General features: G+C 40.9%; 53 protein-coding genes and 1 tRNA gene (2 of these 54 running past the window's edge). 6 read left to right on the top strand and 48 right to left on the bottom strand.

The window, feature by feature from the left end; all coding sequences use genetic code 11:
• A protein-coding gene (gene polA, locus RsY01_RS09595) for a DNA polymerase I (protein ID WP_094785318.1) crosses the window boundary here: on the bottom strand, window positions 1-2,535 show its 5' portion. Its footprint begins 81 nt before the window's first position; 2,535 of the gene's 2,616 nt are visible here — the first part of the coding sequence; it begins with the start codon at window positions 2,533-2,535; its stop codon lies off the left edge, out of view.
• A gap of 171 nt (window positions 2,536-2,706) precedes the next feature.
• Here polA and RsY01_RS09590 point away from each other — a divergent pair, with 171 nt between their 5' ends.
• On the top strand, window positions 2,707-3,516 hold the full coding sequence (locus RsY01_RS09590; RefSeq protein WP_094785317.1) for a hypothetical protein: 810 nt from the start codon (window positions 2,707-2,709) through the stop codon (window positions 3,514-3,516).
• A gap of 119 nt (window positions 3,517-3,635) precedes the next feature.
• Here RsY01_RS09590 and phnX read toward each other — a convergent pair whose 3' ends face one another.
• The 19 genes from phnX to RsY01_RS09495 form a co-directional block, all read right to left on the bottom strand.
• Window positions 3,636-4,430: a phosphonoacetaldehyde hydrolase gene (phnX, locus tag RsY01_RS09585; RefSeq protein WP_094785316.1), complete on the bottom strand. Its 795-nt coding sequence runs from the start codon at window positions 4,428-4,430 to the stop codon at window positions 3,636-3,638.
• On the bottom strand, window positions 4,431-5,537 hold the full coding sequence (phnW, locus tag RsY01_RS09580; protein ID WP_094785315.1) for a 2-aminoethylphosphonate--pyruvate transaminase: 1,107 nt from the start codon (window positions 5,535-5,537) through the stop codon (window positions 4,431-4,433).
• Between the two features lie 2 nt (window positions 5,538-5,539).
• Window positions 5,540-6,529 (bottom strand): ABC transporter substrate-binding protein, encoded by a 990-nt coding sequence (locus tag RsY01_RS09575; RefSeq protein WP_094785314.1) that lies wholly within the window; start codon window positions 6,527-6,529, stop codon window positions 5,540-5,542.
• Window position 6,530: 1 nt separating this feature from the next.
• Window positions 6,531-8,210: an ABC transporter permease subunit gene (locus tag RsY01_RS09570; RefSeq protein ID WP_167373256.1), complete on the bottom strand. Its 1,680-nt coding sequence runs from the start codon at window positions 8,208-8,210 to the stop codon at window positions 6,531-6,533.
• On the bottom strand, window positions 8,200-8,955 hold the full coding sequence (locus tag RsY01_RS09565; protein WP_094785312.1) for an ABC transporter ATP-binding protein: 756 nt from the start codon (window positions 8,953-8,955) through the stop codon (window positions 8,200-8,202). Before RsY01_RS09565 ends, RsY01_RS09570 begins: the two co-directional genes overlap by 11 nt.
• A 458-nt stretch (window positions 8,956-9,413) precedes the next feature.
• Window positions 9,414-9,770, bottom strand: a complete 357-nt coding sequence (locus RsY01_RS09560; RefSeq protein WP_094785311.1) for a PTS glucitol/sorbitol transporter subunit IIA — start codon at window positions 9,768-9,770, stop codon at window positions 9,414-9,416.
• A gap of 10 nt (window positions 9,771-9,780) precedes the next feature.
• Window positions 9,781-10,779: a PTS glucitol/sorbitol transporter subunit IIB gene (gene srlE / locus RsY01_RS09555; RefSeq protein WP_094785310.1), complete on the bottom strand. Its 999-nt coding sequence runs from the start codon at window positions 10,777-10,779 to the stop codon at window positions 9,781-9,783.
• Between the two features lie 24 nt (window positions 10,780-10,803).
• Window positions 10,804-11,367, bottom strand: a complete 564-nt coding sequence (gene srlA / locus RsY01_RS09550; protein ID WP_094785309.1) for a PTS glucitol/sorbitol transporter subunit IIC — start codon at window positions 11,365-11,367, stop codon at window positions 10,804-10,806.
• 100 nt (window positions 11,368-11,467) lie between these two features.
• Window positions 11,468-11,935, bottom strand: coding sequence for a transcriptional regulator GutM (locus RsY01_RS09545; protein WP_094785308.1), 468 nt, complete (start codon window positions 11,933-11,935; stop codon window positions 11,468-11,470).
• A complete protein-coding gene (locus RsY01_RS09540) occupies window positions 11,932-13,767 on the bottom strand; it encodes a BglG family transcription antiterminator (RefSeq protein WP_094785307.1) in 1,836 nt (611 codons plus the stop codon). Before RsY01_RS09540 ends, RsY01_RS09545 begins: the two co-directional genes overlap by 4 nt.
• A 24-nt stretch (window positions 13,768-13,791) precedes the next feature.
• The gene (locus RsY01_RS09535; RefSeq protein WP_094785306.1) at window positions 13,792-14,592 is read right to left on the bottom strand and encodes an SDR family oxidoreductase; all 801 of its coding nucleotides are present in this window, start codon (window positions 14,590-14,592) and stop codon (window positions 13,792-13,794) included.
• 223 nt (window positions 14,593-14,815) lie between these two features.
• Window positions 14,816-16,225, bottom strand: a complete 1,410-nt coding sequence (locus RsY01_RS09530; protein ID WP_094785354.1) for an MFS transporter — start codon at window positions 16,223-16,225, stop codon at window positions 14,816-14,818.
• A 161-nt stretch (window positions 16,226-16,386) separates the two neighbouring features.
• The gene (gatB, locus tag RsY01_RS09525; RefSeq protein ID WP_094785305.1) at window positions 16,387-17,817 is read right to left on the bottom strand and encodes an Asp-tRNA(Asn)/Glu-tRNA(Gln) amidotransferase subunit GatB; all 1,431 of its coding nucleotides are present in this window, start codon (window positions 17,815-17,817) and stop codon (window positions 16,387-16,389) included.
• 46 nt (window positions 17,818-17,863) lie between these two features.
• Window positions 17,864-18,469 (bottom strand): NUDIX hydrolase, encoded by a 606-nt coding sequence (locus tag RsY01_RS09520; protein WP_094785304.1) that lies wholly within the window; start codon window positions 18,467-18,469, stop codon window positions 17,864-17,866.
• A 1-nt stretch (window position 18,470) separates the two neighbouring features.
• Window positions 18,471-19,919 (bottom strand): Asp-tRNA(Asn)/Glu-tRNA(Gln) amidotransferase subunit GatA, encoded by a 1,449-nt coding sequence (gatA, locus tag RsY01_RS09515; protein WP_094785303.1) that lies wholly within the window; start codon window positions 19,917-19,919, stop codon window positions 18,471-18,473.
• 2 nt (window positions 19,920-19,921) lie between these two features.
• Window positions 19,922-20,215: an Asp-tRNA(Asn)/Glu-tRNA(Gln) amidotransferase subunit GatC gene (gene gatC, locus RsY01_RS09510; RefSeq protein WP_094785302.1), complete on the bottom strand. Its 294-nt coding sequence runs from the start codon at window positions 20,213-20,215 to the stop codon at window positions 19,922-19,924.
• Between the two features lie 132 nt (window positions 20,216-20,347).
• A complete protein-coding gene (aspS, locus tag RsY01_RS09505) occupies window positions 20,348-22,111 on the bottom strand; it encodes an aspartate--tRNA ligase (protein ID WP_094785301.1) in 1,764 nt (587 codons plus the stop codon).
• Window positions 22,112-22,436: 325 nt separating this feature from the next.
• Window positions 22,437-23,225: a GTP-sensing pleiotropic transcriptional regulator CodY gene (gene codY / locus RsY01_RS09500; RefSeq protein ID WP_094785300.1), complete on the bottom strand. Its 789-nt coding sequence runs from the start codon at window positions 23,223-23,225 to the stop codon at window positions 22,437-22,439.
• Window positions 23,226-23,331: 106 nt separating this feature from the next.
• Window positions 23,332-24,546, bottom strand: coding sequence for a pyridoxal phosphate-dependent aminotransferase (locus RsY01_RS09495; RefSeq protein WP_094785353.1), 1,215 nt, complete (start codon window positions 24,544-24,546; stop codon window positions 23,332-23,334).
• A gap of 159 nt (window positions 24,547-24,705) precedes the next feature.
• Between RsY01_RS09495 and RsY01_RS09490 the strand changes: the two genes are divergently transcribed.
• Window positions 24,706-25,032 carry a hypothetical protein gene (locus tag RsY01_RS09490; RefSeq protein WP_094785299.1) on the top strand — a complete coding sequence of 109 codons (327 nt, stop codon included), beginning with the start codon at window positions 24,706-24,708 and terminating at the stop codon, window positions 25,030-25,032.
• A gap of 176 nt (window positions 25,033-25,208) precedes the next feature.
• Here RsY01_RS09490 and RsY01_RS09485 read toward each other — a convergent pair whose 3' ends face one another.
• From RsY01_RS09485 to RsY01_RS09425, 15 genes are all read right to left on the bottom strand, one after another.
• Window positions 25,209-27,266, bottom strand: a complete 2,058-nt coding sequence (locus tag RsY01_RS09485; RefSeq protein ID WP_094785298.1) for an InlB B-repeat-containing protein — start codon at window positions 27,264-27,266, stop codon at window positions 25,209-25,211.
• A gap of 793 nt (window positions 27,267-28,059) precedes the next feature.
• Entirely contained in the window at window positions 28,060-28,383 is a 324-nt protein-coding gene (locus tag RsY01_RS09480) for a DUF1292 domain-containing protein (protein WP_094785297.1), read from the bottom strand.
• 20 nt (window positions 28,384-28,403) lie between these two features.
• The gene (ruvX, locus tag RsY01_RS09475) at window positions 28,404-28,829 is read right to left on the bottom strand and encodes a Holliday junction resolvase RuvX (RefSeq protein WP_094785296.1); all 426 of its coding nucleotides are present in this window, start codon (window positions 28,827-28,829) and stop codon (window positions 28,404-28,406) included.
• Entirely contained in the window at window positions 28,826-29,092 is a 267-nt protein-coding gene (locus RsY01_RS09470; RefSeq protein WP_061773735.1) for an IreB family regulatory phosphoprotein, read from the bottom strand. The genes ruvX and RsY01_RS09470 overlap by 4 nt, the downstream gene beginning before the upstream one ends.
• Before the next feature lie 158 nt (window positions 29,093-29,250).
• Window positions 29,251-30,171: an aldo/keto reductase gene (locus RsY01_RS09465; protein WP_094785295.1), complete on the bottom strand. Its 921-nt coding sequence runs from the start codon at window positions 30,169-30,171 to the stop codon at window positions 29,251-29,253.
• Between the two features lie 189 nt (window positions 30,172-30,360).
• A complete protein-coding gene (gene rpmH, locus RsY01_RS09460) occupies window positions 30,361-30,495 on the bottom strand; it encodes a 50S ribosomal protein L34 (RefSeq protein WP_003138207.1) in 135 nt (44 codons plus the stop codon).
• 145 nt (window positions 30,496-30,640) lie between these two features.
• Window positions 30,641-31,537, bottom strand: a complete 897-nt coding sequence (jag, locus tag RsY01_RS09455) for an RNA-binding cell elongation regulator Jag/EloR (RefSeq protein ID WP_094785294.1) — start codon at window positions 31,535-31,537, stop codon at window positions 30,641-30,643.
• 70 nt (window positions 31,538-31,607) lie between these two features.
• A complete protein-coding gene (locus RsY01_RS09450) occupies window positions 31,608-32,420 on the bottom strand; it encodes a YidC/Oxa1 family membrane protein insertase (RefSeq protein ID WP_094785293.1) in 813 nt (270 codons plus the stop codon).
• Between the two features lie 44 nt (window positions 32,421-32,464).
• Complete coding sequence (gene rnpA / locus RsY01_RS09445) at window positions 32,465-32,815, bottom strand: ribonuclease P protein component (RefSeq protein WP_094785292.1); 351 nt, start codon at window positions 32,813-32,815, stop codon at window positions 32,465-32,467.
• 106 nt (window positions 32,816-32,921) lie between these two features.
• Complete coding sequence (argH, locus tag RsY01_RS09440; RefSeq protein WP_094785291.1) at window positions 32,922-34,316, bottom strand: argininosuccinate lyase; 1,395 nt, start codon at window positions 34,314-34,316, stop codon at window positions 32,922-32,924.
• 329 nt (window positions 34,317-34,645) lie between these two features.
• Window positions 34,646-35,854 carry an argininosuccinate synthase gene (locus RsY01_RS09435; RefSeq protein ID WP_094785290.1) on the bottom strand — a complete coding sequence of 403 codons (1,209 nt, stop codon included), beginning with the start codon at window positions 35,852-35,854 and terminating at the stop codon, window positions 34,646-34,648.
• Window positions 35,855-35,987: 133 nt separating this feature from the next.
• Entirely contained in the window at window positions 35,988-36,152 is a 165-nt protein-coding gene (locus tag RsY01_RS10950; RefSeq protein WP_157905813.1) for a hypothetical protein, read from the bottom strand.
• 69 nt (window positions 36,153-36,221) lie between these two features.
• Window positions 36,222-37,742 carry a glycosyltransferase gene (locus RsY01_RS09430; protein ID WP_094785289.1) on the bottom strand — a complete coding sequence of 507 codons (1,521 nt, stop codon included), beginning with the start codon at window positions 37,740-37,742 and terminating at the stop codon, window positions 36,222-36,224.
• Between the two features lie 50 nt (window positions 37,743-37,792).
• The gene (locus RsY01_RS10855; protein ID WP_133063210.1) at window positions 37,793-37,945 is read right to left on the bottom strand and encodes a bacteriocin; all 153 of its coding nucleotides are present in this window, start codon (window positions 37,943-37,945) and stop codon (window positions 37,793-37,795) included.
• 4 nt (window positions 37,946-37,949) lie between these two features.
• Window positions 37,950-38,219, bottom strand: a complete 270-nt coding sequence (locus RsY01_RS09425) for a hypothetical protein (RefSeq protein ID WP_094785288.1) — start codon at window positions 38,217-38,219, stop codon at window positions 37,950-37,952.
• A gap of 401 nt (window positions 38,220-38,620) precedes the next feature.
• On the opposite strand from RsY01_RS09425, the gene RsY01_RS09420 reads away from it, so the two are divergent.
• Entirely contained in the window at window positions 38,621-39,550 is a 930-nt protein-coding gene (locus tag RsY01_RS09420) for an alpha/beta hydrolase (RefSeq protein ID WP_094785287.1), read from the top strand.
• 152 nt (window positions 39,551-39,702) lie between these two features.
• Entirely contained in the window at window positions 39,703-41,190 is a 1,488-nt protein-coding gene (lysS, locus tag RsY01_RS09415) for a lysine--tRNA ligase (RefSeq protein ID WP_094785286.1), read from the top strand.
• A gap of 257 nt (window positions 41,191-41,447) precedes the next feature.
• Here lysS and RsY01_RS09410 read toward each other — a convergent pair whose 3' ends face one another.
• The 4 genes from RsY01_RS09410 to RsY01_RS09395 all read right to left on the bottom strand — a co-directional run bounded on the left by RsY01_RS09410 (window position 41,448) and on the right by RsY01_RS09395 (window position 49,427).
• Window positions 41,448-45,377: an InlB B-repeat-containing protein gene (locus RsY01_RS09410; RefSeq protein WP_094785285.1), complete on the bottom strand. Its 3,930-nt coding sequence runs from the start codon at window positions 45,375-45,377 to the stop codon at window positions 41,448-41,450.
• Window positions 45,378-45,832: 455 nt separating this feature from the next.
• Window positions 45,833-47,782, bottom strand: coding sequence for a PTS fructose transporter subunit IIABC (locus RsY01_RS09405; RefSeq protein ID WP_094785284.1), 1,950 nt, complete (start codon window positions 47,780-47,782; stop codon window positions 45,833-45,835).
• A 33-nt stretch (window positions 47,783-47,815) separates the two neighbouring features.
• Window positions 47,816-48,727, bottom strand: coding sequence for a 1-phosphofructokinase (gene pfkB / locus RsY01_RS09400; RefSeq protein WP_094785283.1), 912 nt, complete (start codon window positions 48,725-48,727; stop codon window positions 47,816-47,818).
• Entirely contained in the window at window positions 48,705-49,427 is a 723-nt protein-coding gene (locus RsY01_RS09395) for a DeoR/GlpR family DNA-binding transcription regulator (RefSeq protein WP_094785282.1), read from the bottom strand. Before RsY01_RS09395 ends, pfkB begins: the two co-directional genes overlap by 23 nt.
• A 203-nt stretch (window positions 49,428-49,630) precedes the next feature.
• Here RsY01_RS09395 and RsY01_RS09390 point away from each other — a divergent pair.
• Window positions 49,631-49,713, top strand: a tRNA-Leu gene (locus RsY01_RS09390).
• An 86-nt stretch (window positions 49,714-49,799) separates the two neighbouring features.
• On the opposite strand, the gene RsY01_RS09385 is transcribed toward RsY01_RS09390, so the two are convergent.
• The 5 genes from RsY01_RS09385 to RsY01_RS09365 all read right to left on the bottom strand — a co-directional run bounded on the left by RsY01_RS09385 (window position 49,800) and on the right by RsY01_RS09365 (window position 54,861).
• Complete coding sequence (locus RsY01_RS09385; RefSeq protein WP_094785281.1) at window positions 49,800-50,930, bottom strand: cation:proton antiporter; 1,131 nt, start codon at window positions 50,928-50,930, stop codon at window positions 49,800-49,802.
• Between the two features lie 123 nt (window positions 50,931-51,053).
• Window positions 51,054-52,409 (bottom strand): hemolysin family protein, encoded by a 1,356-nt coding sequence (locus tag RsY01_RS09380; protein ID WP_094785280.1) that lies wholly within the window; start codon window positions 52,407-52,409, stop codon window positions 51,054-51,056.
• Window positions 52,410-52,484: 75 nt separating this feature from the next.
• Entirely contained in the window at window positions 52,485-53,612 is a 1,128-nt protein-coding gene (locus RsY01_RS09375; RefSeq protein ID WP_094785279.1) for an AI-2E family transporter, read from the bottom strand.
• Between the two features lie 161 nt (window positions 53,613-53,773).
• Window positions 53,774-54,448, bottom strand: a complete 675-nt coding sequence (locus RsY01_RS09370; RefSeq protein WP_094785278.1) for a hypothetical protein — start codon at window positions 54,446-54,448, stop codon at window positions 53,774-53,776.
• A 14-nt stretch (window positions 54,449-54,462) separates the two neighbouring features.
• Window positions 54,463-54,861: a hypothetical protein gene (locus RsY01_RS09365; RefSeq protein ID WP_094785277.1), complete on the bottom strand. Its 399-nt coding sequence runs from the start codon at window positions 54,859-54,861 to the stop codon at window positions 54,463-54,465.
• Window positions 54,862-55,074: 213 nt separating this feature from the next.
• Here RsY01_RS09365 and RsY01_RS09360 point away from each other — a divergent pair, with 213 nt between their 5' ends.
• A complete protein-coding gene (locus RsY01_RS09360) occupies window positions 55,075-55,518 on the top strand; it encodes a GNAT family N-acetyltransferase (RefSeq protein ID WP_094785276.1) in 444 nt (147 codons plus the stop codon).
• A gap of 100 nt (window positions 55,519-55,618) precedes the next feature.
• Here RsY01_RS09360 and RsY01_RS09355 read toward each other — a convergent pair whose 3' ends face one another.
• The 4 genes in view from RsY01_RS09355 to RsY01_RS09340 are tightly spaced (at most 4 nt apart) and all read right to left on the bottom strand, a layout consistent with a single transcriptional unit that may run on beyond the window.
• A complete protein-coding gene (locus RsY01_RS09355) occupies window positions 55,619-55,927 on the bottom strand; it encodes a hypothetical protein (RefSeq protein ID WP_094785275.1) in 309 nt (102 codons plus the stop codon).
• 4 nt (window positions 55,928-55,931) lie between these two features.
• Complete coding sequence (locus RsY01_RS09350) at window positions 55,932-56,213, bottom strand: hypothetical protein (protein ID WP_094785274.1); 282 nt, start codon at window positions 56,211-56,213, stop codon at window positions 55,932-55,934.
• Window position 56,214: 1 nt separating this feature from the next.
• Window positions 56,215-57,429 carry a hypothetical protein gene (locus RsY01_RS11035; RefSeq protein WP_174655198.1) on the bottom strand — a complete coding sequence of 405 codons (1,215 nt, stop codon included), beginning with the start codon at window positions 57,427-57,429 and terminating at the stop codon, window positions 56,215-56,217.
• Window position 57,430: 1 nt separating this feature from the next.
• Window positions 57,431-57,671, bottom strand: partial view of a hypothetical protein gene (locus tag RsY01_RS09340; protein WP_094785273.1) — the 3' portion only. 215 nt of this gene lie beyond the right edge of the window; the window shows 241 of its 456 coding nt (coding positions 216-456); the start codon falls outside the window, past its right edge — the gene reads right to left on this strand; the stop codon is at window positions 57,431-57,433.

Here is a 57,671-nt window from a genome sequence, read left to right as displayed (position 1 = left end):
CGTTTTGACTAATTTTTTAATCTCATCTAGCTCATCATGTGGGACATCCAGCACGATTTCATCGTGAACTTGGAGCAGCATTTTGGCTTGATAGCCACCTACTGTTAAGGCCTGATCGAGATTAATCATGGCGACTTTCAAGATGTCTGCTGCTGAGCCTTGGATTGGGCTATTAATCGCTGTCCGCTCGGCAAATGAGCGCACTGAAAAATTCCTAGCATTAATTTCTGGTAAATTACGTCTTCTATGATAGAGGGTTTCGACAAAGCCTTTATCCTTGGCACTTCTAACGATGTCTTCCATGTATTTTTTAATGTCAGGATAGCGCTCAAAATAGGTGTCAATATAAGTTTTGGCAGCTTTTCTGGAAATACCTAGATTATTAGACAAGCCAAAATCAGAGATCCCATAAACGACACCAAAGTTGACCGCTTTAGCGTTACGACGGTCATTTGGTGTGACATCTTCTGGTTTTTCAATCCCAAACACGCGCATGGCTGTTGCTGTATGAATATCTGCACCCTCATTAAAGGCTGCAATCAAGTGTTCATCTCCTGAAATGTGGGCAAGCACCCGTAACTCAATCTGAGAATAGTCACTTGATAGTAAGACTGAGTCTGATTTGTCAGGCAAGAAAGCCTTGCGAATCTTGCGACCTTCCGCCAGACGAACTGGAATATTTTGCAGATTGGGTTGCACACTCGACAAGCGACCTGTTTGGGTCAAATCTTGAATATAACGCGTGTGAATTTTACCGTCTGCCATAATCTCACCGAGCAAACCCGTGACATAAGTCGACTGAATTTTAGAAATCTGACGGAATTTCAAAATCTTATCCACGATGGGCGCTTGTGGCGCTAACTGTTCCAAGACATCAACAGCCGTTGAATAGCCTGTTTTCGTTTTCTTAATCACAGGTAACTGCATTTTTTCAAATAAAATGACACCCAGTTGTTTCGGTGAGTTGATATTAAAGGTCTCACCCGCAAGCGCATAAATTTCTGCTGTCAAATCAGCGATAACTTTTTCATTTTCCAGACCGATTTCACTGAGGACGCCACCTGATACTTTAATGCCTGCGATTTCCATTTTGGCAAGGACATTGGCAAGTGGTAACTCCATCTCTGATAGGAGTTTTTCTTGGTCGTTTTCCCGTAGCTTGTCAAGCAAGGCAACATGCGTTTTAACAAGGACATCTACCTTTCGAGCGAGATGGTCGTAAAGGACGTCATCAAATGGCACCGCACGCTTGGCGCCTTTACCATAGACCACATCATCATCAGGCAAATTCAGCCCAAATAAATCAGCAATTGTCGAAATTTTATTATTTTCAATCGTCGAATAGAGGTATTTGGCGAGCATGGTATCAAAATCAACCAACGGATAGTCGATGCCGTGGCGACCTAGCAAGACCTTGTTTTTCTTGAAATCATAGGTGTTTTTAGGGAATTGGAAATCTTTAAGCAGGTCAACATTTTTCGAGACATAAATGGTCTTGTCATCCCCCCAAGCAAAGCCGATAATCGGTTCACGTTGGTAATCTTCGCCTAGAATTTCTAGATAGAAAAATTGATCGTCATGAAACATGTCAGGCGTTACAACGTCTTCAACGACAGTAAAGTCTAGCGCTTCGATGACTTTTTCGGTCACACCTTCGAGGTCTTCTAGAAACTTCTGAAAGCCCATCTCTTGATAGAATTTTTTAAGCCTATCATAGTCAGCGCCTTGGAAAATCGTATCGTCGAGTTTGATTTCAATCGGCGAGTCCAAATCAATCGTCGCAAGTTCTTTTGACAAGAAAGCTTGATCGCGGTCATTGATCAGGTTTTCTTTCATTTTAGAGGTTTTCATGCCGTCGACATGGTCATAGATGCCTTGGAGCGAGCCGTATTCTAACAGTAATTTGATACCAGTTTTCTCACCGATTTTGGTCACGCCGGGGATATTATCGGATTTGTCGCCCATGAGTGCCTTCAAGTCGATAAATTGCGCGGTCGTTAAGCCTAATTTTTCTTTCAGATAAGCCGGTGTGTAAGTTTCAAGTTCTGCCACACCCTTAATCGTGATTTCTACCGTCGTTTTGTCTGTCGTCAGCTGGGTCAAATCTCGATCGCCTGAAACAACCGTTACCGCATCAAAGCCACCATTTTCCGCCTGCGTCGCCAAGGTGCCGATGATGTCGTCCGCCTCATAATTGGCCAGCTCATAGTGCTTGATGCCTTGCGCCTCCAGCATTTCTTTGATAAATGGGAGCTGCTCTCTAAATTCATCAGGCGTCTTCGCACGCCCACCCTTATAGTCAGCGTACATTGCCGTCCGAAAGGTCGTTTTGCCAGCATCAAAAGCGACGAGTACGTGAGTCGGTTGGACTGCATCCAAAACATTGCGCAACATAGTATGGAAGGCAAAAATCGCGTTGGTGTGCAAGCCAGATGGCGCAACAAAGCGGTCAATCTGCGTGTAAAGCGCAAAAAAGGCCCGGAAAGCAATGGATGAGCCGTCTATTAAAAGAAGTTTTTTTTCTGTAGTTGTCATGCTTTTATTATAACACAAATCTATTGATGACTTGAGGTTCTCCCTCAAAAGGTATTATCGCCATCTCTTGATATTTTCAATAAAAACGTTTTCATTTTTTTCATCACTTAAAAAAATATTTATGGGATAATAAATCTTGTATTGGAGAATTCTGCACAAAAAAGGAGACTTATGAAAAAAGTATTTTATGGCTTTGCCATTATTTTATGCACGACCATGTTGACTGCCTGCTCTACTTCTAGCGATAGCACGAGCAAAAATGACACTAAAAATAGTGCAACATCTAGTCAATCCGTCGCGAAAACGGATGCACAAACTGTCCTTGACTTCATGTATAAAGGTAATATTTCCGGTTTTTCTGATGTCTCTTCTGACTCAGCAAGTAGCGTGAAAAGTTATCTTCTCGACCATTTAGAAAAGAAACAAATTGACGCCATGCTGGCAAATGGCAATATTGATACTTATAAATTGGTCGTGGATGGTTCTGATTATAGCGCACAAGAAATTGTTAGCGACTATGCTGAGGCCTATTATAAACAAATTGCAAGCATCTCAGATGCGACTGTAAAATCTGTCAGCCTTTCTGGAGACAGTGCCAAGATAACCGCTACTTTAACACCTATTGCTGCGTTGTCAGAAGCCAATCCAATCGGTAGCGCGCGTACTGAGCTACTCGGTGGCATTGACAATGACACAATTGTTCGTGAATCTGGCAATAAAGACGTGAAAACAATCCAAAAATTAATTACTTTAAAACTCTATGGTCTTTATTACGGTCAAATGGGGAAAACCGCCGCTAAAGCTGATAAACCAGTCGATATTACCTTTACGCTTAAAAAAGAAGGTAGCCATTTTATAGCTGATAAAGATACAATGCTCCAATTGGCTAAGGAGTCTCGTGCGCAAGTTTATGCAGATGGTGATAGTGATAGTGACGATAATTCTGACATCGCTGAATCTAGTAACAATGGCAATGTTTGATTGCTTAACCCGATTTCAGTTTAAACCAAAATAAAAATCTCTGGTTGATAGACTTTTATATGCTATCAGCTGGAGATTTTTTATTTCTTGTAAAAGCGGTCATCACATCGATGTTCGCTTTATAATTTGTACCAGCTTTGATTTATCTTCTCAATCAAAGCTGGTAATTCGCTCAAATTCAGAATAACGGCATCTGCTCCCGCTGCTTCAAAAACTTGTCGCACTCGGTTGATTTCTGATTGTCTTTGCTCTGGCGATAGTTGGGCATATTCTGTTTCCGTCAAACCCATAACAGAGCTGCCTTCAATCACCCCGACAGATAAAACATGGGCATTTTTGCCCTCGACGATATCGGCGACTGTATCACCGACTTTGAGGACTGATTGCCGATTTTGGATAGCCAATTCTGCTAAATTTTGATGGATCATATCAGGCGCTGGACGTCCTACGCCATTGACATCATCTGGTGTCATCAAAACATCTGGCTCATAGCCTTGCACTTTTGCTGCCATAGCAACTGGCGCAAGCATTGTCCTTGTGTAGCCTGTCGTTGTTCCGATTTTTATCTGCTTGTCTCTTAGATAAGCAACCGTTTCTAAAATATCGGGTTTTAATACGGTATGATCAGAAATTTCTGCCATTAATTTTTCAGTGAAAATGGCTAACATGTCGTCAATATCCGCTTCACTAAAAGGTCTGTGATGTACTGTCTCAAATACAGTACGAATCCGTGGCATTTCTAGCAAGATTTTAATATGATCTCGCTTCAGCGCCCCCATTGGTTGCCGAACTTCATCAGGCATTACTTCAATACCTTCGTTCTGAAATGTTTCAATAAAGGCTTGCACAGGCGCAAAACACCCATAATCAACCGTTGTCCCTGCCCAATCAAAAATCACTGCTTCAATCATCATCTACCCTTCAATTTTCTTATCTGCTAAATAGGCCTCAAAAATATCTGAGACACGCGCAATATCCGCCTGATAAATCTCACCAATCACCCCTACCCTAAAGGTATTCAAATCAAGCAATTTCCCCGGATAAATGGCATAGCCTTCCGCCTTGATGAAGTCATACATTTCTTTAAAGTCAATCTCCTGACTCGGTAAGTGAAACGTCGCAATAATCGGCGACTGGTTTTCTTCAGGAGCATACGCAAGCAAGCCATTGGCTCTAAAAAGCGCTCGCAATCGTGTCATATTGGCTTGATAGCGGGCATGTCTTGCCGCTACGCCACCTTCTTTTGCCAATTCTTGCAGGGCCTGTTCAAAAGCAATGACAACATGGGTCGGACTTGTAAAACGCCATTTCCCATCTTTGGACATGGTTTCCCATTGTTCATAAAGGTCTAAAGATAAAGAAATCGCCTTGCCTTTAGTTGCCAGCATCGCCTCTTTTTTAGCAATGATAAATGAAAACCCTGGTACCCCTTGAATACATTTATTGGCACTAGAAATCAAGAAATCAATGTTTAAGCCGGTCACATCAATCGGTATGCCACCAAAACTACTCATGGCATCAACGATAAAGGTTAATTGACGATTTTTAACAACTTGGCTGATAGCTTGAATATCATTTAAAATACCTGTCGTCGTTTCACAATGCACCATGGCAAGATGTGTGATCTCTGGATGGCTGTCTAAAAATTCTGCGACAACTTGCGCATCTGGTACTTGGTTGTAAGGAAATTCTAAAACATCATAGGAAAGCTGTGCGTGCTGCGCAATTTCTGCCATCCTTAAACCGTAAACACCATTTGCCAAAATCAAGAGATGATCAGCCTGTCCGACGGAACTCGTCAACACGCTCTCCACACCAAATGTTCCCGACCCTTGCATCAAAACAGCCGTGTAAGCTGCTTCAGACACATTTGCCAACTGCAACAAGTTTTTGATAATGCCTGTCGTAATGACTTTGTAGTCATCATCCCATGTGCAATGGTCTACGAGCATCGCTGCCTTAACTGTGTCCGTTGTCGTGAGTGGTCCCGGTGTCAATAATTTGTAATGAATCGTCGTCATGCTTAATTTCCTTTCGCTGCTTTCATTGCTTCTTCTGCAAATAATTGATGCGATTTTAATAACTCAAGCGTTAAAGCTTTCGGGAAACGTTTGGCTTTTGTGGTTGCTTCCCCCTGATAAAGCGCTGCTGGATAATATGCTTGTAACTCTTTTCGCGTCTCATTGGCAAGAATTTCAGCGATTTTTGCAGCATTGGGATTCATCGTTTTGTGTTTCACAAGCGCAACAGATTCTGTTAGCAAATAATTCCCTTCAGCAACCTCTACCACCTTAATCGGCAGACCTGCTTGTTCATCTACAATGCCTTGCTGACGCAAACCAAAGCCGATCGCGACTTCACCTGTCCGCAATTTTTTGATTGGACCAGAACCCGAGTCCTCGAGATTGGGGCCAACATTGGCAAGAATTTTAGCGAAAATGGTTTTGGCTTCTGACTCGCCATAGGTATCAATCAAGGCCTGAATCATTAACCAAGCTGTCGAAGAAGAATTGATATTAGGGATGGCAAGCGTGTTTTTATAAACTGGGTTTGCTAATTCTTTGAGAGATGTCGGCGTCGGTAGTTTTGCTTCCTTCAAGGCTGCCGTATTGACGATTAAACCGCCCTCCAAACCTAAAATTGGACTTTGGAATTTTTCTGTCTTGTCAATCCCATCTGCTTTGACTTTGAAATCTGTTAAGCTAGATTTTGCAGCATCTAGATAGTAAGTCGACAAAGTCATGACATCTGCTTCCAGATTATCCTTTTCTGACAGTAATTTGCCACCCAGCTCCGTTGTCCCAAAAATTTGAACCTTGTATTTCCCCTTCATGTCTGTCGCATCTAAGGTTTTCTTCATGACTTCAATGGCTTCATCATCAGCATTTGAATAAATGACGACTGGCTTAGCTGCTTCCCCCGTTGCTTTCTTACCGCACGCTGCAACCGCAACTGCCGCAAATAAAGTGAGACACACAAGCAAGATATTTTTCACTAATTTTTTATGTTTCATACTAGGCTCCTTTTTTTACCTGTAAAGTGGCTGGTTTCCGAATTTTCAAGACTTGTTTAAACGTCAGCTTATGTCGACTAAATATCAGATAAAGCAGATATTTGACGATGAGATTCGTCCCTAATAACAAGAGTGCTAAGATAAAAATATCATCGAATTTATTAAAATGTTGCAATTCTTTGATTTTAGTTGTCATGGTTGAGGTGTGCGTCCCCACCAAGAAGATAATGGCCGAAATGGTAACCATGGCATTTGTGAACAAATAGCTGAACATATCGACCAAGGTCTGCTTACTATTGGGAATAATGACCCTAACCAGCAGTTTGAAGTAGCTATCTCCTAAAAGGCTGGCTGTTTGTTCATAGTGATCCGACATTTTTTCCAAAGCCTGACTAGCAAGATTGAAAGGTGTGGCGAAAAAGTGAACGAGGTTCACAATAATCAAAATCGTCAGCGTATAATGCAAAGCTGTTTGCGAAAAAGCAAAGATAAAGGCCAAGCCTAATACCATACCGGGGATGGCAATCGTCAATTGTGACAAGCCTTCGATAGACCTGCGCAATAGCGGATGCAGGATACTTCGTTTGACAAGCAAGGCACAAGTGTAGGCCAAGATCATTCCCAAAATACTCGTCAGCATCGACATTTCAAGCGTATTCAGATAGGTCGCTATCAAATCAGAATTGGTTAAAACGGATTTAACATGCTCAAAAGTTAGCGTGAGGTTATACGGATAATTCGTCACAAACGGCACGATGAGAAATGAGCAAAAGGTGGCGACGGTTATCAGTAAATACCCCGCTGTTAATAGGAAGTTGACGCTATCTCTTATTCTATTTCGTGAAATGAGGAAAGTTCTGCGCTTATCATAGCGAATTTCAAACCGTTTCAAACGAAAGAGCAGTAAGGCACTCAGTATAGCGGGTAGCAACATCATCAAAGCAAGAATTGACCCATTGGCAAAATCTGGGACACTCCCAATCATTTGATTGTAAAGCGCCGTTGCCATCAGATTTTTGCTGCCAGCTAATGAGGCTGGAATCCCAAAATCAGTAAAGGTTAAAAAGAAAGTTTGCACGATACTAATCGCAATCGTTGTAATCAGAGGACTGATAATCGTAACCCAAAAACGGCGTAATTTCGAGTCGCCCATGATGTCACTGACGATGAAATATTGATGGTCAAGATAGCCCATGGCATTATTGAAAAGCAGATAAGCGATGGGCACTGTATAGATGAGAAAACCTAATATCAAGCCTTGCGTGCTGTAAATGTCAAAGAGCTGAAAGCCTAAAAGGCGGGTGATAATGCCCTGTTTGCCAAAACTATAAATGATGGCAAAGCCATAGACAATCGTTGGCACAAGCATAGGCAAAACGATTAAGGTGTTAATTAAACGTTTATAAGCTTTCAAGACATTTGTGAAATTGACACAGTAGGCAAAGACAAAGCCGATGACGGTCGCAAGCAAACTCGTCTGAAAAGAAATCGTCAAGCTGTCAATAAAAGAGGCTTGAATCGTTGAATTACCGATTAACTGCTTAAAATTCGTCAAATTAAGGGTCGAATCTGCTACAAACGCCTGATAAAAAATCGTCAGAAGGGGAAAAATCAGAAAGACTAAGAAAAAGATCCCCACCAAACTAAAGGTTGCCATCACAAATTTTCGATTATCCCGCATCATTTTCTCCAAACAGTTGGAAAATATTGTGTTTCTTTATCAGGAGTTGTTGGAGGATAAAACGCTCTACAAAAGCTGAACTCGGCTGATGAATAATATTTTCCGGCGTATCAAACTGGACGATGTGCCCTTGATCCAGCACGAGAATCTTATCACTCATAGTCAAGGCTTCCTCCGGATCGTGCGTCACGATAAACGTCGTTAATTGAAACTGTTGGACAATCTCCTTGATACGATTTTTAATGTTTTCTTTGATGACACCATCCAAGGCTGATAACGGCTCATCTAAAAGCAAAATTTTAGGCTTCATGACAAGCGTTCTTGCCAAGGCTACCCGCTGCTTCTGTCCACCAGAAAGTTGATGGATGGACTTAGTCAAGTGTTTGCTTAAGTCCAACAAGTTAATCAAATCAGCGACTTCTTGAGCTGTTGACAGTCCTTTTTTATTACGCAAACCATAAACGATATTTTTTTCGACCGATAAATTCGGAAATAAAGCATAATCTTGAAAGACAATATTAAATGCCCGTTTCTTCATACTTTCCTGTGTAATCTCGCGACCTTCACAGATGATTTTACCGCTGTCAGGTTGCAACAATCCTAAAATAATATTCAGTAGGGTCGTTTTCCCACTACCAGACGAGCCTAAAATCGCAATCGTCTTCCCTTTTTGAACACTCAAGGAAATATCATCTAAAACGAGACTACCGTTAAACGATTTTGAAACATGCTGTAACTCAATCATAAGTTCTTTTTACTTTCTATTAATTTAAATACATCCAAATTTTAGCTGAAAGAAATATGTCTACCAAATATTTGCGATGACTTGTCATTTCACACACAACTGATAGCTCATAGTAACACGTCTAGTCCCTATAAGTTCATTCTAGCATGATAGAGATTAACCTGATGTAAAAATATAGTAAATGTTATGAAAATATAGTGTAAACGATAATTATGTAACTGTTGATTTTTAACAACTTATAACCTTTAGTCGCATAAGATAAAAGCGCAGTACTAGATGTTTTTCAGCACATAGCGCACAAAAAAGGCTTTGAAAATCTACTCCAAAGCCCTTATATCATTTTCCTTCTAAAATAAACAACCACAGCAAGCTGTTCATTAATGTGCAGTTCCGCTGATTTCAATTAATGAAATATATTATCTCTTTACCTAGCAATACTTTTAAAACCCTGAATTCATTCAGATAATCTCAATCCTTGACCCAACCTTTATATTTGGTAAGCTTTTACCCTCAACATAAAGCGTACCTGGTAATTCAGCTTCACGCGCCCCATCAAATTTAATCGTAATATGACCAAGCGATGTTAAATTTTGTTTAACCACATCACCAACTGCCGTGATAAAGTAGGGGACATCATCAAAAATGATATTTTGCCCGACTTTGATAGTATCATGAATCGCCTTGACTTCAATCGTATAACAAAATTCAGCTAACATTGCGGGTGCCTCTTCGCCAAATAAAATCATCATTTGACTTTCTCTCAAGCTTTGTGCCTCAGGACCAATCGCTTTAATTTGAGTTGTAAAAACTGGCATCTTTTCTTCCTTATCTATATAATCCAAAGCTTGCTAACCAAGCAACAACAACACGCGGTAAACCATTCAAGAAACGTGAATAAAGTACACTTGGAACACCAACTTCAACTGTTTCAGATTCGGCTTCCATCAAACCAAGACTGACCGGAATGAAATCACAACCATTTTGTGTGTTGATTGCAAACAAGGCTGGCAAAGCAAGATGTGGCGAAATGTTTCCTTTACCAATTTCCACCCCAATCAATGTTCCGATAATTTGAGAAATGACAGCACCCGGTCCTAAGAGCGGTGATAGAAATGGCAAAGAACAGATGAAACCAATCACAAATAGACCAACTGTATTACCCGCTAATGGAATCATCGCTTTAGCGAACAAATCCCCAACACCTGAGCCTTGAATAATCCCGATTAAAAGTGATACAAACGCCATAAATGGCAAAACCGTTTGAATTAATGTTTGAATCGCTTCACGCGCTGCCTGGTTAAAAATCGCAACAACTTTACCGGCGCCCATTCCTATTTTAGCGATAAAACTACCACCCTCTGCGCGCTGTTCCGTGATTTTTTTAGATGTATCAAATGCTGACGCATCTTTTGGCGCCGCATCTTGTTTGTGTGATACGACGCCATTGGCATCCGTTGGCTGGATATTTTCCGCTTTAACTGCTGAGACATAGATTGTTTCGTTAATATATTGTGCCAAGGGACCACTTTTCCCAGTTGCCACAATGTTAATCGTTGGAATTCCCTTTTGTGGATAAATACCACAGCGAAGTGTTCCACCGCAATCAACAATAGCTAATGCAATTTCACTATCTGGGATAGATGTTTTAAAACCGTTTACCGATACCATCCCTGTCAGCTCTTCTATTTTATCAACAATAGCAGGCCGTTCCCCACCACCTGTGATATAGATGAATTTATGCTTTTCTACCGTTGGTGTGATGGTCAAAGGTCCACCATATCCACCAGCACCTTTAGTTACTACAATACTTTTATATTCAGTCATTTCTTTTTTCCTCTCAAAATACAATCACGATGCCAAATCCGGATTAACAGCAACTGTCTTGCTTAGTGTAATCCCTTGTTGTTTAGAAACAAAAGCAGTTGTCAAATCTGTTACCCAACCACCAATGAAGTTCATCACTAACCCAACCAAGAGATAACGAATGGCAAGTTCGGTTTGATTCAAACCTAATTTTTGAATACCTTGTGCAATCCCCATCCAAACAAATAATTCACCTGGATTGATATGAGGAAAAATACCATTACTTGTATGACAAAATTGCATGACTGCCGCTGAATAGCTTGGCTTGTAATATTCTGGTAAAAAGCGCCCCATAGTGTGACTCATTGGATTACCTAGCATAAAGGCAGATAAAAATGGTAGGGCTAAGTAACGCGCAATAGGATTTTTAGTTGATGCTTGTGCAATCCTTTGAATCTTATCTTCACCAATTAAGGCGATTAGTGCATTCATGGCGACAAGTAACATTAAGACCACTGGAACAATACCAGTCATCCAGCTAATAAAGGTCTCCCCACCAGTTTTAAAGAGGCTCATAAAGCCATCCGCAAATTTAATAATGAAATTCATCTTTTTTCTCCTCTATATGTCTTTTTTGTTTTCATTTACGACTTCAAACTCATAATTGACATGTGTAATAACTGTGTTTTACATGTGTAGTAACCGTGTTTTATTTGTGCAATACTTGTTTTCTCACAACCATTGCTTGCATTTTTAACTTATCAACCAGTGATAGGGGTGACGATTCCTGATAGTCACCTGACTGAACACGTAGATAGAGCTCACGTGCATTTTCAATCGTCTGGCGTGTTATTTTCAATTCTTTTGACACCAAAGGGTGATAGGCTGTCAAAGCTTGCAATTCAATCCCATTAAATTGATTCAGGGATTTAAACTTTGAAAGGACACTAATGCCTTGCATTTTTTGCGTGGCAATGATGACCCCATGGGCATCAAGCCCAAACAGCATAATCGTTCCTGATTTAATCCGACCTGGTCTGCGACCAATTGCAACACGACCTTGTTGTCTCAATTTTTGATAAACTTGGTTAAAATGCTTAATTTGACGCAAACCAAAGATAATTTGTATGACATAAGCAATAACAGCAATAATCCCAACGAGTAGCCAATTATTCATATGATTAATCCCTTTCTTTTTAGCAAGCCTTGTAGTTGCTCTAAAGTTTCCATTTGCAAAATTTCATGCTGAAGTTCTGGCTTACCAACAATTTCAAAAATCATATCATAAACTTTAACCAGATCACTTTCCCAATTAGGCAACAAATTTTCAGGCACAGCGAGCATAAAAATCAAACTAATCTCATCTTGCGGTGCCAAACCAATACTCAGGACAATATCGCTTGACCCAACATTAATCGTGTGGGGAAAAGCAAGGGTATTTTCGAAAATCGTTGAAGCAGTCTGATTACGAGCTAAAATTCGAGCTGCAAATTGAGCGTCTACCTTACCTTGCTGTTCTAAATCACTCATCATTTGTGCTAAATTTTTTGAATAGGTCTGATTCAAATGCGTCATTGTCATCTTGACTTTTGATTTATCAAGCAAAATACTATTTTTTAGCGTTCTCAGTCGTGCGGAAATCAAATCATCATCCAGTAAATTGGCGACTTGAATTTCCATCACATTTGACGAAAGGACTTTTAAAGGCACCGTCGTAAAAACCACCATGAACTCTGCAAAATCATGATTAGCCGCTTCTTCAGTCAACTCTGTTATCACAATATCGTCACCCAAAATAGCACGAATTTGTAAATATAACATTTGCTTGGCTGCGCTACCAACATTGGCAATCAAAGCAACTTTTTTTGTACTATCAACCCGAACCTCGCTAAGTGAAAGCTCAAAATAAATGGCTAGTGTATTGAGTTCAATGTCAGAAATGACAAAACCCGTTACTTTTTTAATACTCTCCTTAGCGATTTCTGCGAGTTGATAAGCAAAGGGATACCGATTTTGAATTGATTTGAAGAAAATATTCTTCTCCTGATATTGAAACCTTGTCCGATTGAGTAAGAAAGTCACATGAAATTTCAGAGCTTCAAATAAGGCTGTTTGACTCATCTGAATCGGATATTCTTCATCAATATCCATAACAATTTGACGAATTAATTGATTGATAAATACCAAATCAATCAACCTAGCATCAAATGGAAAATTATTAGTCATATTCAAGGGATACGCCATAAAATCTTGCTCATATTGTGTCAAATTTCGATTGAGCTTTTTCTCTATTTTGATAAAGAAATCGTTTAAAGATGCGTTATGAACAACAAGATTATAATAATTACTAATCTCATCTTCAATGATATGACCTTTTTGAATCCGATTCATTGACAACAATAATGCTCGCTCCAATGTTGTCACCTGAATTTGATTGAGTTTCAGCTGATCATACAGATCATCTAATAAATCAAAGAAATCTGTGTCAAATTCCAGTTCATATTGATAATAATCATACACATGATTGAGGAAAATTAACCGTTTGGCAAACTCACTCGCAAGCAATCTAACACCACGATTTGGTTTGCTCTCCAATTTTCCATCATAAATGGTGACCAACTGCCCTAATTTTTTCAAATCTTTTTGAATCGTCCCTCGTGACACCACCAAATCATCTGCAATATCATCAATTAGAAGATAATCACCCTGCTCAATCATCGCCTTACAAATATAGGCTATTCGCTTATCCGACGAATTAAAATCAGCTAACGCCTTCATCCCTCCACCTAGTAGCAAAACTAATTCATCATAGTCCTTAACGACTAGCCGGTACATTTTTTTATCACGCGTGATGACCGCTACATCTTCCAACGCTTGATTTAATTGGGTCATCACAGACCTAACCGTCTGTTCACTCACTTTTATCAAATGAGAAAGCTGCATTTCTGTCGCTTGACCCTTAGCCACCAAAAATTCTAAAATTTGTGTCAATCTTACGACTAATGCCACTTTCTACCTCAATCTAATTCCTGATTATCCTCGTGATTTACCACCCGCAACATTTGTCGTCACACCTGTAATATAACTTGCACGATCACTCAAAAAGTAAGCTACCAAATCCGCAACCTCAGATAATTTACCGCTACGTCCAAGCGGCGTTGCACTTGTATTACTGTAACCTGCTCGTAATTCATCAACCGTTTTTCCACGCGTGTAAGCCAGAGCTTTCTCATAAGCAAGGGTACGTAAACCAGTTTCTTCCATAATCCCCGGTGAAACACCGACCACACGAATATCATGGCGGGCTAATTCCTTGGACCATGAACGTGTAAAGCCATTAATGGCAGCTTTTGAAGCAGCGTAAGGTGATTGACCCTCTGACCCTTCAAGACCCGCTTCAGATGACATATTAACGATAACACCACCATCATGCGTCGCCATCACCCGTGAAACACATTGGGCAACAATATAAGCACCTTTGACATTAATTGAGAAAATTTTATCAAATGCGCTTTCTGATAATTCGTACTCACCATCAGGATGGTCGATATCTACAAGTAAACGTGGTATATTGATACCTGCGTTATTTACCAATCCATCAATCGTTCCAAATTTAGCAACAATTTCTGACACCGCTGCCGCAACTGACACATGACTTGTCACATCTGTTTTAATCAACAGATAATGTTCATTTTTGGTATCATTTTCCTTCAAGTCTAAATTTGCAACATGAGCACCACTTTCAAGTAACTCATCAACAATTGCTTGACCAATACCCGATGAACCACCTGTCACAACATACACTTTTCCTGCGATATTTAACCAATCTGACATTTGATATGCCTCCTTTTCTTTACAATTAAATTGTAATCGCTTTCAATTGATTAATTAAGTCACATTTTTATTTTTTTTAAAATAATATATTGTTTTAATTGTGTTATTGCCATTTTGATGCTCACTGCTATATTTAAATTTTGACACTTTAGAAACCATTTGTCTATAAAAAGAACCCTTAGAACAAGGATTCTTTTTTAATCATTCGAAATACAACACAAGCTTAGGAAACAGTTTGTTCCTGCCGATAAACCTTAATCACAACGTACAACATCACAAATTCTAGACCCGCCATGATTAAGAATAATATCAAAGCATTGCGTGAGCCTTGTTGCGTCCCGATGGCTTTAGAAAGGGCTGATTTTTGGCTGAAAGCGATGATAATCGCCGTGATGGATGTGCCAAAAGCGCCCGCAAATTGTTGCAGGGTCATAATGGCGGCATTGCCATCTGTCTGCAAGTCTTTGGGCAACTGCGCTAGACCATTGGTCAAGACATTTCCTGAGGTCAAGCCAAAGCCAATACAATAAATACCAAAGAGGATTGAAATGGTCAAGTTCGTCAAATTGCCACTCATGAAGCAGAAGCAAGCTAAAGCAAGCATCGACAGCGCTGTCCCAAATAAAATCGGCTTAGCTGCACCAATCGCATCATAAATGCGACCACTAAAGGAAACGAAAACAGCATTTAAAATCGTTCCGGGCAAGACTGCTAACCCTGCTGCAACGGCTGAATCGCCGTTCACTAGCTGGATATAGTTAGGCAAGACGAGGTTCAGACCTAACAAAGAGCCAAGCAAAATAAAAGAACTAATGGCATGACCGTCAAAAGACACGTTTTTGAAAACCGCCAAGTTAATCAAAGGACTTGCTTGCCGATTCGACCGATAAATGAAAATGCCAAGACCAAACGCACCCATGATAAATGCCCCTAAAACCTGCGGGCTCATCAAAGGCATGCTACTGAGATGACTCAGACTGTAAATAAACCCAACCAAGGTCACAGCAATCGCGACAAAACTGATCACATCTAGTTTAAGCTTCTGCGGTTCTGTTTTTTGCTCAATGGTCATAATGCCTAGAACAAAAGAGACAAGCAAAATCGGGAGCAAACAAATGAAAATATAGCGCCAGCCAAGCGAACTTGCCATGACCCCACCAAAGGTTGGCCCAACAGTTGGCGCAACAGCAGTAATCAAAGTCCCCAGACCAATCATCGTGCCTAATTTTTGACGCGGTACCTGTTCCAAGATGATATTAAACATCAAAGGCAGGGCAATCCCCGTTCCGATACCTTGAGCAAAACGCCCTAATAGCAAAATCGAAAACGTCGGTGCCAGACTATCTAGTACAACCCCTGCAATAAAACAGAGATTGGCAACGATAAATAGTCTTTTAAGCGTAAAACGCCGTTTCAAAAATGATGAAATCGGTACAGTCGCCGCTACAACCAATAGGTAAAGCGTCGTCATCCACTGAACGGTTGAAATGTCGATATGAAATTGTTCAATCAAAATCGGAAAGGTGATATTCATTGCCGTTTCAACTGTAATGCCTGCAAAATTCAGAATACCTGTTGCTAAAATCGCTGCAATTAATTTGGGTGAGATTTTATCGTTTGTCTGTTCTGTCATGATATCTCTTTTTAAACCTTCTTTTTCATTAGCATGATAGCCACTTGCTTCATGAAACAAGCAGACTATTTAAAACCCATCTTCTCATCATACCACATTCAAACTTTTTTATAAAGAAAAACCGATTTTAATCAATCAGTTTTTCTTATATTAGCTATCTATTATTTATCCAACTCAGCGTACAACAATTCTTGCACAACTTGTGGATTGGCTTGTCCTTTAGTCGCTTTCATCAGTTGACCAATCAAGGCTTTAGCAGAATTTTTGTTGCCACCTTGATAGTCGTTGACAGCTTTTTCATTCTTAGCCAGAACTTCTGTAATGATTGGTAACAAAACAGCCGGGTCTGAAATTTGAATCAAGCCAGCTTTCTTAACGAAGGCTTCAGCAGAACCGCCATTTTTCGCCAATTCAACGAAAACTTTCTTGGCAATTTTTGATGAAATCGTGCCATCAGTGATGAGTTTGAGCATTTCAGTCAAGTTTTCTGGTGTCAAACCAATTTCTGAAAGTTTTTTACCTTCAGCGTTCAGATATTGTGCCACCTCACCTTGCAACCAGTTTGATGCCAATTTCGCATCCGCACCCGCATTTACCGCCGCTTCGAAGAAATCAGCCGTATCTTTAGCTGCGGTAATTTGTGCTGCATCATAGTCAGAAAGTCCGAGCTCAGCCACATATTTCGCACGACGTGCTTTCGGAAATTCTGGCAAAGTCGCCCGAACTTCGTCAATCCACGCATCTGAAATCTCAAAACGCGGCAGATCAGGTTCTGGGAAGTAACGGTAATCTGACGACCCTTCCTTGACACGCATCAAGGTCGTTTCGCCCGTTTTTTCATCGTAACGACGCGTTTCCTGCTGAATCACACCGCCAGAACGCAAAACTTTAGCTTGGCGCGCCACTTCATACTCCAAACCTTTGCGGACAAAGTTAAAGGAATTCAGATTTTTCAGCTCCGTTTTCACGCCAAACTCTTCCTGACCGTAAGGACGTAAAGAAATGTTGGCATCACAACGCATCGAGCCTTCTTCCATCTTGACATCAGAAATGCCAGTGTACTGGATGATTTCCTTAATCGCAGTCAGGTAAGCATAGGCTTCCTCAGGCGAACGCATGTCAGCTTCTGACACGATTTCAATCAAAGGCACGCCTTGGCGGTTCAGGTCAACGTAAGAATAGCCGTCTGTGCCGTGCGTATTTTTCCCTGCATCTTCTTCTAAGTGGGCACGTTCAATCCGAAGTGTCTTTTTAGTCCCGTCTTCCAACTCAATTTCAATCGATCCGTTATAACCAATCGGCTCATCAAATTGCGAAATTTGATAGGCTTTAGGATTGTCCGGGTAGAAATAGTTCTTACGGTCGAAGTGCATATTTTGGTGAATATCCATATTCAAGGCAAGTGCCGCCTTGATACCAGACTCGATGACACCTTTATTCATGACAGGTAAAACACCTGGAAAACTCCAATCGACAATATTGGTATTCTCATTTGGTCCTGCACCAAAATGCGCAGGCGCAGGTGAGAAAATTTTCGAGTTGGTATTCAACTCGACATGGACTTCAAGTCCAATGACTGTTTCAAAATTCATTTATTTTTCTCCATTTATGCTGATTATTATTTGGTTCAATCAAAGCCTAATCGATATATTGCTTACCAGTCTGCCATAAGTCCTCTAGCAAGTCAAGCTGTGCGCGGGTCACGCGCTTTTCCGACAAGGGAAGCTTTAAAGTCTGCAAGGGAAAATAGCCGATTTCTGACGTTTCACTATTGACCTGAAACGCTTCGCTTAAAGCGCGACAGTCAAAGACAAACTTATAATACTGTCGCCCTTGTGGTTGCCACTTATTCGTGTCAAAAACAGCTAATAAACGCACAACTTCGCCTGTGACTCCTGCTTCCTCAACTAACTCCTTGAGGACATTTTCGCTGGGCGAAAAACCAATTTCACCATAACCACCTGGCAAAGTCCACTCACCTTTTGCTTGATCCCGAACAAGTAACACATCGCCAGCATCATTTTTCACAAAGGCACGCACATCAATCATCGGTGTTGGATACTGGCTAGTCGGCAGAAATAAATCACTAAGTTCTGCTGGCGTTAAATCTGACACATGACCTGTTAAATCACGCAAGACAGTTTTGATGTCTTGATAGCGTTCGAGGTCAAAAGTATCCTTGCCATAGGTCAATCCTGCATCAGCAATGGCATTTAACCGCTTAATCAATTGGTCAACTGACATATTAGGCACCAAAAATGACTGGCTTATTTTTATGGAAATCAGTCGTCGCTTCAAACGCTGCTGCCGCTTGATAAATCGTTGCTTCGTCGAAGGCTTTCCCAATGATTTGCAAACCTACTGGTAAACCATCAACTTGTCCAGCAGGAATTGAAATCCCCGGTAAGCCTGCCAAATTAACTGGAATGGTCAACAAGTCAGCCAAGTACATGGCAAGAGGATCATGACCTTGCGTATCCAAGTCATAGGCAACAGTCGGCGCTGTTGGGCCAATAATCAGATCATAATTTTCAAAGACTTTTTGGAAGTCTTGCATAATCAAAGTCCGAACTTGTCCCGCTTTCTTGAAGTAAGCATCGTAGTAACCAGATGACAAACTAAAGGTGCCCAACATAATCCGACGTTTGACTTCTTCACCAAAACCTTGCGAGCGTGTTTTGACATAAATGTCTTCTAAGTCAACCGCATCTTCTGCCCGGAAACCGTAGCGAATGCCGTCAAAACGTTGCAAGTTTGAGCTGGCTTCAGATGACGCGATGATATAGTAAACCGCCACGCCATATTTGCTGTGTGGCAAGCTCACTTCTTCAACAGTCGCCCCTAATTTTTCAAAGTGTTGGGCTGCAGCCAAGACTTGTTCTTTTACCTGAGGATCAATCCCTTCGCCTAAATATTCTTTTGGCAAGGCAATCTTCAAGCCTGTCACATCTTGCCCGATTTTAGACGTGAAGTCAGGCACTGCAACTTTTGATGATGTCGAATCTTTTGGATCGAAACCTGAAACTGCATTGAGCAAGAGGGCGTTATCTGCGACATTTTGTGAAAATGGCCCGATTTGGTCGAGCGATGAGCCAAAAGCAATCAGACCAAAACGCGAAATGCGACCATAAGTTGGTTTGAGACCCACGACACCGTTAAATGATGCGGGTTGACGGATTGAACCGCCTGTATCAGAACCGAGCGAGAGCAAGACTTGGTTAGCCGCAACCGCCGTCGCAGAGCCACCAGATGAGCCACCGGGAACTTTTGTTTCATCCCAAGCATTTTTGGTTGGTTTGAAGGCTGAATTTTCAGTTGAACCACCCATGGCAAACTCGTCCATGTTGGTTTTACCGACGATAATCATGTCGTTGGCATATAATTTTTCGACAGAAGTCGCATCAAAAACTGGCTCATAGTTATAGAGCATTTTCGATGCCGCCGTCGTCAAAATCCCTTTAGTTGAAATATTGTCCTTAACGGCAATCGGAATACCAGACACAGGATTGCTTGCGTCAATGCCACGCTCGTCAATGGCAGCAGCCTGTGCGAGTGCGGCTTCTTCTGTAATCGTGATAAAACTATCGACTTTACCTTCACGATCTTTAATAGCTTTCAGCGTTGCTTGGGTAAGCTCAACCGCTGAAATTTCTTTATTGACCAATTTGTCATGGAGTGCTTTAATCGTTGTCATGCTTAGTTATCCTCCATAATTGCGGGTACTTTAATAAAGCCATCTTCAGCTTCTGGCACATTTTGGAACAACTCATCACGGTTCCAACCTGCCACCGCAACGTCTTCACGCCAAGCATTGATATTATCTGCCACATTTGATGTAAATGGCACACCTGTTGTGTCGACTTCTTCTAATTTCATAAACATATCGACGATTTTTGTCAATGTGCCTGCAAATTCAGCAGTTTCTGCCTCATCAAAGGCTAATTTTGACAAATTCGCAACGTGTTTCACGTCATCTTTTGTGATTTCCATTGATTTCTCCTCTGTTTTTTTCGGGAATCAAACCGCTAGACTCATTTAACGATAAAAAGCTAAGACTTTCGAACTATTTTTATCGTTAGACGAGTATAATTTCATGTTTCATTATATCAGGTTTTGACACTTTTAGTCAAAATCAATATCCAAAACTAACTTCAATTCGTTTAATTGTTTCGGGTCAACATCGCTCGGCGAATCCATCATCAAATCAACACCAGCTGCACTTTTCGGAAAGGCAACAACTTCGCGGATGTTCTCTTCACCCGTCAAGACCATAAAGATACGCTCAAGACCAAAGGCACAACCAGCGTGTGGTGGCGCACCAAATTTGAAGGCTTCTAGCATGGCCCCAAATTTTTGTTCTACAAAATATTTGTCATAGCCAATCACTTCAAAAGCTTTATACATCACTTCTGGATTATAGTTACGCACAGCACCTGAACAAATTTCATAACCATTCATGACCATGTCGTACTGGTCTGCCTTAATCGCCAACTTATCCGCATCAGATTTCGCCGCCTCAAGCGTTTGAACGCCACCTTTTGGTAAGGAGAATGGGTTATGACCAAAGTCAACTTTGCGATTTTGTTCGTCGTATTCGTAAAATGGAAAATCAACCACCCAGCAAAGTGCGACTTTATTTTTATCTTTGAGATCATAGAAATCGGCAAATTCATTTCGCATCCGACCGAGGACACGGTTGACGATGGCAGGTTTACCCGCACCAAAGAAGACAATGTCGCCATCTTCAGCACCCGTTTTGACTGTAATGTCAGCCAACTCTGCCTCAGTCAAGAATTTCGCAATCGGAGATTTGATACCGCCATCGACGTAAGTCAAGTAAGCCAAACCGCCAGCACCTTCTTTTTTAGCGATTTCAGTGAAAGCATCAATTTGCGAGCGAGACAAGCTAGCCGCACCTTTAACACAAATCGCTTTGACTTTTTTAGCGTTCTTAAAGACAGCAAAGTCTGTCGTCGCAAGCGTTTCATCTAAGTCAACCAAAGTCATACCAAAACGCAAGTCAGGCTTATCGCTACCATAAATGTTCATGGCATCTTCATAAGCAATACGTGGAACGTCTTCTGAGACAAGCTCTTTACCAGCAAAATTTTTCACCAGATTTTGGATTAAGACTTCCATCTCTGAACGAATCTCTTCACCATCTTCGACGAAAGCGCGCTCCAAATCAAGCTGGTAGAAATCGCCATAAAGTCTGTCGGCACGTGGGTCTTCATCACGGAAACACGGCGCGATTTGATAGTATTTATCAATCCCTCCGACCATGAGCAACTGTTTGAACTGTTGCGGTGCTTGCGGTAAGGCATAGAATTTACCGGCATGAATCCGACTCGGAATCAAGAAATCACGCGCACCCTCTGGTGACGAATTCGCCAAAATCGGCGTTTGCACTTCCAAAAAGTCTTGGTCTTCCATGAAACGACGGATAAATGAGAGGTATTTGGCACGTTGTTTCAAGGTTTCTTGCATTTTAGGCCGACGCAAATCCAAATAACGGTATTTCAAACGCAAATCTTCGCTTGATTGATTGCTTTCATTGAGTGAAATCGGCAAAGGTTGCGACGCATTTAAAATCGCCAGCTCATCTGCCACCAACTCAATCTCACCCGTCGCCAAATTAGGATTGGCAAGACCTTCACCACGCGGGCGAATCATCCCCGTGACTGAAATCGCATACTCATCACGCAAGTGTTCCGCCGCCGAAAAATTCGCGACTTTTTCAGGTTGAATCACGACTTGCAAAAGACCAGAAAAGTCACGCAAATCAATAAAAATGACACCACCATGGTCACGACGTGAGTTGACCCACCCCTTTACCGTCACGGTTTCGCCCTGCTTTGAAATTGTCTCAATCGTTTTTGTTCTCATGTTTTCCTCTGCTTCTTTAAATTTAGACTGATTGATTGGCTTGTGCCAATGGTGGATGACCCTAGCACAACGGTGTTTTTATCATCACTGTTAGATACCAGACCACTGTTTTTGCAGTTTACCTAGTCAAATTTAACAAAAATAGCACCCAAATATCGTCGGAAAAGGACGAAATTCGTGGTGCCACCTTAATTCGTTGTCAAGAGACAACCTTATTATGCTTTATTGAATTGATTTAAAATAGTGTTCTTCGTCAGCCTCATCAGGCGCTATTCCCAGCAACAAGCGCTCTCTTAACTGATTTGAGGATGACTACTCCTATTTCTTAAAAGTTGCGACCTTCAAGTTTTTCATAAATGCCTTCATTGACAACTTTAAGGTAAGTTCCCTTCATGCCAAGTGAGCGAGATTCAATAATCCCTGCTGACTCCAGTTTACGAAGGGCATTGACGATGACGGAACGTGTAATCCCAATTTTATCAGCAATCACTGAGGCTGTCAAACGGCCTTCATCGCCACCTAATTCTTCAAGAATCGCTTTAACAGCTTTCATTTCAGAATAAGACAGGGTGCTAACTGCCATATTGACAGCTGCTGACTTACGGATATTTTCTTCCATCTTCTCGATTTGAAGATTTGACAACTGAATGCCAATAACTGTCGTTGCGAGTTCAACCAGGACCAAATCATCATCGCTGAACGCTTCTTCATTGCGCCAGATGATAAATGTCCCTAAACGCAGGCCACTCCCATAAATCGGTGCAACCGTTGTTTTACCATTTGGATGGTCTTTGACAACTTCTTGTGGGTAGAGTGACAGCATGGCATCAGCAGGCAAGTTAGCCTCCGTATCGTAAGTCCGTGAGGCCACTTGCACATACTCATCTGATAATTTGCGTTCATCAAACATCGCTTCAACACGGTCGTTGTTTGTCTTGTAAGGCATGGCATAGCCAAGGACGACACCCTTGCCATCGATAACAACAGAGTTACAATCAATCACCGCTGACAAGCGTTCTGATAAGCCATTATACGGTAATTCTTCGCTAGAATTGTTAAGTCCCTCTTGCAAAATCGCCGTAATTCTTCTTGTTTTTTCTAATAAAGTAGTCATACTTCTCCTATTTTCAAAAAAGATTCTATACTTTCATTATAACAAGAACAAATCAGAAATACAACAATATTCAGAAAATTATTTATTGTTTTCTATATTAAGACAGCTACTGACGATATTTAGACAAGAATCGTGTCATTTTCTCTTGGATTTGTGCTAATTCATCAACACGTGGCATGTAAACAATCCGGAAATGATCTGGATCTTTCCAGTTAAAGCCACGACCATGTACCAACATGACTTTTTCTTGTTTGAGGAAATCTAAAACAAATTGTTCATCGTCATGAATATTATACCTAGCGGTGTCGATTTTAGGGAAGATATAAAAAGCGGCTTTGGGTTTCACCGCTGAAATCCCTGGAATTTCATTCATGGCCTTATAGATAAATTCGCGTTGCTCATAGATACGGCCACCCGGCAGGAGCAATTCATCCACAGACTGCGTGCCACCTAACGACGTTTGGACGACCTGTTGCGCCAAAACATTGGAACAAAGCCGCATGTTGGCTAGCATATTTAAGCCTTCGATATAGCCTTGTACGTGGCTTTTATCGCCTGACAGCACCATCCAGCCGACACGGAAACCAGCCACACGGTGTGATTTTGACAAGCCATTCATGGTCACGACAAATAAGTCTGGTGCCAAAGTCGCGATGGGCACGTGCTTGATGCCATCCATAATAATCCGATCATAAATCTCATCTGAGAAGATGATTAAATCATTCTGACGCGCGATTTCAACGATATCTAACAAAATGTCACGTGGGTAAACTGCACCCGTTGGATTATTCGGATTGATGATGACAATCGCCTTGGTATTTGACGTGATTTTCGACTTGATGTCATCAATATCTGGATACCATTCTGCTGATTCATCGCAGAGATAATGCACCGCATGACCGCCCGCCAAACTAATCGACGCCGTCCAAAGGGGATAGTCTGGCATGGGAACTAAGACTTCATCGCCTGTATTTAGCAAGCCATTCATGGACATAGAAATCAATTCACTGACACCATTGCCGAGGTAAATATCGTCAACGTCAACATTTGGAAACCCTAGCACTTGGCAGTACTGCATAATCGCTTTACGCGCGCTAAAGATGCCTTTACTGTCTGAATAGCCCTCACTATCACGCGCATTCATGATTAAATCACGGATGACCTCATCGGGCGCTGTAAAACCAAATTCGGCTGGATTGCCTGTATTGAGGCGCAAAATCTTCTCGCCATTGGCGCGCATGCGATTCGCTTCATCCAAGACTGGACCACGAATATCATAGGCAACATCATCAAGTTTATCGGATTTTTCAAAAAATTTCATGGCTACTCCTTTAGCGATTGCAGAACGATGGCCGTAAAATAAAGCAAGCAGATGATACATCTGAGTCTTTTTTACCTCGTTTCATCTATTATAAACTTTTCAATTTAAATAATCAAAGGTATTTCAGACTTGTCAATATTTTGATAAAATTTAAAGTATATGAAAACGAATTGGAAACCTAATTTCTTTACCCTCTTTGTCGGGCAACAGCTGTCCTTTTTTACGAGTATGATTGCTCAGTATGCTTTGATTTGGTATTTGACTGACCGCTCTAAAAGTCCGACTTTACTTGCCATGTATATGCTTATCGCCCTTATGCCCGGTATAGGCATGCCACCACTCCTAGTCCTTGCAGGTGGTAGTATTTTTATCGGTAATATCCCAAGCCTACTCTTGCCAGATGTCAAGAAACTTGATCATATGGTGATTATGACTGATGCAATAGATGAAGATTTGATAAGGACTGATGATGAGCCCCTAACTTAACTTGTCAGGGGCTACACACAAGTGTTCCCATCCGACTAAAAAACTCTGAAAGCGGCTGGGGCAAAAGGCTTAAAAGAGACAAACCGCATGAAATTCGTTTTTTAAACGTTAATTTCATGCGGTTTGTCTCTTTTATAATTAACTAAAATAAGCTAAGTTAAGATTTACCAGATAGATTAGTCAATTTGGACAACGATTGCCGGACGAACATAGTTGGGACTATCTAACTCATAATAGGAAAGTACCCCATCGTATGAGAAGGTAGCGCCATGATAATCAGTCATATATGGAGAACGTGACCAACCACCATTTGTCTCATCAAGATAGCCGCCTAAAATAGAAAGGACGGGATATAAATTATACTCTTCTAACTGATAGCGCCTAAGATCACCCATCCCTAAGGCAAAAGCAAGCTTTTGCCCGCCAAGTGTCGTTGGCGCACTAGTATCCCACATGACATCAACTTGATTCGATAAACTGTATTGATACTCATCATAGGTACCACTAGGTAGAACCTCTCCATACCGGCTCCAAAGAAGATCTGCCTGTTTGGTCTGCCATTGCGAGAAGGTTGGGTTATTCAGACTGACAGGCAAGACCAAAGCTTCCTGTTCCGAATTAGCAATTGTGTTGGTGTAGTAGGCATCAATCTTTTGTTTTAGGAGGGAGTCCTCATAACCCGTTGAAGTGTCATTTATAAAGTAATTAGTACTCGAGTGTCCAGTATACGGTTCTGTTACCTCATGAAAAGAAACCCTACCGGCTTCATTTTGTCGGAACTCGGTGTAGGTATCAAAAATGCCTAATTCTTTATTGGTTAAGGCCTCCTCTTTTACGAGCAAGGCTTGTTTTCCTACAACAATACTATCGATATCTGCATTAACAATTCGCCACCAAGCATTTGCCAACCAAACGGTATCCCCTCTGTCTCCCAATAGGCGATTAGCGAATCGGTCACCTATTAGATTGTTCTCACCTGCATCAGTTATCAGTAGCTGCCATTTTGCATGGAGTGTCAGGTCACTTGTGATGATGGTCTTAAAATCAAATTTGTTGGTGCAGGCAGCATCAGTATACCAACCTTCTAGCGCAAAATCACTATCTGGTGCAACACCTTTTTTAACGACATTTTTAATCATATCGTTTTTCTTAGGATCTAGAGGTTTGGTCGCCGTTTGCGCAAGACCGATGAGCTGTGGCGCGATAGCTGTCCCTCCCTTTGTATCAAAGGTAACTGTGTATTTTGCGACACTTGTTTTGCCATAAAAGACTTTGTCGCCTGTTTCAGTTTTTCCGATCGTTGTGATCGGTGTTCCTGTGCATTTTGCATTGTCATACCAACCTGAGAAGGCCAGCGTTTCGGCTAATTTTGGCGTTGGTAAGTGAACTGTTTTAACGCCTGAACGATAGCCATCAGGATCGAGAGTTGTGACGAGTTGACCATCTACATAGTAGGTAATCGTGTAGTTATCAGTAACACTTGGTCCTCCAGGCTCACCTTTGTCGCCTTGTTCACCTTTGTCGCCCTTGTCACCTTGAGCTCCCTTGTCACCTTGGGCTCCTTTATCGCCCTTGCTGTCATTATCACCTGTTCCAGGTAGTTTTGCCTCATCAGCCACATAAAGATGTCCAACATAAGTATAACCTGCGATTTCAGGTACCTTCACTTGTTCACCAAGCACAACTGTCGCACGTGGTGCAATTTCAGTCGCCGCATAAGCGGTCACACTAGCTGTCCCAGAAGCCGAAATTAAGGCAACTAGCATCAAAATTTGCGTGCGTTTTTTACTCTTACTAGCGGCTGCCAATCCAAGAACAGCAAGCGTTAAGCCGACACCCGCATACAAACCAAGTGCTTGACTCTTTTCACCAGTTGTCGGTAATTTTGTCGTGTTTGCGGTATTTCCTGTCGTGATGGGTGTCGTATTGTAAGTGGTTGGCAACTGGCCGCCTATTTTTTGATAGACGAGTTTATAATGCCCCTTGTCTGCTGACTTTTTAGCGGTCGGCACTGTTTTGACAATCGCCGCCTTTTCAGCAGCTGTCAGTGAATCATAATCAACATGGTGAACAGGCAAGGTTGATTCGGCTGCGCTTTGCGTCGTTGTGGCTGTCGTTTCAGCTGCATATACGGGTGTCTGCAAAGCACTGCCCGTAAGAACCGCTAAGAGTGATGCTGCAAATAACCAGTGTTTCCCTGATTTCAAATTTCTAAAGTGCGTCTGTTTCATCATATTTCCCCTCTATTCTTAGAAATATAGTTTTTAAACTGTACTTAAATCCTAAAACAACTTACGATACAAAAAAACTGAACACAAAATCAAAGCAAGACATCATGTCCGACATTGGATTCAAAGCTAAGTTTATGACGTATTGTAAAAAAGATTAAAGCCTGCTCTGCCAATCATAATCAACGCCTCCTTTGCTGTCAAATGTTTCATTTTTATGATTTATTTTCTAATCTTCTTAACCAATCTTTACTTATACCATAAAAATACTATACTTTATTTTAATATATTTAGCATGTTTTATCAACTATTGATTATATTTTTTTATAACGAAAACTTTTTTAAGTTTACATTGCTATTATCTCGTTTTTTTCACATGTTTAAAGTGATTCTAAATACACTGAAACTTTTCTGATACAATTTCTCAACATTTCCTCTATTGCAAGCATCATCTATGGGTAGAAAGACAGCTTTTTATATTGTCATCAAAAAAGTGGGATATAGAGTGTCTCTAGTTCAGGATCTTTCGCCAAATATTCATAAATCTCAGGGATGGCTTATCTCTCAAATTGTCTTGAGTACGCTGTATTTTGGCGTTTACGCTGAAGAGTGCCACTTTCAAAAAATCGGTATCTAACAACTCAAACGAATATTTCGACATCAGAAAAGACCTTCCTTTTGGGAAAGTCTATAGTCTTGGGGTCACATCACAATCAAAATTGATTGGACTAGTTTGTTTTTTCTTTCAGTAACTGGGGACTTTTGTCTCAGCATCTTCCAGAGTTTTATTTTAGTCAGGTTAGTCTTGTTCTTCTACAAAGGTATTAAAGACTTCTTCAATCATATCCCATTCTTCATTTGCATCTTCTGGGATTGGCAAAAGGTCTCCTTCAGTGCCGTCTTCACTTTGTGTGTAAGCATAGGCTTGGATTTCAACTTCACCATTTTCATCTTCTTCCGCACCGGCTGGCACAACGAGGACATAGTTTTTGCCAAATTCTTCTTGACCATCGATTGTCAAAAGAATTTCAAATAAGGTTTCATTGCCGTTGTCATCGATCAACGTGATAAATTCTTGCTCATGTTCATGGTTGTGATCATGATGATGTGTCTGTTCAGTCATTTTTTACTCCGTAATCTAGTTTATAAGGTATGGCTATCAAGGTAGTTCTGTAAAATCAGCACAGCCGCCAATTTATCAATATATTTTTTGCGATTTTCACGACGTGTGTGGCCTTGAATTAATATTTTCTCTGCCTGAGCTGTCGTGAGCCGTTCATCTTGATAATCGACAGGAATCCCAAATTTTTCCAACAACAAATCACCATAATGACGACTGGCTTGCGCCCGAATCCCTTCGTCGTTATTCATGTGTTTCGGCAAGCCTAAGACAAATTTAGCAGGCTTGTACTCTGTGACAAGCTCTGCCAAACGCTCAAACCCATAATCTGCTTTTGCTTCATTAATCCGAATCGTCTCAACAGGCTGAGCTGTATAGCCTAACAAGTCGCTGACGGCTACGCCGACAGTCACGCTACCGACGTCTAACCCCATTAACCGTTGCATCAAAGTGCGACACCTTGATCCTTGAGGTAATTTTTAATCAATTCTTCAACGATGTCATCTCGGTCAAAACGACGGATTTTGTTTCTAGCATCGTTGTGGCGCGGGATATAAGCCGGGTCACCTGATAAGACATAACCGACCATTTGGTTAATCGGATTGTAGCCTTTTTCGCCGAGAGACTTGTAGACACTGACGAGTGTTTCGCCAATTTCTTTTTTGCTCGAGTCATCAAACTCGAAACGAACTGTTTCATCTGTAAAACTCATATCTTCACCTCACTTCTGTAGTTTTTGAGTTAATTTCATTATAAGGTATTTTTACAAAAAATTCAAACAATAGTCTTCGTTTTCGAGATTGATGTCATTTAAAACAAAAAAATGCTGACTTTTCCTTTATATTAGGAAATAGCCAGCATTTTTTACGCTTATGGCAAGATATTGCCGGCTGCCATATATAAGCTGTACCATTCTTCACGTGTCAGCACAATATCGGCTGCTTCTGTCGCTTCGATAATGCGGGATGGCGTCATCGTACCCAGAATCGTTTGAATCTTAGCAGGATGGCGGTTGATGAAGGCGACCGCAATACCAGACGGTGTCACCTTGTATTGGTCTGCAAGTTCTTGCAATCTAGCATTGAGCTCAGGGAATTTTTCAGTATCGCCAACAAAGACACCCTCGAAGAAGCCGTATTGGAAAGGCGACCAAGCTTGAATCGTCATCTCTTGAATGCGTGAATATTCCAGAATACCACCATCACGAACCAGACCTGCTTGATTTTCCATATTGACATTAATGCCCGCGTCAATCATGCCAGTGTGTTTGAGACCAAATTGCAGTTGATTGATATTCATTGGCTGTTTAACAGCTGTTTTCAAGAGTTCGATTTGACTAGGGTTTTGATTGGATACCCCGAAGGCACGAACTTTACCAGCTTTTTCAAGTTGAGAAAAGGCTTCTGCAACTTCTTCAGGTTCAACCAAGGTATCTGGACGGTGCAAAAGCAGGGCATCCAGATAGTCTGTGTCTAAGCGTTTCAAAGAGCCTTCAACAGCCTCGATGATATGGGCTTTTGAAAAGTCAAAAGCAATGCCTGGTCGGATGCCAACTTTAGATTGGAGATAAATATCTGAACGTGAGATACTCGTTTCTTTCAAGGCTTGCGCGAAAATCGTTTCGCACTCGCCACGACCATAGATGTCTGCATGATCAAAGAAATTAATCCCGTTATCATAAGCTGTTTGGATTACCTCAACAGGATTTTTTCCTGCTTCGTTAATGCGCATACAGCCTAAAATAAGTTGGCTAGCTGTCATGTCCGTATTAGCAATTTGAATTTTTTTCATGGTAAGTGCCTTTCTTGATTTGTAATCGTTTCCATTACCATTGTATCAAAAATTGGGCAAAGATGTCTGTAAAAACTATATATATTTTAAGTTCTATTCAGTTTATTTTTGGAAATATTGCTTTCATCATTATTAAAAAGACAACAAAAAAAAACATAGGCTCGAGTATCTATGTTCTTTTTAGCGTTTTTATGCAGTCAAAACTGCGCGTCCTTTACGACGACGGCTAGCAACGACGCGACGGCCGTTTTTAGTAGACATACGTTTACGGAAACCGTGTGTTTTTTGACGTTTACGTTTACTTGGTTGAAAAGTGCGTTTCATAATGTTTCTTCCTCCTGTACAGAATTTTTGATTGTCGGTAAACCAACAATCTTATGTCTAGCCTAGGCTTTTGATCAGTTACTAAACATACCCTAATATTCTATCGTTTTTACCGATAATTGTCAAGGTATTCTAAATTTTTATCTTAATTTTCTTTTGTCACAACGATATAGCGACCGCTGTCACGTCCGACAGAACGGCTGGTAACGCCTGATTCAAGCGAGATAATCGCATGGACGATTTTACGTTCATTACTTTGTAAATCGTTGATATAGACTGTTTCACCATGACGCGCACGTTTCGCTGCATGGTGGGCTAAACTTGTGATATAGACTTTGCGTTTTTCGTGATAATCGCCAACGTTAATCGCCAAGATAACACGCTCTTCCGTCAAACTATTGGCGTAAGCCTTAGCCAAAACTTGCAAAGCTTGTAGAATTTTACCATGCTTACCGATTAACAAACCATCTTGTGATGATTTCAGATTAAAAATAATCAGATTACCATCATTTTGGGCTGAAACCGTTGCTGGCACGCCCATATCTTGTGTAATCAAAGTCAAATATTTGGAGACTTCCTTAATCACTTTATTTTGATTTTGTGTCAGCGCGTCTTCTTCTACTAGGGATTCCGGAACACTCTGAAGTTCAAATAACTTTCTGACTGCGATTTCATTTTTAGCTTCTTCGATAATCGCTTCTTTGTCTTCTTGGCTCAAATCACCTGTGCTAGCTTTTTCAGCTGCTTTGACGGCTTTCACCACTTGTGACAATTCAAGCGTTGCTTCCATGGCAGACTGAACCTTTGGTGATTCGGCGACGAAATCGGCATCTAAACCACGTGTCGCAAGTCTATCTGCCTGACGAACAGTTTCTTCATGAATCGCATCAATATTAACCCGCGCACGCTTTTTACCGATGCCCAGAAAGCCTTTCTTATCTTTTTGTTCGATTTGAATATGGACATTTTCACGTTTGGCGCCGAGTTTTTTCAACCCGCGCTCAATCGCTTCATCTACTGTATTTCCTGTAAAAATAGCCATTTCGTTAACTACTCCTTTATGAGGTATTGCTTTGATATTCATTGACTTGCCTGGGACAAGTGCCTAATGATTATTTTTTCTTCTTAGCTTTTGCCAATGCTTTTTGACGGGCTTTTTCTTTATTTTTTTCAGCATTTGCCTTGGCGGCACGTTCTTCTTGAAGCTTGAACGGATTGTTCAAAAGCAGAGTTTGGAAGACTTGGTAGGCATTTGAAACCGTCCAATAAAGCGCGACACCGGCTGCAACGCTTATCCCCATCAAGAAGATAAGCACTGGCATCACATAAGTCATGGCAGTTGTCATGCCATTCTTTTCAGGTGCTGCTTTCATGGTCAACCATGAGCTGGCAAAGGTAAAAAGTGCGGCAAGGATGGGCAAGATAAAGTAAGGGTCATGACCCGAAATATCAAACCAGAGGAAGTGCCCATCCCGCAGAAAACCAACACGGGTAATGGCTTGGTACAAAGCCCAAAGAATCGGCATCTGAACAAGCAGTGGTAAACAGCCCATATACGGATTGACACCATGTTCTGCATAAAGTTCCTGTGTTTTTTCAGCAACGATGCGTTTGCTTTCAGCGTCTTTACCTGGGTACTGCGCTTGAATTTTTTTCAATTCAGGCTGCACTTCCTGCATTTTGCGCGTTGATTTTGTTTGAATGTGCATCAACGGCAACAAGAGCGTTCTGATGACGAGGGTGAATAAAATAATACCTAGACCGACAACACCACCAAATGAGAGGAAGCGGATAATTTGGGCAAAGCCGTAGACAAATTGCTCCCAAATACCACTTGTGTGTCCTGTAATATCTGTGCGACCACAGCCTGTTAAAATAAGGATGGCTAGTCCTGATAGGCCGACTAATTTAAGTTTTTTCTTCACAATTTTCCTTTTCTATTCACGATATTTCTAAAAATTGGTACTGATTATGCTTCTGTTTTGTGATAAATTTTTGCGACTTTCAAAACATGCATCAAATTTTTTTGCACCTCAGCAAAGGTCAAGGTTTCAACGCCTTTTCGGCAGACAATCACAAAATCTGTCTGTGATAAATTAGCTGAAAGTGGCATTAAGGCGTGTCTGACAAGCCGTTTGACACGATTTCGAGTGACCGCATTGCCTAATTTCTTGCTGACTGAAATCGCTACTCTAAAATGGGGTGTTTGAGAAGGTAATTGGTAGACCACAAATTTCTTGTTAGCCGTTGATTTTCTGGCAGAAAAAATGTTATCAAAGTCAATCTTTTTCTTAATTCGTAAAGCTTTTTTGATTGCCAAAATAGATTCTCCTACAGTAATTTATCTACCCAATTCTACCATAAATATGCAAAAAATGCACCCTGTCAAAGGTACATTTCTGATTTATTCGACTGAAAATGACACGTCATGCCTTTTCAGAGTTCTCTTTTTTCAAAGCTGCCTGCGCCAAAGCAATTTGCATCTTGACTTGCTCAAAGCCTGTCCCACCATAGGAATTACGGCGTTGAACAGCAGTCCGTGACTTCAAAGTCTCATAGATGTCCGCTTCGATGAGTGGCGAAACTTCTTGGTAGCGCGCTAATGGCACATCTTGCAAATAATAGCCCGCTTTCGTGCATGCTAGCACCATTTCCCCGACGATTTCGTGCGCTTGGCGGAAAGGCAACCCCTTGGCAGCCAGATAGTCCGCCAGCTCTGTGGCGTTCGAGAAATCTTGCTCAGTCGCCTCAGCCATGACCGTTTCGTTGACCGACAAGGTTGAGAGCATGCCTGCCATAACATCAAGGCTAGTCAAAATCGTCTCTGCCGTGTCAAACATGCCTTCCTTGTCTTCCTGCAAGTCCTTGTTGTAGGCCAAGGGCAGAGATTTCATGACCGTGAGCAGGCCGAAAAGATTGCCATAAACGCGTCCAGACTTACCCCGAATCAGCTCAGCCATATCCGGATTTTTCTTCTGTGGCATGATTGACGAGCCTGTTGAGAAAGCATCCGATAAGGTCACAAACTGAAACTCATGGCTACACCAAAGGATAATCTCCTCACAAAAACGTGACAAATGCATCATGAGGATACTGGCATTACTGAGAAATTCGAGGATAAAATCACGGTCACTGACCGCATCCATCGAATTCACATAAACATCGCTAAAGCCCATAAGCTCAGCAGTTTCTTTCCGGTCAATGGGGAAAGTCGTGCCAGCAAGTGCCGCCGCTCCTAGCGGCGAAATATCAGCGTGTTGCATATTAGAGCCAAAACGCTCAAAATCGCGGGTCAACATACTGTAGTAAGCCATAAGATGGTGACCAAATGAAATCGGCTGGGCATGCTGCAAGTGTGTATACCCAGGCATGATTGTCTCGACGTGATTTGAAGCTAGGTTGACAATGACCTCACGCAAGTTTTCCAATTTAGCCATGGTTTCTGATAAGGTATCTTTCATCCAGAGGTGCATGTCTGTTGCCACTTGGTCATTGCGCGAGCGAGCGGTGTGGAGCTTGCCTGCGACTGATCCGATTTCAGCGTGCAGGTAAGTCTCCATATTCATATGAATATCTTCGTTTTCGATTTTGAAGTCAATCTCGCCCGCCTCGTATTTGGCTTCAACTTTTTGGATGCCTGCCTTGATTTGTTCCGCTTCCTCAGTTGTTAAAATTCCCGTTGTTGCCAGCATGGTCACATGTGCAAGACTCCCTTTTAAGTCTTGGCGTGCCATTTTTTGATCAAAGGTAATCGATGCGCCGAAGGCTTCTGTTTTTTTATCTAGACTTTCTTCAAATCTACCGCCCCATAGTTTTGCCATGTTGTTCTCCTTTGTGCTATAATTGTTCGCTGTTAATTAGATAATTTTTAATGATTTTAGTTACGGTGCTTGACTTTAAGTGGTTAGTAACCACCGAAACTAATATGAGGTGCTTGATTTACAGCGGTTAGGTTCATTCTATCAAAAAAGCGCCTAATCTAGCGCCTTTAAGCGAAATGGTAACTCTCTGATTACTTTTAATTTCTATTTAACTATCTGGTAAAATCTCACGGCATTTCTTAACCAGACCAAGCGACATCTTTATAAAGATGATTGCCTTGAGTGTCTCAAATCCAGTTCTCTGACTTGGTTTATTTGATGACTATTATTTATTTTTCTTGTTCGATTTTATCCCAAACTTGGGCGTTGACTTGTGATGGCAGACCCCAAAGTTTGATGAAACCAACCGCTGCATCTTGATCAAATTCGTCAGCTGATGTGTAAGTCGCCAAGTTCTCATCATAAAGTGAGTTAGGTGACTTCCGGCCGATACAGATGGCATTGCCTTTGTAAAGTTTCACTTTCACGGTCCCATTGACAACTTCTTGTGTACTGTCGATGTAGGCTTTAAGCGCATCCGTTGCTGGATTGAACCAGAGCCCATTGTAAATCGTGTTTGAAAGTTCGTTTTCGATAACTGGTTTGAAATGCGACACTTCACGAACAAAAGTAATATCTTCGATGTCTTTATGCGCTTTCAGAATGACTGTCGCCCCTGGACACTCATAGATTTCACGTGATTTAATCCCGACCAGACGATTTTCTACGTGGTCAATCCGACCGATGCCGTGTTTGCCGGCAATCACATTGACATCATTGATGAGTTGGTACAAGGGTAATGCTTGCCCATTGAGCGCAACTGGAATGCCTTTTTCAAAGGTCAGTTCGATGAATTCAGCTGCATCTGGTGCATTTTCGATAGACGTTGTCATAAAGAAGGCGTCTTCTGGACATTCGTTCCATGGATTTTCGAGAATCCCCGCTTCAATCGCACGGCCCCAGAGGTTCATGTCAATCGAATACGGATTGTCAAGATCCGCAGGTACTGGAATGCCATTCTTTTTAGCATATTCGATTTCAGCCTCACGCGACCACTTCCATTCCCGAACAGGCGCTAACACTTTCAAGTCAGGCGCAAGCGAATGAATCGCCACTTCAAAACGAACTTGGTCGTTTCCTTTACCCGTACAGCCGTGAGCAATGCCGGCTGCACCTGTTTCCCGCGCCACGTCAACCAAGGCTTTTGAGATCAATGGACGAGACAAGGCTGAAACGAGGGGATATTTTTGCTCATACATGAGGTTACCTTTGATGGCGTAACCGACATAGTTATGGGTGAAATCTTCTTTGGCATTGATCACGTAGGACTCGCTAGCCCCAACGGTCAAGGCTTTTTCTTTGATGAAATCAAGGTCTTTGCCTTCGCCAACGTCCAAACAAGCCGCGACGACATCATAGCCCTCGTCAACGAGCCATTTGATGGCAACTGACGTATCTAAACCGCCTGAATAAGCGAGCACAATTTTTTCTTTTGCCATGTTTATCAATCCTCAATTTTCTTTGTTTTTTGATTATATATACATTTTACTGAATAAAAATACGATTGTCAAGTGGTTTTCTGTATATTTTTGCACTTTAGTTGATAATCATACCAAATTTAAGTGCTATTCGTTACTTTTCTTTCCTAAAATTCAGTTGTTCCAACAACCATGCCATATCATTTTCCTTTTCGTAAACAACGCTGGCAACTGTCAGCATAGCAACTTTGGCTAAAATTGTTTCCTCACTGCTTGTCAACTTTGTCTTATCGAGCGCCACTTCAAAAAAAATACCCAAAAGGGTATACAACTAAGCAATTTATTGGCAAATACTAAACAACTATTTATATCATTTAAAATTGATATCTCAATCCTTTAACAGATAATCTGTTGATTTGCCAAAACATTCTGACAGTGCTAAAATTTGTTGAATATTAGGATAACTTCGTTCATGCTCCCAATTTGCTATGACAGGTGGCGAAACAAATAATTTTTGAGCTAGACACTCTTGGGTGAGATTCAACGCTTGGCGCTCCAGTTTTATTTTTTTTGAAATATTGCCCCCTTTTATTTTACATAATTCTTCATCACTTAAATCAATCATTTTAAGAAATTTAGACTCGTTTTGAATCAATTCCAATGCCGCTTGATCCGTTATTTCTAAAGATAACTGAGCGGCATTTTTATAATCGCCTAAGCTAAACAAATATTTAACCGTGATGGCAGACGCATAGTCTTTAGACATCAGCGTTGTTTCAAAGGATGTTTCGTTGTTAATCTCAGCATACTGTTCTAAAAATAGTTCAAATTGCTTTTGTTGCTTTTGATGTTGCTTTAAAATTTTCCCTAAATTATTCATCGAAAGCATGAAATAATTATCAGAAAATAACCTCAATAATATCGCTGTTTTATCAATCAGTTCATCTATTCGACCAAGACTTAAAAGCAGCATGATATATTTCTGAGTCAGTGTATGAAAATCATCAGTTAACTGAAAATTATGTTTTTTCCAACCTTGCTTTTCTTTTTTTAATATGACGCGATTTACAAGTTTAAAATATCGCTCACTCTCGATTTCATCTCCCTGAGGAAAAGGAAAATTTAGCAACATCTTTATATTACTAGTGGATTTCTCTAGTTCTTCATTAACTAAGTTATTGTAACGTTCAGTTTTATTAAATTTTTCGATTTCTTCAGTGAGCGCACCTTGATTTTCAAGAAGAAAGTCAATTCTAACTTTCATTATTTTAGTATCATACAACTCCTCATGGATTTTATTAACATAATGCGTTGTGCCTTTTCGAAGCCCTCTTTCTGCAAGTGTAAAGCTACTTTGATTTGGTCTTTTTATTTTAAACTGAATTGCAACACTTTCATCACTGAGAGACGCTAGTAAAGCAGCTGTATTTCTTAATCTATTTTTATCAACATTTTCAAACAATATTTCATCAGAATCTACAAAAAAAATCCAGTCAGTTTTTACCTTAGAAATAACAAAATTTCTCATCACCGAAAAATCTTCAACCCACTCTTTTGAAAAAAGCTGCAATTTATCTGATTCTATTTTCTTGATTTGCTCAACTGTTTTATCTGTTGAACCAGTGTCAACAATGACAAACTCATCACACAACTCTAAAAGATTGGATATAGCAGAATATATTCGCTTTTCCTGATTTTTAACAAGCATTGCAATTCCGATTGTATTATTTGCTAAAAAATCTTGATATCTTAAATTTAACTTCTCAAAATATTCTCTCTTTGAGAGTGTTTCATAACTCTCTTTAAAAGCATTTTTCAAGTCAATTTTTTTAGCAATTTCTAGTATCTCTAAATAATTGATAGATGATGCCATAGATTCAATATCTTCAGTTAACCAATTTTTATACATAAAAACCTCTCATAATAAAAATAAGAGAGCAAGTAGCCTCTCTCTATTTTTTAATTTCCTGTTGCAGCGTTAAACACTTGACCTGCAAAGTTGACCAACGGTGCTAAAATTCGACCAACTGCATCATAGCGATAGCCGCCACCTTTTACAGCAGAAAGTTCAGCATCGTTCAGTTCTTCATATTGTGCAAAAATTTTGTCCATAGGTTCACTCCTCATAATTTTTTACATCCGCGTTGGGATATCTTGTTTGAATAGCATGTTGATAAGCTTTTGCATATTTTGAAAGGATAATTTTCTCAGTAGTGTTTTCATCTTTCAAATCTTCATACAATTCAGACAGCTTTACTGCCTTTACATGAGTAAACTCTTGATTGAGTTTAGCTTCAACTCTTTCAAAGTAAACTTGTTTTTCTTTTGAAAAAAGTAGTTCACGTCCTAGATACAAATCACTATCGATTTCTGTTACAAAATACATGGCATGTCTCCTAAATATTTAGCATTCGCTACTTGTTAAAGATAACGTCTTATCTTCATAGCTAAATTCTATCATAATTTTTCCACTTTTAACCCTCAATATTTTAAGGGTTCGGAATTTTCAATCTTCTGTTTTCTGTCACCTAAAAAGCGCTTATCAAATTTAGAATTCTAAATCTATCCTACATGATGGTTATCACTACTTATAGTATACATCAAATTTTTTAAAAAAATTTCCAGATGTCATAAACGACCCAAAATATACCACGAATGACCAAAAGTTTGCATGAGTGTCCAAAATATACCATGGATAACATCTAAAAACAACTACAAGCACGTTTTCCCAATCACAAACCAGTCTAGAAACAAGACGAGTATCCCACTTTTTGTTACAATATAAGCATGATAAAATTAAAAACAGGCTTTAAAATAATCGCAGGTCTCATCGCTTTCCTAGCCATCGCTTCAATCGGGGCTAGCTTCTACTTCTTCCATGTCGCACAGGTTCGGGGGGATAAACCCTTCCTTAGCAATGCGCCAACACCCAAATCGTCTCCCGTTTATCAGGATGAACAAGATTTTCTGAAATTAGATAAAGAAACTTTGTCTTTGAAAAATGACGGTCTGACGCTCAAGGCTTGGTATGTCCCTGCTGAAAAACCAACCGATAAAACAGTTATCGTCGTGCATGGCTTCAACAGTAAAAAGGAAGAAATGACAGCCTATGGCATGCTTTTTCACAAGCTTGGCTATAACATCCTCATGCCTGACAACCGCGCACATGGGGCATCTGACGGCACCTTGATTGGCTATGGGGTGACGGACAAGTACGACCTCATCAAATGGACAAATCAGCTGATTAAGACTAACCCTAAGTCTGAGATTACCTACTTTGGCCTTTCTATGGGCGCAGCCACTGTGATGATGGCGTCGGGTCAAGATTTGCCCAAAAACGTCGTCAACATCATCGAGGACTGTGGCTACAGTTCAGTCTGGGACGAGCTGACCTTCCAAGCCAAAGACATGTATAACCTGCCAGCCTTCCCGCTGCTTTATGAGGTGTCGGCACTCTCTAAAATCCGCGCAGGCTTTGCCTATGGCGAGGATGCCGCAAGTTCTGTCAAGGCGCTCGCCCACAACAAACTGCCCGTCCTCTTTATCCACGGCGCTGCCGATGATTTTGTGCCGACGGCAATGGTGAATCAAAACTATGCGGCAACAAAAGGCCCCCGCGAAAAATTCATCGTCAAGGGCGCTAAACATGCTGAAGCGCTTGAGACGGATAAGGCTGGCTACTATGCTAAAGTCGGCGCCTTTTTGGAGAAATATTAGGCTGAACCCAGCCAAAAACTAAAGATAGATAGAACACTAAGCGCTATCTATCTTTTTAGGATTAAAAATCATGTTGTTTCGCACCACCAACTACACAAATCTACTATAATATGATAAAATAAAAGCAATGAACTTTTAAATGGGAGAAAACAATGACTGATGACAATACAGTAGCATTAAACGACCAAATGCTGGTACGTCGCGAAAAATTAGAAACACTTCGCGAAGCTGGACTTGACCCATTTGGTAAACGTTTTGAGCGTGATGCTAACTCAGCAACTTTAAATGCTAAATACGCAGACAAATCTAAAGAAGACTTGCATGAATTGGCTGAACGCGCTACGATTGCTGGGCGGATTATGACCAAACGCGGGAAAGGGAAAGTTGCTTTCGCCCACATTCAAGACCGCGAAGGTCAAATTCAAATTTATGTCCGCAAGGATAATGTCGGGGACGAAGCCTACGATATCTTCAAACACGCTGACCTCGGTGATTTCTACGGCGTAGAAGGCGAAGTCATGCGGACAGATATGGGCGAGTTGTCAATCAAAGCTGATAAGATTACTTTCCTTTCTAAATCTCTGCGACCATTGCCTGAAAAATACCACGGTTTGACAGATACTGAAACCAAGTATCGCAAACGCTACCTTGACTTGATTTCTAACCGCGAAAGTTTTGAGCGTTTCGTGACACGTAGCAAAATCATCTCAGAAGTCCGTCGCTACCTTGACAGCCAAGACTACCTCGAAGTTGAGACGCCGGTGCTGCATAACGAGGCTGGCGGTGCTGCGGCCAAACCTTTCATCACGCACCATAACGCACAAGATATTGACATGGTCCTCCGCATCGCCCTCGAACTCCATTTGAAACGCCTCATCGTCGGTGGCATGGAAAAAGTGTATGAAATCGGCCGTGTTTTCCGTAACGAAGGCATGGATACGACGCATAATCCCGAGTTTACCATGTTAGAGGTCTACACCGCCTACACAGATTACACTGATGTCATGGACTTGACCGAGGGTCTCATCCAACACGTTGCCAAAGCAGCTGTTGGCAAAGATGTGGTCGATTACGAAGGGCAAACCATCAACCTCGCGGATAACTTCAAACGCATCCACATGGTTGATGCCATCAACGAAAAAACAGGCGTCAACTTCTTTGACATCGTTGATTTCGACGAAGCAGTTAAAGTCGCTGAAGCGCATGACATCAAGATTGAGCCTCACTTCCGCTGGGGTCATATTGTCAATGAATTTTTCGAAAAATATGTCGAAGCGACTTTAATTCAACCGACATTCGTCTATGGCCATCCGGTGGACATCTCACCTCTAGCTAAGAAAAATCCTGAGGACGGTCGTTTCACTGACCGTTTCGAACTCTTTATCGTGGGTCGTGAGTTTGGTAATGCCTTTACCGAGTTGAATGACCCGATTGACCAGCTGGAACGTTTTGAAAAACAAGCGAGCGATGCGGCAAACGGTGATGATGAGGCGACCGGCGTTGACTACGACTTCGTTGAATCTCTAGAATACGGCATGCCACCAACTGGTGGCCTTGGTATCGGGATTGACCGTCTGGTCATGCTCTTAACCGGCGCCCAATCTATCCGGGATGTGCTGTTATTCCCAACGATGAAATAAAATGAAAACCTGAGGACAAGTTATTTGTCCTCAGGTTTTTGCTGTAGCTCATACAAATTTCTACTGTAGCTAATACAATTTTTCGCTACTGCTAGTGTAATGTTTTGCTACAGCTCCTGTAATTACTTTTTACTGCTCGTGCAATTATTTTTTACAGATTGTGTAAAACTTTTTTACTGCTCCTACAATCAACCACATGAAAAAACAGCCTTTCAAGTTTGAAAAGCTGTCTTTGAGATTTGAGACAATTTCACTTGCTAGTCTATTTCTTTCGCAAATCTCTTGCCAAGTTTTAACCAAGATAGGAAACTGACCAAGGCAACTAAAATGAACCCAAGCATGAGATTAAACACATTTTGTGTGTCACCTGTTTTAGGCAACTGTTGACCTGTCGTTGGTAAGGTTTGACCTGTTGCTGGCAACTGTTGACCAGTTTTGCCTTGTTGGTCTGGCTGCGTAGCATTAGTTCGTTTATAGACAAAGCTGAAAGTTTGGGCTTGATCGGTGATAACCGCATTGATTTTATCACTAAGGGAAATCAACTCGTACCCGTCAATCATTGGCGCAGAGCTTGAAATCACGTCACCATTTTTACCCGTGTAAACTGTTGCAGTTTTAATCTCTTTACCATTTTGGTCTACATAACGAACTGTGACTGGTGCTGGTACTTCAGGTGCTTCAAGAATCGTCACAGTTGTTTCTGTCGTCACTTCTTTATCCAATGCGCTCAATAAACGGCTATAACGATTAAATCTCAGGTTTGGATTCCTATTCGTGAAGGTGACCTTGTAGACACCTACCGGCAATTCTTCAAAGTCAGTCTCACTGTAAACTTTACCGTCGATAATCGCCCAAAGCTCTGCGTATTCGACTACACCACCATCTTCATCATAAAGCACTGGCGCATGATGGGTGTGATTCCAAGTGTAAGTCGTGTTGGCTTTGATCGTCCGCTCAATCGAATGCGCTTCAATGCGTGCTTGGTCTCCTTTGAAATGTGCATACAACGTTTGGGTGCCCATCGCTGTATCGGAAATAGCCGTCACTTCTTGGTCATTTTCATCAAACCAGCCGAGGAAGATATAGCCGTCTTTCATTGCTGGTTCAAGGTTAGAGACACCAATACCGTAAGTGTACTGATCTGGATTTGCAGGATCGTTTTCACCGCCATCTAACTCATAGTTAATCGCATAATCATCAACACGCCAGTGGGCATAGAGGATTTTATCCTCTTTTTCAGTCGCTGAAATACTTGCGACTTTGTTGCCACCACTTGCTTTATCATACCAACCTAAGAAAGTATGACCTGTCTTCGTCGCATTTTCAAAGCTTGTGACACCTGTACCAAACTCATAATGGGTTGGGTTCGTCCCATTTACACCACCATCTAGTTCATAGGTGATGGTGTAATTCCAATGGGCATAAAGGTATTTCGTGCCTGTCGCTGTTGATGGGATATTAGTAATCAGATTACCACCTTCAGCGGCATCATACCAGCCAAGGAAGTGGTATCCTGTCTTCGTCGCAGCTTCAAAGCTTGCTACACCGACATCGTAAGTATAGTTTTCAGGGTTAGCATTGGCATTGTCGCCTCCAGCTAAATGGTAGATGATGTCATACTTGTTAGCTGTCCAACGCGCGTAGAGCGTTTTATTGCCTGTCGCTGTTTTTGAGATTTCTGTGACTGGATTTCCACCTGTTGGCACATCGTACCAACCTGCAAAGGTATAGCCTATTTTACCTGTCGCAGGCGCAAAGCTGGTCACACCGACGCCGTACGTATAGTTTATTGGATTACTTATAGGATTTGCACCACCGTCTGGTTCATAGTTAATGGCATAAACGATTGGTGCCCACTGAGCAGTATAAGTCACAGTCTCAGTGACATAATCGGTAACAACTGGATCCCAACCTGTGAAAGTATAGCCCGTTTTACCTTTTGGTGTCATGCCATCCGTACCCATAGCGCCAGAGAAAGCTGGTGTCATACTGTTAATAACACGGCTAGTGTGCGTGTTAGCCGTGAAATCGCCTTGTGTGCCTGGGGCATAGATGACATTGAATTTATATTTGGTGTTCTGGACATTCACCGTCTTGCCTGCTGTATCTTCAGAGGTAATAGTAAATGGAGCCGATAAAACCCCAACACCAGCAACATAGCCTGGTGAATGTTCTAAGTCATATTCAGTACTTGGGGCAGCAATTTGGACGAAGCGGTAAGTACCGTCGCCCACTGAACCCGCATTAACAAAACCATAATTAGCAGCATCAGTTGTCCATGGACCACTGCCATTGCCATTATAATCTACCCAATTAGCACCGTCTTGTTTTTGGAGTTTAAAGGTGCCAGCAAGTGGTAAATTGGTGTCGGTATCAGCTAGATAAACACCCACTGAACCTGAAGAAATAGTCTCTCCTGAACCTGACGGAACTTGAAGTTGCCCAGTAGCTGAATAATCCTTTGAAATACCACTCTTGGTGATTTTAGCGGTGTTTTTGATGGTTGTAGTTGTAGCAACTTGGGGATAGGTTTCAGTAACAAACCCCATATAGAAAGCTACTTTCCCTCCAATGACATTTTCATTACCATAGGTCTTCGTCATGAAATCTTTCAACGTATCGCGGTCTGACTCAAGATAAGAGCCATTGTTAATCGCATTGTTAACTGCTGTGTTCAAGAAATTGGCATCCAAATCAGAATATCTTATACCATCACTTCCCATATCCCCTAGATAAACTACTAAAGTGTATTGGTCAAAAGCATCTTTATAAAAACCGTATTGATAAACACCTAACCTATTCTTAAAATCCGCGTAAGATTCCCCTGAGTTCTGAGTTATTTTAGTCGTAGGTATCGTATGAAGAGCACCAGCTGCACCAGATAGAACACCTGTAGACAAATCAGTTGGAAGATATACCCTATTCTCTAATGAAAACTCAGTCGGAATTCCATTGAGAACATCTTCAATATAAACACTGCTTTGAATATCATATGCCGTACCAAAGCTTTCCCCTAATCGCCTTAACTCTTTATTACCAATACTAAAATTCCAGGTTGCCGTCGTATTTGAAGTTGACCTCAAGTATTTTCCATCACTGGCACCTAAAGCTGATAACGATGAACTATTCTTGAAATTAATTACTTTATCTATCCCACCAAAGGACACAATCGTGTCACCACCTTGGGGGGCACAAGCTGCTGAAAAGGCATTCGCACCAGAGATGAATTCAGCAGAAATACTCTGTTGTCCTGTCACGTTAACACCTATGACTACTTCGATTTTATTACTTTGAATTCGCCATTGACCTAAAACTGTCCCTAAAGAATCGGTAAAGTTCGTCCAAGCATAATTCGTAGCACCCCAATTACCACCCGGTGTACTAACGGGACGATTAAACGAAAATGTGTCCCCTTCGTTCAAAGTACCACTTAATGGTGTTAAGGTCCAGTTAAATTTCAGCTGATAGACTTGACCTCTTGTCCCTTGGTTCGTTATAGAAAGAGGAATACCTGAACTATCTAAAATTTCCCAATCGTTAACGACGACTTGACTCGAATAATCAATTGATAATGCCCGAGGCATTAGTTTGGCTTTGGTTGCTGGTTTAAGTTCTGGCGTTGGTTCTGGGTACGACGTCGCCGCAATAAAAGCAATATTTTGTGAACTATCGCCTACTTGAACCGCCTGGGTCAGATTTTTTTCAACATCCGTTGTTAAAACGGCATCAGTTTGAATGACGACATCAACTTCATCAAGACCAGTCACTGTTTCATTTAAACTCAACAAAATGACTTGATTTTGAATCGTGAAACTTCCGACAACTTTACCGAGCTTGTTCACTAAGTCTTTTGGTGTTTCTTGTTGACCTGACCAAGTACCTATCTCAGAATTTTCAGGCAGAGCAAGTTGATACAAATCACCTGCTGTGAGTTTTAACCCTTCTAAAGCCTGTAAATGAACTTCTGCTTGTAGCGCATAAGCTTCCTCGACTTTGACAGGATTTTCTTCAGAAACCACTTCATTTTTTGAATTCAAGAGGTGCCAGCTACTCACTGGGACTGTCGGAGGTGCAATATCTTCTGCAAAAACTGCTGTTAATGGCGCAAAGACATTAAACACCAAGCTTAAACCAAGGAAGATAGAGACTAATTTTTGTCTAATTTTAGACCTGTTTTTATAAGACATAATCGTCACTCTTTCTATATAATTTTGAATTGTTTTTAAGACGAATCAAAATGATTCAGCGTAGCTGAAAGAACAACAGCTACATTTTCACTGTTGACTGTTGACTGTTGACATTTATTTGTTCCGCTTGCGCATCACAAATAAACGCCAACAGCGATCTAGTGATAACTGAAAGCATAGGAGAAAAAACATTTGTTTTGTTGTTTGAAATTAGCATGTGTTTTTTCTCCTTCTAGCGCATCTTATATAACTTTTTTTATTATATAGTTTAGTTATCAATTTATATAAATAAACTTATTCTATGTTTAAATTTTACCATATTATTCATTTAAAAACAATTCATTCGTTAATTAAAATCTAATCATTTCTTATGTTTGGGCATTTTAAATTTTAAACAAAAAGAACGCCTACAACAGACGTTCTTTTCGTGATAAAAACTTAGATGAGTTTGAAACTTATTTCGCTTTACGCAAGGCACCAAAGACAAGACCTGAAATCACTGCACCAATAGCAACTGCTACTAGATACATCACAGGATTGCTTGTCAAGGCAATCACGAAGATACCACCGTGTGGCGCCATGAGTTTGATACCGAGCGCGCCAACGAGACCACCTGTGACAGCAGAACCGAGGATAAATGATGGAATCGCACGAGCGGGGTCAGCGGCACCGAATGGAATCGCCCCTTCGGTGATGAAGGAGAGTCCCATGACGATATTTGTCAAACCTGAGTTTTGTTCTTCTTTGGTAAATTTGTCTTTAAATAGAAGTGTTGCCACAAAGACTGCGAGTGGTGGCACCATCCCACCTGCCATCACTGCTGCCATGACGACTGAGCCACCAGATGCGACAGTCGCTGCAAGTGTGCCTGTCCCGAAAACATAAGCTGTTTTGTTAAATGGACCACCCATATCAATAGCCATCATACCACCAAGTAGTGCACCAAGCAAGATGGCATTGGCACCTGATAAGCTGTTCAAGAAGCCAGTTAGACCGCTGTTGATAGCTGCCATTGGAATATTGACAAAGAGCATGAGAAAACCAGTGATTAACACACCCAAAACTGGGTAAACTAAGATGGAAACAATACCACTCAATGACCGTGGGACATTGGCGAAGCCTTTTTTAAGAACGATGATGACACCACCGGCAAGAAAACCGCCGACAAGCGCGCCTAGAAAACCAGACGGTACACCAGACAGAGCTAAGGTCTGCTCACCACCACTGGCAAATGGGACTTTACCGAAGGCAAGACCATTTGACGCAATCGCACCTGCAACGAAACCTGCCACCAAACCTGGTTTTTCAGCGATGGAGTAGGCGATATAACCGGCGAGGATAGGGAGCATGAAGCCGAAAGCTGCGCCACCGAGTTGCTTGAAGATCGCCGCTAACTCATGGTAACTACCGAGGTTGCTGAGCTGATCTTTGGGCACACCCATGGCGTTGTCGATGAGGAAGGCGATGGCGATCGCAATCCCGCCACCGATAACGAATGGGAGCATGCTTGACACCCCACTCATCAAGTGTTTGTAGAAAGCTTTCCCGATGCTGAGTTTTTCCTCAGTCGCGTTTTCTTGGGCTTGACCTGTTGCTTTATAAGTTGGTAGGTTGCCTGAAAGCGCTTCTTTAATCAAGTTTTCTGGTTCACGAATGCCCGCCGCAACGGGTTTCAAAATCAAGGGTTTGCCATCAAAACGGTCCATTTCGACAGCCTTATCCGCTGCGATAATCACACCTTTGGCTTGTTTGATATCGTCTGCTGTCAATTTGTTACCGACACCAGACGCGCCATTTGTTTCGACCTTAATCGCCACACCAAGCACTTTGGCTTGTTTTTTAAGGGCTTCTTCAGCCATGTAAGTGTGGGCAATCCCTGTCGTACAAGCTGTGACCGCAACGACGAAATCTTCACCAGTGTTAATCGCTGTAACCGCTGCTTCGACTGTTGCTGCTTCAGCTTCGTCGAATGTTGCCAAGACTTGCTCAGGCGTTGTTGTCGCGCGGAGCAAATCGGCAAAGCTATCTTTCATCAGATATTTAGACAACTCCGCAAGCGCCGCTAAATGCGTGTCGTTCGCCCCATCCGGTGCTGCAATCATAAAGAATAAATCAGTCGGTTGACCATCTAATGATTCATAGTCTAATCCACCATCTTTCTTAGCAAATAACACGACGGCTTCTTTAACTGCCGCATTTTTGCTATGCGGCATGGCGATACCCTCGCCAAGACCAGTCGTCGTCAATGCTTCACGCGCCAAGATACCGGATTTAAACGTTTCAAAGTCAGTGACATAGCCTGTGTCAACGAGTTTTTGGACCATTTCTGAAATGGCGTCTGCTTTATTGGTTGCCTTGAGCGATAAGATCATCGCATTTTTTTGCAATAAGTCCTGAATTTTCATAAGAAAACCTTTCTAAATATAAAATAAACTGAATTAAAGTTCTTCAATAACCACTTGCTCAGCGATTGCTTGGATAAAATCTGCTGCTGCCAAGTCATCTGAGAAAGCTGTCGCCGTGCCACAGGCAACGCCTTGACGGAACGCTTTGACCGCATCATGTGACTTGGCAAATTCTCCAACAAACCCAGCAATCATCGAGTCGCCTGCGCCAACAGAATTTTTAACCGTGCCTTTAATCGCCTTGGCAAAGTAAGTTTTACCATCTGCAAATAACAGCGCACCGTCGCCAGCCATCGAAATCATGGCGTATTGGGCGCCATCAGCCAAAAGCTTATGCCCGTATGGGATTAAATCATCTACACCGTCGAACTCGACACCGTAGATAGCACCTAGCTCATGGTTATTAGGTTTGACAACCAAGGGGCGGTTTGCCAAAGATTTAACCAAGACATCCCCTTCAATGTCAATGACAAACTCAGCCCCTTGCGCTTTGATTTTGTTAATGACCTCCAGGTAGAAATCTTGCCCTAGACTTGCAGGTGCTGAACCGGCTAGAACAACGATATCTTCAGCGGTCAAAACATCGAGTTTAGCAAAGAAACTATCCTGTTCTGCTGCTGAGATTGTCGGCCCTGCACCATTGATCTCGCTTTCGATACTTGATTTAATTTTGACATTGATCCGCGTGTCTGATGCAATCTTGACAAAATCTGTTTGAATTGCTTCTGCTTCTAATTTTTCTTTGATAAAAGCACCAGTGAAACCACCAAGAAACCCGAGAGCAGTCGAGTGTGAGCCAAGGCGAGCTAAGATGCGGGAGACATTGATGCCTTTACCACCTGGGAATTTATCGTCGCTAGTCATGCGATTCACTTCACCAACCTTGAATTCCGGCAGTCGCACCAAAAAGTCGATAGAGGGGTTAAGTGTTACTGTGTATATCATGAATTTCCTCCGTAATCATGTTAATCTTATCATCAAATTCTGCGATTTTTGCAAAATAGATTTGACCGAGTTTCGAGCTGTCAGCTAAGATATATTTCTCTTTGGCTTGCTGTAAAACTAAACGCTTAATCATTGCTTCTTCTTCATCTGCCGTTGTGATCCCACCATCACGTGAAACGCCATTCGCCCCGATGAAGGCCTTGTTAAAGTTAAAAGTCACCAACTGCTGAACGGCGAAATTACCTGTAACAGCTTCTGTCGTTGGCTTAACTGCACCACCGATGATAATCGTCTTAATCTTTTTATCAATCAAGTTCGATGCGGTGTGTACCGAATTTGTGACCACGGTGAGGTTATCTGCCTCCGCGAGATAGTCTGTCATCATAGCGACAGTCGTACCGGCATCCATGAAAATAACATCATCATTGTCGAGGTGGCTGACTGCACGTTGGGCAATCATTTGTTTGGCTTGCACGTTTTTGACAGATTTTTCAGCCACACCTTCTTCATAGCGTAGATTGAACAAACTTTCCGCACCACCATGAACACGTTTGAGTTGCTGGCTAGCATCCAACTCTGTCAAATCACGTCTGACCGTTGATTCACTTGTGTCCAATGCTTGTGCCAACAGCTCCAAAGTCACATAACCTTTTTGAGTCACAAGGTCTAAAATTTTTTGTTTTCTCGCATTTTTTAGCATAGCCATTCTCCTAGCATTTCAGTACAACAACTCTATTGGCATGATATGGAATCGTTTACAGGTTCATTATACAAGCAAAACAAATCATTGTCAAGCATTTTCTGCCAAAAACTTCCAAAACTTATCACATTGTGGAAATAGAAAATGATATCCTATGTTTTTCCGACATTTTTTCTATTTTTTTGATATAATAAAATAGTCGAGCGGAGGTGGCGGAATGGCAGACGCGCATGCTTCAGGTGCATGTATCCGTACGGGTGTGAGGGTTCAAATCCCTTTCTCCGCATCACAATACAAACAAAAATAGTCTAGCAGCTCAGATTTGAGTTGCTAGACTATTTTTGAGTTTTCCAACTTTAATTACTGCCTAAATTACCTTTTATCTAACGTCATTTTTATCAAAAATGGTGCAATTAGCGTCGAGAAAATAATCACAACAACAAGCTCACTATAAACACTTGTGCCAATCAACTTGCTTGAAAGACCTATCTGAGCCACAATTAAAGCCATTTCCCCACGGCTAACCATACCACTACCAATCAATAGACTTTCTTGTTGAGAGAATTTGAAACCGCGAGAAACGAGGTAACTTGGGATAAATTTTGATAAAACAGCCAGAGAGATTAAAACAATTAAAAATAATGGCTTTTCAAAGACGCTCGAAAAATTAATGGGCAGGGCGATTGTCACAAAGAAAATTGGAATGAAAAAGACATAGGAAATCTTAGTAATAGAAGCCTCAATTTTTTCAGCCATGTCCGTTTGACCAATCGACAAACCTGCAAAAAATGCGCCAATCACTGCACTCATCCCCACTGAATCAGCGAGAAGTGAAAAAATAAAACAAATCAAAAGACTAACAGTCGTATATTTCCCATAAATATTGAGTTTGCTAACAAAACGGAAGATGAAAGTGACCAACCATTTGAAGGCAAGGTAGAGAAAGATTAAGAAGATAACTTGCATGACGATTTTCAAACCAATATTTCCGCCAGTTTCTTGCGAACTCATAAAAAAACTTAGGACTAACACAGCCAAAATATCATCAACAACAGCTGCACCTAAAATGACTGCCCCTGCTCGAGAAGATAGCTTACCATACTCCTGTAAAACTTCAACCGTAATCGACACGCTGGTTGCTGAAAAGACAAGACCATAAAAAATAGCTACTGGTAATTGATAGCCGATATAAGTCGTCATGCCAGCATAAACAAACAGCGGGACTAGCACACTGAAAATCGCAATCAATAGACTCGGTTTCAGATGCTTTTTTAACAAGCTAAAATCACTTTCAAGCCCAGCCAAAAACATCAATAAAATGACGCCGATTTCTGCCAAAATTTCTAAGGTATGTGTGCCATGGATAACACCCAACATACTGGGCGTCAAAATAATGCCTATCAAAATCTGACCGACGACGACCGGAACGCCAATCCGCCTAGAGATAACCGTGGCAATGAGACTGGCGCCTAAAATAATCGTCATGTAACTTAATTCCTGCATTAAATTTCCCTTTTCTCAACTTGTTATAATCAGTATAATACACGTATCGTTATACTATCTTGCCACTTCCGATTATGTTAAAACATAAAAAAATGAGCGTCTGCCCAGACGCCCACCCTGTTCTTATTTCTCTTCACTATCCTTCTCATCAGTCTCAATAACTTTTTGATCATGGAAAGTGACCCGTAATTTGACAAGTCGTGTGCCCTCAACTTCAAGACTGGTTAAAGTCAAGTTGTCTTTCTCGGTCACAACATCATAGTCAATCTGTTCTTTTTCGCCTGGAATAGCACCAATCCCCGCCATGAAATAGCCGGCAATGGTATCAACATCATCTGATTCTAGGTAGGTATCGAAATACTCGTTGAAGTCATTCAGCGTCAAGCCACCTTTAACGATAAAGATATGCTCATTAATTTTGAAAATGTCTTTCTCGGCAACGTCAGACTCATCTTCAATTTCGCCAACGATTTCCTCTAAGAGATCTTCAAGGGTCACAATCCCCTCAACACCACCATATTCATTAAGCAAAATCGCCATTTGATTTTGCGTTTTCTTAAGTTCACGCAAGAGGTCATCGACAAAAATCGTCTCAGGCACAAAGAGGGGTTCCTGTAAAATCGACTGTAAATCTAAGTTGTCAAATCCTTTTTCATAAGCGCTTTTCAGTAACGTTTTAGTGTGTAGAACACCAACGACCTTATCTTTATCATCGATATAAACAGGAATTCTACTGTAGTTTTGCGAGAGAACATCTGCAATATTATCATGAATGTCTTCGTTGATATCAATCATGAAAGCATCCGTTCTTGGCACCATAATCTCACGCGCCATCAGCTCATCCAAACTGAAAACGCCTGCCAACATCTCACGCTCATTTTCATCCAAGACACTACTATCCGCATTTAGGATGTATTCAATCTCATCACGCGTCATGTTCTCAGAATCATCATCAAAAGTCATCGGTGTCAATTTACTGAGAATATTCGTCGATGTGGCGAGTAACCAAACAAAAGGACTCATGATGGTTCCCAAAATTTTCAGGGGGGTCACCGCCGCTAAGGCATATGTTTCTTTAAGATTTTGCGCGATACGTTTGGGATATAACTCACCAAAAACAATCGATACATAGGTCAAAATGGCAAGAATGATGATTGTCGCCAAGTTCTTAGCTGTCGCCGTTCCGCCCAGAACAGGTGCAAGTTTTGACGCCAAAGTATCAGCTAGACTTGCCCCTGACAAGATATTAATCAGGGTAATCCCGATTTGAATCGTTGACAGAAAGTTACTTGGTTGGTTTAAAATACCAAGCAATTGTTGATACTTCTTATCGCCTTCTTCTGCTCTTTGCTCGACACGCGCACGGCTCGTCGATACTAGCGCCATTTCGGCACCTGCAAAGAGGGCATTCAGGATGGTCAAAACGACCAATAAACCAATTTGAAATATTAAGGACTGACTTTCGGGGTCAGGGTGCATGAGTTGTGTTCCTCCAATGTAGTTTTAGTATCGGTATCTAATGCCACTAATACTTGCAAATCGCAAGTTAAGACATTATTTCTCTATTATATCATACTTCTTGTTTTCAATCGTACCAAGTCGCACCGCTTTATGATTTTCCCAAAGCCGCCATGAAAATTTGACGATTTCTTTGACCAGTGAATAAAATGGCACCGCGATTAACATGCCGACAAGGCCATAGAGACTGCCGACCACTAGCATGAGTACCATAATGGTCACAGGATGGACTTCAACGGCTGAACCCACGACTTTCGGATAGATGATGCTCCCGTCAATTTGTTGCAAGGTCAGCACGACCAAGACAGCAATCAACGCTTGGATGGGATGCGTGAAAGCGACTGTCAGCACAACAGGTATGACACCGATATAAGGGCCGATGTAAGGAATGAGGTTCGTTACTGCCGCAAAAGCTGCAAACAAGAAAGCGTAGGGGATGCCGATAATCATATAGGAGATAAAGACCGTCACAAAAATAAACAAACAATCAATGGCTGCACCACTGATAAATTTAGAAATCGTACCATTCATATCATCTAAAAGCCCGACGATATTCAGTCGGTCTGATTTTAAAACTGTTTTTTTCAAAAACGGCAGCATATCCTTGCCGTCTTTCAACATGTAGAAAAGTAAGACAGGCACTAAAGCCAAGACCATGAAAATTTTTGAGACAACTGCGACGACATTTGACACGCTGAGGGTCACGCCAGATAGGAGGTTTTGCAGAATGTCCATATAGCTGATATTGGCTTTATTAAGCAGGGCCTTGAAGTCAATCTCGCTAAAAGCAGGGTTCTCAGATAATTTCTCCAACCATTTTTGCAACTCAGGGTAGATATTACCCGAGGCATTAATCAAGTCGGACAATTGGGTGATAATACTTGGCACCAGCGACATCACAGTAAAGACGAAACCACCGATGATGATGATGAAAACGAGTACGATGCCCCAAATCCGTTTGAGCTTGAATTTCCTCTCTAAAAATGAGACAAGTGGATTACAGACATAGTAAAAGAAACCCGCGATGATAAAGGGCAGGAAAACCATTGAAAACAAGGTTGTGATTGGCTTGAAGACAAAACTGATATGCGTCATCAGCCAAATCAAAGCCACAACGGCTAGTATCTCTATCGTCCAAAAAAATAATTTCGAGCTTTTAAACATGCGTCCACCTTGTATTTCTATTTTTTACTGAATAACTCATTATACCATTTCTATTGATATAACTGACTTTCTTTATAGTCTAAATATAAAAACTCCCACTTCTTGAGAAAGATGTGGGAGTGTATTATTAATAAACATTTTAGGGGATAACTCATAATTTGTTAAGCTGATAAATAATAAGTGACACTTATCACTCTTTCTCCGTCCATCCCTGATACTCTGACCGTTGCCTCCGTTATAGCATAAGGTTGAAGAGAGCTACTGTATGTCCCCCACGAGTCACTTACCGAATAGTTCCATGATGCTGAAGAAGGTAGTAAATGAGAAAAATTCCCACTCCCAGGATTACGCCAATAAAACGCTCTCTTTTGGACGTAATAGTATCCTTTATTCACAGTTGAACCAAAAGCATTATGGATTTTCACTGTATTATTACTAGCATTAGTCGAATATGTCAAACCTGCAGTAACTCTAACATCACTATCTTTTGTAGCTGAACCACTCTCATTTGTTACTTTTAAGCCAAATGATTCGGCAAGCTCTTTTCCTAGTTCAATTTCTAGATATTCAGTGTAAACTTTATCATTATTATAAATAGATGCAGAGTAACCTTGAATCATTCCCTCAATTGGCGTTACTTCATTTTTGGTAACTTTAACATCATTTTTATTTACAAAGATTTGTTTCTGCTCACCAGTTTCAGTATTTGTAATCTGTACTGAATACTTTGGTGGTGAGATTGTATTTTTAGAATTAGTTGCTTCTTCAGCGTGAATATTTATCGTAAAAGTTGTTATCAAAACCAAAGAAAGCAGTAGCATTATGACCTTTTTCATAACATTCCTCTTTTCTAACTTAATTCATCTGAACTTGTAGATGCGACACCCAAGAGTACTCCCCCTAAAACCCCTATCATAATATCTATTTTTTGTGGCAATAAATCAGGATCTTTTTTTATCAGGAAAAAAGATAAACTAACAACAATATAAGCAACGATAAGCAAAAAACAGCACAACTTTAATATACGAGTAACATTTTTGGCGCATTTTAATGAAATAAATAAAGGAACTAGATAGGCTACAAGAAACAAATAGAAAGATGGAAACAGCATATTAAAATATAAATACCATCTGAACATTTGCGCCTCTCTAGTAGGATAGTCTAGCTCTATAAATCTAATAAAGAATAGACTGACAATAGAAAACAAAGGGAAAAAGTTATAAAAAGACAATTTTTTCAACCGTATCATCTCACTACCTCCTTATCTATAAATATTATACCATTAACCCTCTTCTATGTAAACGCTTTCAACTTCGTCTGTGTTATATAATTAATGATATGAAATTTTTATGCAAAATTAAAACAAACTACTCAGTTAGCCTTTATGATACAATAAAGCAGTAGAAAAATTAAGACACAAATAGCATAGGAAATAAGTCATATCAAGATAAGTAGGAGCCCCATGAAAATCAAGCAAACCCGCGACACTTTATCCGACGTTTACGTCCAATCACTCAAAATCCGCAACACCGTCTTTGTCAAGGAACAGCAAGTCCCGCTCTCCCTCGAAATCGACAAAGACGAGGCCTACGCTATCCACTTTGTTTTGCTGCTCGACGACCCTAACGAAACCGCCGTTTCAACCTTGCGCCTCCTGCCTTCGGCAAATGGTGAGCAGGCTTTAATCCAGCGTGTCGCGACGCTCAAACCTTACAGAGGTCAGGGATATGCTCATGATCTGATGGTGCATGTCCTAGACTTTTTGCAGGAACAGCATTTTAAGCTCGTCGAGCTTCATGCCCAAATGCAAGCCATTCCTTTCTATGAAAAATTAGGCTTTGAGCCATTTGGTGAGATGTTTTTAGACGCTGGTATCCAGCATGTCGCCATGAAAAAAATAGTTTGACCCATTTGCCAAGGTTCAATAAAGAACTTTAACCAAAACAGCTAAACGGTAAATTGTAAACACACAAAAAGCAGAGTTTCAGGCTCTGCTTTTACTATGCCTATATTAAATTATTTAAAGCTGTATTGAAATTTGAATTTAATTCTCGTTCTTCGTCTTCAAGTTTTCTATGAGCTCTTTTAGTTTCTGTTAAAAACTCGTCATGAAGTTTATATAATCTATTGTCTAAAATATGTAATTCATGGGCACTTTGAGGAATAATTGAATATACTCTTTCCATTAAACGAGAACGTTCTCGTTTAAATTCATTTTCTTTTTCGAAAATGGCTTCTTTTTGACGATTGAGTTTTCGTTTATCATCATCATAATTTTCTTCAAGTAGCGCACGTTGTCTACGTTTATCTTCCATAATTTTAACATCCTTTTACTGGCGAAGTAAGTTCTAACTTCTTAATATTTTTCAAAAATTCCTTAGCAGCCTCTGAAGCTTTGCCTGTCAAAGCCCCTTTCAAGTCAGCAGGTAAATCACTTTGACTTGTCTGATACATAGATTCTTCAAACGCATCAAGTTCTTTCTGTAAAGTCTGTTTAATTTCTTGGACTTGTTGCGTTTTGACTTGCAACAACATTTGAATAGCTTGGCGTTCCATTTCTTTTTGTAATTCTATATAAGCCTCTTCAACATCTGAATACATCTTATCTTACCTTTCCACGAGCTGTAATATCTTGTTTAAACAATCTAGCACCTTCTTGACTATCGTAATCAGCTATTCTTCTTGAAACTACTGTTAGCGTATCTGAGAAGTCATAGAGACTATTTTTATATTTTTTAACCTCTTGTTTGATTGATGATTCAAGACCATCATCCCAGAAATCAGATTCTTGATAATTTTGAATCAACTTATCAACTTCCCAACCTTGCAAATAATTTTGAATCTCATAAGCACCTTGATTGATTTCTTGAACAATCGTTTTAATCTCAAGTTCAGCTTTCTCAAGTTCGGCCTTTATGGCAGATTCATAGCCTTGGGCAAGGTCTTTGGCGTGCTCTGAAATTGTGGCAATAAGTTCAGTCCGTAAAGCAATCTTCTTCCCTCCTGAACTTTTTGCGATACTACCTTGTAAATTAGATATTTTATCCTCGCCTTTTGAATCCTCAATATTAAATTTGATGTTGCCGTCTTTATCAAATTTGAAAGAAGTCAATAAATGACTATTAGCGTTACCTATATAATAAACAGAACCAGCGGTATTCTTAGCATCATGACTGACGACGAGCTTACCACCGACTTCCTCCTCATGCGCTCGATAGTTAATATATTGCGCCATATGAGCGTTCATATAATCCCGTTCTTCCTTGGATAAAGTATTATAGTTAAACCAACCGTGAAAAACGGTTGTGGGAATGTGATATTTAGCACCTATTTTCAACATATAAGCACTTTGAGAATAACCTGATAATTGGTTAATCTGCCAGTCAGGGTGTTCTTTCATTAGCTTTAATAGATATTGTTCAGCGGTATCATATTGTAAAGATAACCCTGGAACAGCTGCAGCTGCACCACCTAAATCATTTGGAGAGGTTGGGTTTGTGGCAGCAGCGATTACTGTCACATTACCATAATCAACCACACCATTATTGATTGGGGCAACTGCCATCCCTGAAAAGCCATCATTCGGTTTTACAGTATAAGGAACATCTTTATAACCACCATTAGGCTGTGGCTCGTGAAGAATGATAGTTCCTGATTTATCATTGTTGGAGGTTGAAATAACTTGAAATTTTTGATTTCCAATCTTTCTCTCAAAACCTTCATCAACATCTACAAAAGGTTTCCCTTTTTCTATATAATTATGGTCAACTCCGTATACCAGTTCATTTAATTCTTTAAGTTGTTTATCTGTTACCATGTTAAATTTCCTTTTTCTTTCCAGTTGAATACGTGACTAATACTGAATTTAACGTCTTTCCCGTTTCATCATATTTATCCATCAATTTTGTTATACCCATTGAATAACCACTAGTTTGAATATCTTGAATAGAGCCGTACCCAGTAAAATCTGAATAATATTCTGATTCTGGTTGTCCTTTAGTCCAGTCGGCTATAATATAGAATGTGGACCAGTAACTTCCAGTTTTACTATTTTTGCTT

The organism is Pseudolactococcus reticulitermitis (genome assembly GCF_002260845.1).
GTDB classification, from domain to species: domain Bacteria; phylum Bacillota; class Bacilli; order Lactobacillales; family Streptococcaceae; genus Pseudolactococcus; species Pseudolactococcus reticulitermitis.
Note: the sequence above shows the minus strand (reverse complement) of the source record. Positions and strands in the feature narration are given on the sequence as shown.

Bases quoted from the DNA above. Each gene is read 5' to 3' on its own strand.
- RsY01_RS09590 (WP_094785317.1), top strand. From the start codon at position 2,707: ATGAAAAAAGTATTTTATGGCTTTGCCATTATTTTATGCACGACCATG.
- rpmH (WP_003138207.1), bottom strand. From the start codon at position 30,495: ATGAAACGCACTTTTCAACCAAGTAAACGTAAACGTCAAAAAACACAC.
- RsY01_RS09495 (WP_094785353.1), bottom strand. From the start codon at position 24,546: ATGAAATTTTTTGAAAAATCCGATAAACTTGATGATGTTGCCTATGAT.
- srlA (WP_094785309.1), bottom strand. From the start codon at position 11,367: ATGAATTTCATTATTAAATTTGCGGATGGCTTTATGAGCCTCTTTAAA.
- codY (WP_094785300.1), bottom strand. From the start codon at position 23,225: ATGACTACTTTATTAGAAAAAACAAGAAGAATTACGGCGATTTTGCAA.
- RsY01_RS09520 (WP_094785304.1), bottom strand. From the start codon at position 18,469: ATGTCAGTTGACCAATTGATTAAGCGGTTAAATGCCATTGCTGATGCA.
- RsY01_RS09485 (WP_094785298.1), bottom strand. From the start codon at position 27,266: ATGATGAAACAGACGCACTTTAGAAATTTGAAATCAGGGAAACACTGG.
- RsY01_RS09375 (WP_094785279.1), bottom strand. From the start codon at position 53,612: ATGTTTAAAAGCTCGAAATTATTTTTTTGGACGATAGAGATACTAGCC.
- RsY01_RS09350 (WP_094785274.1), bottom strand. From the start codon at position 56,213: ATGTATTCAGATGTTGAAGAGGCTTATATAGAATTACAAAAAGAAATG.
- gatA (WP_094785303.1), bottom strand. From the start codon at position 19,919: ATGACAACGATTAAAGCACTCCATGACAAATTGGTCAATAAAGAAATT.
- RsY01_RS09530 (WP_094785354.1), bottom strand. From the start codon at position 16,225: ATGACAGAACAGACAAACGATAAAATCTCACCCAAATTAATTGCAGCG.
- RsY01_RS09430 (WP_094785289.1), bottom strand. From the start codon at position 37,742: ATGTATAAAAATTGGTTAACTGAAGATATTGAATCTATGGCATCATCT.
- RsY01_RS09355 (WP_094785275.1), bottom strand. From the start codon at position 55,927: ATGGAAGATAAACGTAGACAACGTGCGCTACTTGAAGAAAATTATGAT.
- RsY01_RS09545 (WP_094785308.1), bottom strand. From the start codon at position 11,935: ATGAATAATTGGCTACTCGTTGGGATTATTGCTGTTATTGCTTATGTC.
- RsY01_RS09465 (WP_094785295.1), bottom strand. From the start codon at position 30,171: ATGAAAAAAATTCAAATTGCTAATACGGACATGACAGCTAGCCAACTT.
- RsY01_RS09425 (WP_094785288.1), bottom strand. From the start codon at position 38,219: ATGTATTTTGTAACAGAAATCGATAGTGATTTGTATCTAGGACGTGAA.
- RsY01_RS09395 (WP_094785282.1), bottom strand. From the start codon at position 49,427: ATGCTAAAAAATGCGAGAAAACAAAAAATTTTAGACCTTGTGACTCAA.
- phnX (WP_094785316.1), bottom strand. From the start codon at position 4,430: ATGATGATTGAAGCAGTGATTTTTGATTGGGCAGGGACAACGGTTGAT.
- RsY01_RS09360 (WP_094785276.1), top strand. From the start codon at position 55,075: ATGAAAATCAAGCAAACCCGCGACACTTTATCCGACGTTTACGTCCAA.
- lysS (WP_094785286.1), top strand. From the start codon at position 39,703: ATGACTGATGACAATACAGTAGCATTAAACGACCAAATGCTGGTACGT.
- RsY01_RS11035 (WP_174655198.1), bottom strand. From the start codon at position 57,429: ATGGTAACAGATAAACAACTTAAAGAATTAAATGAACTGGTATACGGA.
- RsY01_RS09470 (WP_061773735.1), bottom strand. From the start codon at position 29,092: ATGAGTTTTACAGATGAAACAGTTCGTTTCGAGTTTGATGACTCGAGC.
- srlE (WP_094785310.1), bottom strand. From the start codon at position 10,779: ATGACTGAATATAAAAGTATTGTAGTAACTAAAGGTGCTGGTGGATAT.
- jag (WP_094785294.1), bottom strand. From the start codon at position 31,537: ATGGCTATTTTTACAGGAAATACAGTAGATGAAGCGATTGAGCGCGGG.
- gatB (WP_094785305.1), bottom strand. From the start codon at position 17,817: ATGAATTTTGAAACAGTCATTGGACTTGAAGTCCATGTCGAGTTGAAT.
- RsY01_RS09535 (WP_094785306.1), bottom strand. From the start codon at position 14,592: ATGTCAGATTGGTTAAATATCGCAGGAAAAGTGTATGTTGTGACAGGT.
- gatC (WP_094785302.1), bottom strand. From the start codon at position 20,215: ATGGAAATCACAAAAGATGACGTGAAACACGTTGCGAATTTGTCAAAA.
- pfkB (WP_094785283.1), bottom strand. From the start codon at position 48,727: ATGATATACACAGTAACACTTAACCCCTCTATCGACTTTTTGGTGCGA.
- RsY01_RS09420 (WP_094785287.1), top strand. From the start codon at position 38,621: ATGATAAAATTAAAAACAGGCTTTAAAATAATCGCAGGTCTCATCGCT.
- RsY01_RS09370 (WP_094785278.1), bottom strand. From the start codon at position 54,448: ATGAAAAAGGTCATAATGCTACTGCTTTCTTTGGTTTTGATAACAACT.
- RsY01_RS09410 (WP_094785285.1), bottom strand. From the start codon at position 45,377: ATGTCTTATAAAAACAGGTCTAAAATTAGACAAAAATTAGTCTCTATC.
- RsY01_RS09385 (WP_094785281.1), bottom strand. From the start codon at position 50,930: ATGCAGGAATTAAGTTACATGACGATTATTTTAGGCGCCAGTCTCATT.
- aspS (WP_094785301.1), bottom strand. From the start codon at position 22,111: ATGAGAACAAAAACGATTGAGACAATTTCAAAGCAGGGCGAAACCGTG.
- RsY01_RS09490 (WP_094785299.1), top strand. From the start codon at position 24,706: ATGAAAACGAATTGGAAACCTAATTTCTTTACCCTCTTTGTCGGGCAA.
- RsY01_RS09480 (WP_094785297.1), bottom strand. From the start codon at position 28,383: ATGACTGAACAGACACATCATCATGATCACAACCATGAACATGAGCAA.
- RsY01_RS09405 (WP_094785284.1), bottom strand. From the start codon at position 47,782: ATGAAAATTCAGGACTTATTGCAAAAAAATGCGATGATCTTATCGCTC.
- RsY01_RS09365 (WP_094785277.1), bottom strand. From the start codon at position 54,861: ATGATACGGTTGAAAAAATTGTCTTTTTATAACTTTTTCCCTTTGTTT.
- RsY01_RS10855 (WP_133063210.1), bottom strand. From the start codon at position 37,945: ATGGACAAAATTTTTGCACAATATGAAGAACTGAACGATGCTGAACTT.
- RsY01_RS09560 (WP_094785311.1), bottom strand. From the start codon at position 9,770: ATGCCAGTTTTTACAACTCAAATTAAAGCGATTGGTCCTGAGGCACAA.
- phnW (WP_094785315.1), bottom strand. From the start codon at position 5,537: ATGACGACGATTCATTACAAATTATTGACACCGGGACCACTCACGACA.
- RsY01_RS09565 (WP_094785312.1), bottom strand. From the start codon at position 8,955: ATGATTGAGTTACAGCATGTTTCAAAATCGTTTAACGGTAGTCTCGTT.
- argH (WP_094785291.1), bottom strand. From the start codon at position 34,316: ATGGCAAAACTATGGGGCGGTAGATTTGAAGAAAGTCTAGATAAAAAA.
- RsY01_RS09570 (WP_167373256.1), bottom strand. From the start codon at position 8,210: ATGCGGGATAATCGAAAATTTGTGATGGCAACCTTTAGTTTGGTGGGG.
- RsY01_RS09575 (WP_094785314.1), bottom strand. From the start codon at position 6,529: ATGAAACATAAAAAATTAGTGAAAAATATCTTGCTTGTGTGTCTCACT.
- RsY01_RS09435 (WP_094785290.1), bottom strand. From the start codon at position 35,854: ATGGCAAAAGAAAAAATTGTGCTCGCTTATTCAGGCGGTTTAGATACG.
- RsY01_RS09380 (WP_094785280.1), bottom strand. From the start codon at position 52,409: ATGCACCCTGACCCCGAAAGTCAGTCCTTAATATTTCAAATTGGTTTA.